Source organism: Serratia sp. TSA_7 (assembly GCF_052692135.1).
Genome location: NZ_JBQZFU010000010.1, coordinates 1 through 56,534, shown reverse-complemented (window position 1 = coordinate 56,534; position 56,534 = coordinate 1). Strand labels below are relative to the sequence as shown.

Annotated in this window: 54 protein-coding genes (1 of these 54 running past the window's edge); 28 read left to right on the top strand and 26 right to left on the bottom strand. The window is 55.6% G+C overall.

The annotated features are described in order from the left end of the window. On the bottom strand, nt 1-1,026 hold the 5' portion of the coding sequence (locus tag ACUTQW_RS22350) for a glycosyltransferase family 9 protein (RefSeq protein ID WP_006328907.1). It extends 66 nt beyond the left edge of the window; the window shows 1,026 of its 1,092 coding nt (coding positions 1-1,026); its start codon is at nt 1,024-1,026; its stop codon lies off the left edge, out of view. A gap of 1 nt (nt 1,027) precedes the next feature. After that, nucleotides 1,028-1,984: a polysaccharide deacetylase family protein gene (locus tag ACUTQW_RS22345; protein WP_006328908.1), complete on the bottom strand. Its 957-nt coding sequence runs from the start codon at nt 1,982-1,984 to the stop codon at nt 1,028-1,030. A 212-nt stretch (nt 1,985-2,196) separates the two neighbouring features. Here ACUTQW_RS22345 and rfaQ point away from each other — a divergent pair, with 212 nt between their 5' ends. Genes rfaQ through ACUTQW_RS22330 form a run of 3 tightly spaced genes read left to right on the top strand, consistent with a single transcriptional unit; the run spans nt 2,197 to nt 5,503 of the window. Beyond that, a complete protein-coding gene (gene rfaQ, locus ACUTQW_RS22340) occupies nt 2,197-3,279 on the top strand; it encodes a putative lipopolysaccharide heptosyltransferase III (protein WP_006328909.1) in 1,083 nt (360 codons plus the stop codon). Then, nucleotides 3,276-4,403, top strand: coding sequence for a glycosyltransferase family 4 protein (locus ACUTQW_RS22335; RefSeq protein ID WP_006328910.1), 1,128 nt, complete (start codon nt 3,276-3,278; stop codon nt 4,401-4,403). The genes rfaQ and ACUTQW_RS22335 overlap by 4 nt, the downstream gene beginning before the upstream one ends. Before the next feature lie 2 nt (nt 4,404-4,405). Continuing rightward, complete coding sequence (locus tag ACUTQW_RS22330; RefSeq protein WP_020439993.1) at nt 4,406-5,503, top strand: glycosyltransferase; 1,098 nt, start codon at nt 4,406-4,408, stop codon at nt 5,501-5,503. 33 nt (nt 5,504-5,536) lie between these two features. Here the strand turns inward: ACUTQW_RS22330 and ACUTQW_RS22325 are convergent, their stop codons facing one another. Then, on the bottom strand, nt 5,537-6,550 hold the full coding sequence (locus ACUTQW_RS22325; protein WP_006328919.1) for a glycosyltransferase family 9 protein: 1,014 nt from the start codon (nt 6,548-6,550) through the stop codon (nt 5,537-5,539). Between the two features lie 125 nt (nt 6,551-6,675). Here ACUTQW_RS22325 and waaA point away from each other — a divergent pair, with 125 nt between their 5' ends. Genes waaA through coaD form a run of 3 tightly spaced genes read left to right on the top strand, consistent with a single transcriptional unit; the run spans nt 6,676 to nt 9,216 of the window. Then, on the top strand, nt 6,676-7,953 hold the full coding sequence (gene waaA / locus ACUTQW_RS22320; protein WP_006328922.1) for a lipid IV(A) 3-deoxy-D-manno-octulosonic acid transferase: 1,278 nt from the start codon (nt 6,676-6,678) through the stop codon (nt 7,951-7,953). Then, entirely contained in the window at nt 7,954-8,727 is a 774-nt protein-coding gene (locus ACUTQW_RS22315; protein WP_004953322.1) for a glycosyltransferase family 2 protein, read from the top strand. A 3-nt stretch (nt 8,728-8,730) separates the two neighbouring features. Next, nucleotides 8,731-9,216, top strand: a complete 486-nt coding sequence (gene coaD / locus ACUTQW_RS22310; RefSeq protein WP_064799610.1) for a pantetheine-phosphate adenylyltransferase — start codon at nt 8,731-8,733, stop codon at nt 9,214-9,216. Here coaD and mutM read toward each other — a convergent pair whose 3' ends face one another. The 4 genes from mutM to radC form a co-directional block, all read right to left on the bottom strand. Beyond that, a complete protein-coding gene (gene mutM, locus ACUTQW_RS22305) occupies nt 9,217-10,026 on the bottom strand; it encodes a bifunctional DNA-formamidopyrimidine glycosylase/DNA-(apurinic or apyrimidinic site) lyase (RefSeq protein ID WP_062789448.1) in 810 nt (269 codons plus the stop codon). Nucleotides 10,027-10,105: 79 nt separating this feature from the next. Continuing rightward, entirely contained in the window at nt 10,106-10,273 is a 168-nt protein-coding gene (gene rpmG, locus ACUTQW_RS22300; protein WP_002208990.1) for a 50S ribosomal protein L33, read from the bottom strand. A gap of 11 nt (nt 10,274-10,284) precedes the next feature. After that, a complete protein-coding gene (gene rpmB, locus ACUTQW_RS22295) occupies nt 10,285-10,521 on the bottom strand; it encodes a 50S ribosomal protein L28 (RefSeq protein ID WP_004953342.1) in 237 nt (78 codons plus the stop codon). Between the two features lie 263 nt (nt 10,522-10,784). Then, complete coding sequence (radC, locus tag ACUTQW_RS22290; protein WP_013815028.1) at nt 10,785-11,468, bottom strand: RadC family protein; 684 nt, start codon at nt 11,466-11,468, stop codon at nt 10,785-10,787. 180 nt (nt 11,469-11,648) lie between these two features. On the opposite strand from radC, the gene coaBC reads away from it, so the two are divergent. From coaBC to slmA, 3 genes are all read left to right on the top strand, one after another. Then, nucleotides 11,649-12,866, top strand: coding sequence for a bifunctional phosphopantothenoylcysteine decarboxylase/phosphopantothenate--cysteine ligase CoaBC (gene coaBC / locus ACUTQW_RS22285; RefSeq protein ID WP_020439996.1), 1,218 nt, complete (start codon nt 11,649-11,651; stop codon nt 12,864-12,866). Beyond that, the gene (dut, locus tag ACUTQW_RS22280) at nt 12,844-13,302 is read left to right on the top strand and encodes a dUTP diphosphatase (protein ID WP_020439997.1); all 459 of its coding nucleotides are present in this window, start codon (nt 12,844-12,846) and stop codon (nt 13,300-13,302) included. Before coaBC ends, dut begins: the two co-directional genes overlap by 23 nt. Nucleotides 13,303-13,685: 383 nt before the next feature. Then, nucleotides 13,686-14,282 carry a nucleoid occlusion factor SlmA gene (gene slmA, locus ACUTQW_RS22275; RefSeq protein ID WP_004953358.1) on the top strand — a complete coding sequence of 199 codons (597 nt, stop codon included), beginning with the start codon at nt 13,686-13,688 and terminating at the stop codon, nt 14,280-14,282. 47 nt (nt 14,283-14,329) lie between these two features. On the opposite strand, the gene pyrE is transcribed toward slmA, so the two are convergent. Then, nucleotides 14,330-14,971, bottom strand: coding sequence for an orotate phosphoribosyltransferase (pyrE, locus tag ACUTQW_RS22270; RefSeq protein ID WP_004953362.1), 642 nt, complete (start codon nt 14,969-14,971; stop codon nt 14,330-14,332). Between the two features lie 93 nt (nt 14,972-15,064). Next, complete coding sequence (gene rph / locus ACUTQW_RS22265; protein WP_004953365.1) at nt 15,065-15,781, bottom strand: ribonuclease PH; 717 nt, start codon at nt 15,779-15,781, stop codon at nt 15,065-15,067. Between the two features lie 126 nt (nt 15,782-15,907). Here rph and ACUTQW_RS22260 point away from each other — a divergent pair, with 126 nt between their 5' ends. Next, nucleotides 15,908-16,771, top strand: a complete 864-nt coding sequence (locus ACUTQW_RS22260) for a YicC/YloC family endoribonuclease (RefSeq protein WP_006328929.1) — start codon at nt 15,908-15,910, stop codon at nt 16,769-16,771. A gap of 54 nt (nt 16,772-16,825) precedes the next feature. Here the strand turns inward: ACUTQW_RS22260 and ACUTQW_RS22255 are convergent, their stop codons facing one another. Beyond that, complete coding sequence (locus ACUTQW_RS22255) at nt 16,826-17,215, bottom strand: hypothetical protein (protein ID WP_006328930.1); 390 nt, start codon at nt 17,213-17,215, stop codon at nt 16,826-16,828. A 344-nt stretch (nt 17,216-17,559) separates the two neighbouring features. Here ACUTQW_RS22255 and ACUTQW_RS22250 point away from each other — a divergent pair, with 344 nt between their 5' ends. Then, nucleotides 17,560-18,744 carry a NupC/NupG family nucleoside CNT transporter gene (locus ACUTQW_RS22250; protein WP_006328931.1) on the top strand — a complete coding sequence of 395 codons (1,185 nt, stop codon included), beginning with the start codon at nt 17,560-17,562 and terminating at the stop codon, nt 18,742-18,744. A gap of 30 nt (nt 18,745-18,774) precedes the next feature. On the opposite strand, the gene ACUTQW_RS22245 is transcribed toward ACUTQW_RS22250, so the two are convergent. Next, the gene (locus ACUTQW_RS22245; RefSeq protein ID WP_037431916.1) at nt 18,775-19,209 is read right to left on the bottom strand and encodes a DUF3574 domain-containing protein; all 435 of its coding nucleotides are present in this window, start codon (nt 19,207-19,209) and stop codon (nt 18,775-18,777) included. A gap of 298 nt (nt 19,210-19,507) precedes the next feature. On the opposite strand from ACUTQW_RS22245, the gene ACUTQW_RS22240 reads away from it, so the two are divergent. After that, nucleotides 19,508-20,125 carry a trimeric intracellular cation channel family protein gene (locus ACUTQW_RS22240; RefSeq protein ID WP_006320142.1) on the top strand — a complete coding sequence of 206 codons (618 nt, stop codon included), beginning with the start codon at nt 19,508-19,510 and terminating at the stop codon, nt 20,123-20,125. Between the two features lie 6 nt (nt 20,126-20,131). Here ACUTQW_RS22240 and ACUTQW_RS22235 read toward each other — a convergent pair whose 3' ends face one another. Beyond that, on the bottom strand, nt 20,132-21,025 hold the full coding sequence (locus ACUTQW_RS22235) for a LysR family transcriptional regulator (protein WP_006328941.1): 894 nt from the start codon (nt 21,023-21,025) through the stop codon (nt 20,132-20,134). Between the two features lie 116 nt (nt 21,026-21,141). Between ACUTQW_RS22235 and ACUTQW_RS22230 the strand changes: the two genes are divergently transcribed. Then, nucleotides 21,142-22,701, top strand: a complete 1,560-nt coding sequence (locus ACUTQW_RS22230) for an MFS transporter (RefSeq protein ID WP_235196017.1) — start codon at nt 21,142-21,144, stop codon at nt 22,699-22,701. 7 nt (nt 22,702-22,708) lie between these two features. Here ACUTQW_RS22230 and ligB read toward each other — a convergent pair whose 3' ends face one another. Further along, entirely contained in the window at nt 22,709-24,412 is a 1,704-nt protein-coding gene (ligB, locus tag ACUTQW_RS22225) for an NAD-dependent DNA ligase LigB (RefSeq protein ID WP_041417677.1), read from the bottom strand. A 284-nt stretch (nt 24,413-24,696) separates the two neighbouring features. On the opposite strand from ligB, the gene gmk reads away from it, so the two are divergent. Genes gmk through recG form a run of 5 tightly spaced genes read left to right on the top strand, consistent with a single transcriptional unit; the run spans nt 24,697 to nt 30,559 of the window. Further along, nucleotides 24,697-25,320, top strand: coding sequence for a guanylate kinase (gene gmk / locus ACUTQW_RS22220; protein ID WP_004953384.1), 624 nt, complete (start codon nt 24,697-24,699; stop codon nt 25,318-25,320). A gap of 54 nt (nt 25,321-25,374) precedes the next feature. Next, entirely contained in the window at nt 25,375-25,650 is a 276-nt protein-coding gene (gene rpoZ / locus ACUTQW_RS22215; RefSeq protein ID WP_004953385.1) for a DNA-directed RNA polymerase subunit omega, read from the top strand. 18 nt (nt 25,651-25,668) lie between these two features. Further along, on the top strand, nt 25,669-27,780 hold the full coding sequence (spoT, locus tag ACUTQW_RS22210) for a bifunctional GTP diphosphokinase/guanosine-3',5'-bis pyrophosphate 3'-pyrophosphohydrolase (protein ID WP_006320163.1): 2,112 nt from the start codon (nt 25,669-25,671) through the stop codon (nt 27,778-27,780). 5 nt (nt 27,781-27,785) lie between these two features. Further along, nucleotides 27,786-28,481, top strand: a complete 696-nt coding sequence (gene trmH, locus ACUTQW_RS22205) for a tRNA (guanosine(18)-2'-O)-methyltransferase TrmH (RefSeq protein WP_004953390.1) — start codon at nt 27,786-27,788, stop codon at nt 28,479-28,481. Then, entirely contained in the window at nt 28,478-30,559 is a 2,082-nt protein-coding gene (gene recG, locus ACUTQW_RS22200; protein ID WP_004953393.1) for an ATP-dependent DNA helicase RecG, read from the top strand. The genes trmH and recG overlap by 4 nt, the downstream gene beginning before the upstream one ends. A gap of 56 nt (nt 30,560-30,615) precedes the next feature. On the opposite strand, the gene gltS is transcribed toward recG, so the two are convergent. After that, entirely contained in the window at nt 30,616-31,827 is a 1,212-nt protein-coding gene (gltS, locus tag ACUTQW_RS22195; protein WP_004953394.1) for a sodium/glutamate symporter, read from the bottom strand. Between the two features lie 241 nt (nt 31,828-32,068). Between gltS and ACUTQW_RS22190 the strand changes: the two genes are divergently transcribed. Together ACUTQW_RS22190 and ACUTQW_RS22185 are read left to right on the top strand one after the other, a co-directional pair. Continuing rightward, nucleotides 32,069-33,469, top strand: a complete 1,401-nt coding sequence (locus tag ACUTQW_RS22190; protein ID WP_006328945.1) for a nucleobase:cation symporter-2 family protein — start codon at nt 32,069-32,071, stop codon at nt 33,467-33,469. 131 nt (nt 33,470-33,600) lie between these two features. After that, complete coding sequence (locus ACUTQW_RS22185; protein ID WP_006328946.1) at nt 33,601-35,262, top strand: AsmA family protein; 1,662 nt, start codon at nt 33,601-33,603, stop codon at nt 35,260-35,262. A gap of 38 nt (nt 35,263-35,300) precedes the next feature. On the opposite strand, the gene fabY is transcribed toward ACUTQW_RS22185, so the two are convergent. The 5 genes from fabY to typA form a co-directional block, all read right to left on the bottom strand. Beyond that, nucleotides 35,301-36,248 (bottom strand): fatty acid biosynthesis protein FabY, encoded by a 948-nt coding sequence (gene fabY, locus ACUTQW_RS22180; RefSeq protein WP_004953403.1) that lies wholly within the window; start codon nt 36,246-36,248, stop codon nt 35,301-35,303. Nucleotides 36,249-36,271: 23 nt separating this feature from the next. Beyond that, entirely contained in the window at nt 36,272-36,709 is a 438-nt protein-coding gene (dtd, locus tag ACUTQW_RS22175; RefSeq protein ID WP_004953406.1) for a D-aminoacyl-tRNA deacylase, read from the bottom strand. Continuing rightward, complete coding sequence (locus tag ACUTQW_RS22170) at nt 36,706-37,596, bottom strand: virulence factor BrkB family protein (protein WP_006328947.1); 891 nt, start codon at nt 37,594-37,596, stop codon at nt 36,706-36,708. Before ACUTQW_RS22170 ends, dtd begins: the two co-directional genes overlap by 4 nt. Nucleotides 37,597-37,645: 49 nt before the next feature. After that, on the bottom strand, nt 37,646-38,236 hold the full coding sequence (gene yihX / locus ACUTQW_RS22165; protein ID WP_006328951.1) for a glucose-1-phosphatase: 591 nt from the start codon (nt 38,234-38,236) through the stop codon (nt 37,646-37,648). 164 nt (nt 38,237-38,400) lie between these two features. After that, nucleotides 38,401-40,224 carry a ribosome-dependent GTPase TypA gene (gene typA / locus ACUTQW_RS22160; RefSeq protein ID WP_006328953.1) on the bottom strand — a complete coding sequence of 608 codons (1,824 nt, stop codon included), beginning with the start codon at nt 40,222-40,224 and terminating at the stop codon, nt 38,401-38,403. 370 nt (nt 40,225-40,594) lie between these two features. Between typA and glnA the strand changes: the two genes are divergently transcribed. The 4 genes from glnA to ACUTQW_RS22140 all read left to right on the top strand — a co-directional run bounded on the left by glnA (nt 40,595) and on the right by ACUTQW_RS22140 (nt 44,899). Further along, nucleotides 40,595-42,004, top strand: coding sequence for a glutamate--ammonia ligase (gene glnA, locus ACUTQW_RS22155; RefSeq protein WP_004953429.1), 1,410 nt, complete (start codon nt 40,595-40,597; stop codon nt 42,002-42,004). Between the two features lie 188 nt (nt 42,005-42,192). Next, on the top strand, nt 42,193-43,242 hold the full coding sequence (gene glnL, locus ACUTQW_RS22150; RefSeq protein ID WP_004953431.1) for a nitrogen regulation protein NR(II): 1,050 nt from the start codon (nt 42,193-42,195) through the stop codon (nt 43,240-43,242). A gap of 8 nt (nt 43,243-43,250) precedes the next feature. After that, on the top strand, nt 43,251-44,663 hold the full coding sequence (gene glnG / locus ACUTQW_RS22145) for a nitrogen regulation protein NR(I) (protein WP_004953434.1): 1,413 nt from the start codon (nt 43,251-43,253) through the stop codon (nt 44,661-44,663). Nucleotides 44,664-44,776: 113 nt separating this feature from the next. Further along, on the top strand, nt 44,777-44,899 hold the full coding sequence (locus ACUTQW_RS22140) for a YshB family small membrane protein (protein ID WP_006320185.1): 123 nt from the start codon (nt 44,777-44,779) through the stop codon (nt 44,897-44,899). Between the two features lie 35 nt (nt 44,900-44,934). On the opposite strand, the gene hemN is transcribed toward ACUTQW_RS22140, so the two are convergent. Together hemN and yihI are read right to left on the bottom strand one after the other, a co-directional pair. Beyond that, entirely contained in the window at nt 44,935-46,308 is a 1,374-nt protein-coding gene (gene hemN / locus ACUTQW_RS22135; protein WP_006328957.1) for an oxygen-independent coproporphyrinogen III oxidase, read from the bottom strand. A 182-nt stretch (nt 46,309-46,490) separates the two neighbouring features. Then, entirely contained in the window at nt 46,491-47,039 is a 549-nt protein-coding gene (gene yihI, locus ACUTQW_RS22130; RefSeq protein WP_020440002.1) for a Der GTPase-activating protein YihI, read from the bottom strand. Nucleotides 47,040-47,782: 743 nt separating this feature from the next. Here yihI and yihA point away from each other — a divergent pair. Beyond that, nucleotides 47,783-48,430, top strand: a complete 648-nt coding sequence (yihA, locus tag ACUTQW_RS22125; RefSeq protein ID WP_004953443.1) for a ribosome biogenesis GTP-binding protein YihA/YsxC — start codon at nt 47,783-47,785, stop codon at nt 48,428-48,430. A 275-nt stretch (nt 48,431-48,705) separates the two neighbouring features. Here the strand turns inward: yihA and ACUTQW_RS22120 are convergent, their stop codons facing one another. Next, the gene (locus ACUTQW_RS22120) at nt 48,706-48,753 is read right to left on the bottom strand and encodes a spot 42 RNA, inhibition of DNA synthesis (protein ID WP_071892919.1); all 48 of its coding nucleotides are present in this window, start codon (nt 48,751-48,753) and stop codon (nt 48,706-48,708) included. A gap of 208 nt (nt 48,754-48,961) precedes the next feature. Next, nucleotides 48,962-51,763, bottom strand: a complete 2,802-nt coding sequence (gene polA, locus ACUTQW_RS22115; protein ID WP_064799607.1) for a DNA polymerase I — start codon at nt 51,761-51,763, stop codon at nt 48,962-48,964. A gap of 499 nt (nt 51,764-52,262) precedes the next feature. Here polA and ACUTQW_RS22110 point away from each other — a divergent pair, with 499 nt between their 5' ends. Then, complete coding sequence (locus tag ACUTQW_RS22110; protein WP_006328973.1) at nt 52,263-53,159, top strand: acyltransferase; 897 nt, start codon at nt 52,263-52,265, stop codon at nt 53,157-53,159. Between the two features lie 43 nt (nt 53,160-53,202). Here ACUTQW_RS22110 and dsbA read toward each other — a convergent pair whose 3' ends face one another. From dsbA to ACUTQW_RS22095, 3 genes are all read right to left on the bottom strand, one after another. Then, entirely contained in the window at nt 53,203-53,826 is a 624-nt protein-coding gene (gene dsbA / locus ACUTQW_RS22105; protein WP_004953465.1) for a thiol:disulfide interchange protein DsbA, read from the bottom strand. A gap of 29 nt (nt 53,827-53,855) precedes the next feature. After that, complete coding sequence (locus tag ACUTQW_RS22100) at nt 53,856-54,842, bottom strand: serine/threonine protein kinase (RefSeq protein WP_064799606.1); 987 nt, start codon at nt 54,840-54,842, stop codon at nt 53,856-53,858. A gap of 103 nt (nt 54,843-54,945) precedes the next feature. Then, nucleotides 54,946-55,215, bottom strand: a complete 270-nt coding sequence (locus ACUTQW_RS22095; RefSeq protein WP_004953469.1) for a YihD family protein — start codon at nt 55,213-55,215, stop codon at nt 54,946-54,948. Nucleotides 55,216-55,366: 151 nt separating this feature from the next. On the opposite strand from ACUTQW_RS22095, the gene mobA reads away from it, so the two are divergent. Both mobA and mobB read left to right on the top strand, forming a co-directional pair. Beyond that, nucleotides 55,367-55,960: a molybdenum cofactor guanylyltransferase MobA gene (gene mobA / locus ACUTQW_RS22090; RefSeq protein WP_006328976.1), complete on the top strand. Its 594-nt coding sequence runs from the start codon at nt 55,367-55,369 to the stop codon at nt 55,958-55,960. Then, nucleotides 55,953-56,468, top strand: coding sequence for a molybdopterin-guanine dinucleotide biosynthesis protein MobB (gene mobB / locus ACUTQW_RS22085; protein WP_006328977.1), 516 nt, complete (start codon nt 55,953-55,955; stop codon nt 56,466-56,468). Before mobA ends, mobB begins: the two co-directional genes overlap by 8 nt. Nucleotides 56,469-56,534: the final 66 nt, after the last annotated feature.

Sequence of the window (56,534 nt, the reverse complement as noted above, 5' to 3'; positions counted from 1 at the left end):
GCTTTCGGCTTCCAGCGGCATAGTGTAACCGGTGCGGGAAACCTGAATAATCCGATGAAGCTCCGGATCCTGAATGGGCCCGGTAGAACGTGAATCAGCCGTGACGAACAGGCTGATGGTTTTTACTTTCAGCGCGACCGCCAGATGCAGCGGCCCGGTATCGCCGGTGATCAGCACATGGAAGCTGTCGATCAGCGTCAGCAGCGCCTGCAATCCCGTTTTACCAATCCGGTTGTCCACGCAAGCCCGGGTTTCAGGGTTCACCTGGCTCAGGAACTGCTGCGCTTTCCCCTCATCAAAAGGGCCGCCAATCAGCACAATACGCACCTTGCCGTGTTTGGCCACCAGTTCGTCCGCCAGCCGGACGAAATGCGAGACCGGCCAGCAGCGTGATTCGGTAGAAGCGCCCAGTTGAAAACCAATAGTACAGTGCTCGCTACTTTTGATACCCGGCTGATAAGGCGCAGGGATTTCCATGGTGGGATCGTCACTGCGACAACCCAAAATTGAAATCAGCTCCAGCTTGCGGCGAATAAAATGACCGTAATAATGGAAGATATAATTGGTTAGCCAAGGTTCAAGCCCGCAAATCCCGGAGCTGTAGTTATCGCGGATAATATATTTCGCACCGGATAATACCGCGCTGATGATGTCGTACGGCAGATGCGAATGCAGGATCAGCGCCAAATCCGGCTGATGCTCGCGCAGTGACTTCAGCAGCGGCCGCATACTCTTGATTTTACTGTCCCAATACACCACGCGATCGTAGTAGCGGCCGTTCTCCACCAGTTCCTGATTCTTCTTGTGCACCACCAGCGTAATGTGCGCATCGGGATAGCGTTCCCGCATCGCCCGCAGCGCGGGGGTGTTGAACATAAAATCACCCAACGCCGTGGTCGAATAGATGACGATATTGTCAAACTGAAGCCGACTGTCGAAAGTCGCCTTATCTTGGAAACGGCCGGACTTTGCGGTATAACGTCGCAAAAACCAATCCGCGACCTTAATTTTCCATTTTTTCGACATGTCAGTTCACTTTAAGTTGATAATATTCGGCCAGCGTCATGCCCACCGTACGCTGCTGTAGCCAGGCGAACAGCTGCTCTAAATCGCGATACAACACTTCAATGTCCTGCTCGGTTTTAAACGTCGGGCTGCCGCCGGGCATAAACTCGGAAGAGTGCAGCATAAACTCGACGTAGTCATGTCCCTGCAACAGGCAACGCTCGGCCACCTGCTGCATTTTTTCCAGATTACCGCCGCTTGGCCGCAACCAGTTTACCGACGGCGAACGCTGCTTGCCACGCAACCGATCATAACCCTGCTTGAGCGTATTCATCAGCGCAGAATGCTTATACTGGATGCTCATCGGCACTTCCAACAACGTTGAGGCTCCCGCTGCGGCGATATTTTCCGGATCGATAAAATAGGCTTGCGACGGGAAGTGCCGGTAGTCGGTACCGCCGTTCCCTTGCGGGTTGCCCGGCGAATATTGCCAGTTGACGCGTGGCGTGACCGAGCAATCTACCTGATAGCCATATTCCAGCAACAACGCCGCATAGTACTCGTTAAACGCCCAGCGCCCGGCGCGGTGGCTGAGCATTTTGGTCTGGAAGGCATCTTCCAGCAGCTTGGTCATATGATCGACCTTGGCGCGAATTTGTTCGGCCGGGTATTCGATCAGATAAGGTTTGTGCCGCCAGTCATCGTCGGTCAACGGCGTCAGAGGCGGGCTGTTCCAGGCGTGCAGGTGCATTCCTACTTCCCCGGTACCGCGCGCAATCACATCGCGGGCAAACTCGACGTATTCGGCATCTACCGCCATTTCATAGTTGGTAAGATACACCGGCTTGAAGCCATATTTCTCACACAACGCCTGAAAGCGCGGCAAAAAGCGCGTGTTTTCGGTCGAAATACGATCGTGGTTTTGCCACAGATTGTCGCCTTCGGTATCAATGGTGATGAGAAACGCCGGTTTAGTCATAAATATCGGGCCTGATATCAACAGAATGCATATATGTTACGCAGGGCGTTTCGCCAGGGCAAACGACTTTACTGCCTGGTTTGGACAACGTTGAAGGCCTTTTGTCTCTCCTTCGCGCTATTTTTTCACTTCGCGGCAAGAAAACCGTGCAACAGTAGCCACATGCGATCGGGTCATTTAGAATCAAATATTGGTTTCCCTGAAAGCGACTCATGATGAACGACGCGCCAGCCCTAGCTCCTGATACCTCGATACAGCGTATTCTGATCGTTAAACTTCGCCACCATGGCGACATGTTGCTGGTCACACCGGTCATCAATAGCCTGCAGCAAAACTATCCGCAGGCGCAGATCGACGTGCTGCTGTATAAAGAAACCCAGGATATGCTGGCCAGCCACCCGGCGCTGTCGAATGTGTTCGTTATCGATCGCCAGTGGAAAAAACAGGGTACGAAAGCTCATCTGCGCCACGAGCTTAACCTGATCCGGCAGCTCAAAGGCCAAGGTTACGATCTGGTAGTCAATCTGGCCGATCAATGGCGCAGCGCCATTATCGCCCGCCTGACCGGCGCGCGCATTCGGCTGGGTTTCGATTTTCCCAAACGGCGAGGCTTCTTATGGCGTCATTGCCACACGCATTTGGTGCCGGTAAGCGATCACGCGCGGTTGCATACCGTTGAACAGAACCTGTCCCTGTTGCGGCCGCTCGGTCTGCCGACCCTCAGCCAGCAGGTGATCATGAGCTATCCGCCGCAGGACTGGCAGACCTGCGAGCAGTTGTTACGGCAGCAGGGCATTACCGGCGATTATATCGTGGTACAACCTACGTCCCGCTGGTTCTTCAAATGCTGGAGCGAAGAAAAAATGGCCGCCACTGTCAGCGCGTTGCAGGCCGACGGTCACCGGTTGGTGATCACCTCCGGGCCGGACACAAAAGAGCGGGAAATGGTGGAGCGCATTCTGGCGCTCTGCCCGCCGCAAGGAGTCGTTTCGCTGGCCGGCCAGTTAACGCTGCGTCAGCTTGCCGCCCTGATCGACCACGCTAAACTGTTTATCGGTGTAGACTCGGTGCCCATGCACATGGCCGCTGCGCTGCAAACACCCTGCATTGCGCTGTTTGGTCCTTCCAAGCTGGTGTTTTGGCGCCCATGGCAGGTTAATGGCTGCGTGATATGGGCCGGGGACTTCGGCACCTTACCCGATCCGGACGCCATCAACACCGGCACCGATGAACGTTACCTGGACCTTATCCCTACAGACGCGGTGATTGCAGCCGCGCGGAGCCGGCTAGCATGAAAGCATTTCGTTTGGCGATCGTTCGTCAAAAATACCGCCCGGACGGTGGTGCCGAGCGTTTCGTCTCACGCGCTCTGGAAGCACTGGAGCAACAGAACCTCGATCTGAACGTTATCACCCGCGAATGGCAGGGTGAAACCCATCCGGACTGGCATATTCATTTGTGCAATCCGATAAAGCTTGGGCGCATCAGCCGTGAGCGCGGTTTTGCCGAGGCCGCCAGAGCGCTGTGGCAGAAAGAGAAATTTGATTTGGTGCAGAGCCACGAACGTATCCCCGGCTGCGATATTTACCGCGCCGGCGATGGTGTTCACCGCCGCTGGTTGCTGCAAAGAGCGCGTTTGCTGCCCGACTGGCGCCGCAAATGGCTGTTCTCCAACCGCTATCACCGTTACGTAATGTGTGCGGAACGTGCGATGTATGCCGCTCCGGAACTGAAAGCGGTCATCTGCAATGCGGAAATGATTAAACAGGAAATCATCGACGACTTTGGGGTCCCGGCCGATAAAATCACGGTGATCTACAACGCCATTGATAATCAAAAATTTCTGCCAGCCACGGCCGAGCAGCGGCAGCAATTGCGTCGGCAACACCAGATCCCTCAACAGGCGCACTGCCTGATTTTTGTCGGCTCCGGCTTTGAGCGCAAAGGGTTGGCCGCCGCCATCCGCGCCGTCGCGGCCACGGACAGTTATCTGCTGGTCGTCGGTAAAGATAAGGCTGAAAAGCGCTATCAGGCGCTGGCACAGTCACTAGGATGCAGCGATCGGGTGCGGTTTATGGGCGTGCAAAAACAGACGCTGCCGTTCTATCAGGCCGCCGATGCACTGCTGTTGCCAACGCTGTACGACCCGTTCCCTAACGTGATTCTGGAGGCAATGTCCTGCGGTCTGCCGGTCATCACCAGCACCACCTGCGGCGGCGCGGAATTTATCGCTCAAGGGCAAAACGGCTTCGTTACCGATGCTCTGGATGTCCCCGCCCTCGTCACGGCGATCAAGGCATTGCCACGCCAGGCACTGGGCTCCGCCATGGGCGAAGCCGCGAGAGCGCGTATCATGTCTGCCACCCCGGCGCACCTGTCGGAACAGTTGATCTCCCTTTATAACCGGCTGCTGGATTAACTATGCGTATTTTGATGATTATCGATGGCCTGCCCGGCGGCGGCGCAGAAAAAGTGGTGCTGACGCTGTGTCAGGGCATGCAGGAACTGGGCAATGACGTCAGCCTGATTTCGCTTCGCGACGTCTGTAACTACCCTATCCCGGCCGGCGTTCATTATCAGGTGGTTGCGGATCACAGCCGCACCCCCTGGCGAAAACTGACCGAGCTGTCACGCCGCGCCACCGCGCTGGATCGGGTGATTGCCGATAACGAACGCCGGCAGGGTGCCTATGATTTGGTGTTCTCGAACCTGCATAAAACCGATCGCATCGTCAGCCGCAGCAAGCTGCTCTCCTCGGATCGCCTGTGGTTTTGCATCCACGGCATGCTATCGACTTCTTATCTCGGCCATCGCAAGGGCATGGATCGCTGGCTGAAACAGCGGAAAATCGCCGACGTTTATCAGGGCCAGAATATCGTCGCCGTCTCACAGGCCGTCGGTGACGATCTGCAACAAAACCTGCCTATCCACCCGAACCGGTTGGCAGTCATCAACAATCCGTTTGATATTGCCGCCATCGAACAACAGGCGGCGGAACCCTGTGAACTGGCGGGTCAGGAATATCTGGTGCACGTCGGGCGCTTTCATCCGCACAAGCGGCACGATCGCCTGTTGAAAGCCTATGCGCAATCGGGCATACAGGCGCCGTTGGCACTGATTGGCACCGGCAGCGAAGCCAACGTAGGGGAAGTGAAACAGCTGGCCAATCAGTTGGGCATCGCCGATCGCGTACTGTTCCTCGGCTTCCAGGCCAACCCTTATCCCTTTATTCGGCACGCATCGCTGCTGGTACTCAGCTCCGACAGCGAAGGCTTTGGCAATGTGCTGGTGGAAGCGTTGTTATGCGGTACGCCGGTGGTCAGCACCCGTTGTCCAGGGGGGCCTGCGGAAATTCTGGAAAAAGCCGGAATGGATAACGCACTGGCAGACCTCAATGAAAAATCGCTGGCGGAAAAAATGGCAAAAATTTATGCCCAACCTCCGGAGATTAATCACCAGCAGTTGCTGAGCTATGGACTGAAATCTATTTGTCAGCGCTATTTGGCGCTCAAGAAATAAATAAGGGCAGGGAATTCCCTGCCCTTAATTTAATTAATCGAACGTTTGTATTTTTTCCCAGACATCGTCAACGGACACATCAATACAATCACCCGATTCGGTCTGCAGAATGTGATAACGCCCCGTCCAGGGATGCCAGGATTCTTTATCCGTATCGCCAAAAAAGACCACCATATCTTTATTCAACGCCGCAGCCAGATGCATCTGCCCGCCATCGCTGCACAATACCCTGTCGCATAAATCAAAACCGGCCAGTAATTCCCGCACCGAGGCCGTCGGGTAAAGCGCCACGCGTTCATTCTGACACAGCGCCAACAACTGCTCTGCACGTTTTTGGTCACCGATATCGTCAGGCGTCAACGTGCCTTGCGGGGACCAGAAAATCAGCACTGCGGTGTTCTGATCGGCGACTAAGCGATTGATAATTTCGGCATAGCGTTCTATCGGCCAGCGACGTTTAGGGCTGCGACTGCTGATATGGACCGCGCAAACTCGCCCGACAGGCGGCAAGAGTTTCTGCAAACGTTGCGCCGCCTGCTGGCGCTCTTCCGGGGCCAAAAACACGCGGACCGGCGGGATCGGGATGCGCTGTTCGGTAATCGCCGATAGGTAGCTGTAAGTATGCTCTACCTGATGCTTGCCGCTGAAATTTTCCTTACGGAAAGGATGATGAATATCAGGCGTACCTAAATCTGCGCCGATAATATTGCTTACCCCCGCCATTTTCGCCAACCGCAGGCTGTACTTGCAAGGAACCGGGTTGGCCAGGATCGCCGCGTCGAATTTTATTTTACGCAGCTTAAGAAAAATCATCAGACGCTCAAAATAAACCCCTAATGTCGTTTCATTTTTCGCCTTGTGCTTTGCCTTTTTATAGACGAAAACCTTTTCAAGGTGCGGGTTGTTTTTAACGACATCCTGGCTGACTTTATTGATTAACAGATAAAGTTTGGCATCCGGATAGGCAATTTTCACCCCTTCAATCAAAGGAGTCGTACAAACAAGATCGCCAATATTGTCACGGCGAATAATTAAAATATTCTTCATTCCAAGCCTATCAGCGAAATCTCTCGCCTGTTGTCTAAAACTGACACCAAAGGTTACCAAATTAGCGCCTTTCCCTTCCAGTTATGGTACTATTCTGACTAACCCATATAAATGAAATTGATAGAATGTTGCTGCGTTTATATCAGGTACTACTCTACCTCATCCAACCCCTGATCTGGCTCCGCTTACTGCTGCGCAGCCGCAAAGCTCCAGCCTACCGTAAACGCTGGGCAGAACGCTATGGCTTCTGCGCCGGAAAAGTGGTGCCGGGCGGCATCATGCTGCATTCCGTCTCCGTGGGGGAAACGCTGGCAGCCATCCCGTTGGTCCGCGCGCTGCGCCACCGCTATCCCTATTTACCGATTACTGTGACCACGATGACGCCAACTGGTTCAGAGCGCGTTCAGTCCGCTTTCGGTAAAGACGTTCATCATGTTTATCTGCCTTACGACCTGCCCGGCTCCATGCGCCGTTTCCTCGATCAGGTGAACCCCAAGCTGGTTATCATCATGGAGACCGAGCTGTGGCCAAATCTGATTAACGCGCTGCATCAGCGTCAGATCCCGCTGGTGATCGCCAACGCACGCCTTTCCGCTCGCTCTGCCGCCGGCTATAAAAAAATCGGCGGTTTTGTCCGCGACATGCTGCGCCGCATTACGCTAATCGCCGCGCAAAATCAGGAAGATGGCGAACGCTTTATCGAACTAGGCCTGAAACGCTCGCAGCTGACCGTGACCGGCAGCCTGAAATTCGACATTTCCGTCACTCCCGAGCTGGCTGCGCGCGCGATCACGTTACGCCGCCAATGGGCACCGCGTCGCCCGGTGTGGATCGCGACCAGCACTCATGAAGGTGAAGAAACCATTCTGCTGGCGGCACACCGCAAGCTGCTGGAAAAACATCCCGACCTGCTGCTGATCCTGGTGCCGCGTCACCCTGAACGTTTCTCTACCGCCAAAGAACTGGTGCAGAAAGCCGGTTTCAGCTACACCCTGCGCAGCAGCGGTGAAATCCCCTCCGGCAGCACCCAGGTGGTGATTGGCGATACCATGGGCGAACTGATGCTGCTGTACGGCATTGCCGACCTGGCCTTTGTCGGCGGCAGCCTGGTGGAACGCGGCGGGCATAATCCGCTGGAAGCCGCCGCACACGCCATTCCGGTGCTGATGGGGCCGCATATCTTCAACTTTAAAGATATCTGCGCCAAGTTATCGCAGGCCGAAGGGCTGATCACCGTGGCCGACGAGGACTCGCTGGTCAAGGAAGTCGCCACTCTGCTCACCGACGAAGACTATCGCCGCTATTACGGCCGCCACGCCGTGGAAGTGCTGTATCAGAATCAGGGAGCGCTGCAGCGCCTGCTGCAACTGTTGGAACCGCACCTGCCGCCACGGAGCCATTAAATGAGCGACCGCAAAAGCCTGTCGGTGGTGATCATCGCCAAGAACGAAGCCGGGCTGCTGCCGGATTGCCTGAACTCTGTGGCCTGGGCGGACGAAGTGGTCATTCTCGATTCGGGCAGCCAGGATGACAGCATCGCCATTGCCGAAAACCTCGGCGCCAAAGTGTTCGTCCATACCGACTGGCAGGGCTTCGGCAAACAACGCCAATTGGCTCAAAGCTACGCCAGCCACGACTATATTCTGATGATCGACGCTGACGAGCGCGTCACCCCCGAACTGCGCCAGTCGATTGAACAGACCTTGGCCGCGCCTGACGACAATCAGGTCTACAGTTGTGCGCGCCGCAACCTGTTCCTCGGACGTTTTATGCGTCACAGCGGGTGGTATCCGGATCGCGTCAACCGGCTGTACGCCAACCGACGCTATCGCTATAACGACGATCTGGTGCATGAATCGCTCAATATCGGCGCCGCGAAAGTGGTACCCCTCAGCGGCGATCTGCTACACCTGACCTGTCGCGACTTTTTCGCTTTCCAGCGCAAGCAGTTGCGTTATGCCGAAGAATGGGCCAATCAGCGTCATCAGGCCGGCAAGCGCTGCGGTTACTCCTCCATACTGACTCATACTCTCGGTGCCTTCTGCAAAACCTGGCTGCTGCGCGCCGGCTTCCTCGACGGTAAACAGGGGTTGCTGTTAGCCGTGGTCAACGCGCAATATACCTTCAATAAATATGCCGCATTGTGGGCATTGGGCCGCAACTCTTCAGAGAAGTGAATCATGACAAGTAAAGCCATTTATCCCGGTACTTTCGATCCCCTGACTAACGGCCACCTGGATTTGGTGACGCGCGCGTCATTGATGTTCGATCACGTCATTCTGGCCATTGCCTCCAGCCCAAGCAAAAAACCGCTGTTCACGCTGGAAGAGCGCGTGGCGTTAGCCACTCAGGTGACATCGCATCTGGATAATGTCGAAGTGTTGGGATTCAGTGAGCTGATGGCGCATTTTGCCGCCCACCAAAATGCCAATATTCTGGTGCGCGGCCTGCGTGCGGTGTCTGACTTTGAATATGAATTGCAGTTGGCGAACATGAACCGCCACCTGATGCCAACGCTGGAAAGCGTGTTCCTGATGCCTTCCGAAGAGTGGTCGTTTATCTCTTCCTCTCTGGTGAAGGAAGTGGCGCGCCACGGCGGCGATATCGCACCTTTCCTGCCGGACGTGGTCACCCAGGCACTGATGGAAAGGCTCGCCGCACAATAATCAGCGTTGGCAGCGACGGCAGAAGAAGGTACTGCGCTGCCCGTGTTTAGCGGATTCAATCGGCGTGCCGCACGCGCGGCAAGGCTCACCCGCACGACCATACACCTGCAATTCTTGCGCGAAATAGCCTGGTTTACCGTCCGACTGCAGGAAATCGCGCAGCGTGGTCCCCCCTTGCTCAATCGAGCGTAGCAATACCGCCTTGATAGTCTCCACCAGCAACTCAGCTTCCATTTTGCTCAGCGAAGCGGCCGGGCGATCGGGCAGGATCCCGGCGGTGAACAGTGATTCGCTGGCGTAGATATTGCCAACCCCTACGACCAGCTTGTTATCCATCAGCCAGGGTTTGATCAGCGTGCGCTTATTGCGCGATTTTTCGTACAGGTAGGCGCCAGTAAAGGCTTCACTTAGCGGTTCCGGCCCAAGGTGGGCCAGCACATTGCTGTTCGCCAGGTCTTCGCACCACAGCCAGGCGCCAAAACGGCGGGGATCGGTATAACGCAGCGTCATGCCGTTGCTGATCACCAGATCAACATGGTCGTGCTTACCGGCTTCGGTTTCCTCAGCCAGCATACGCAGGCTGCCGGACATCCCCAAATGGACGATAATCCAGCCGTGGTCCAGTTCAATCAGCAGATACTTGGCGCGGCGTTGTACGCTGCGTACCGGTCGGTCGCTCAGCGCCAGAATTTGCTCGGAAACAGGCCAACGCAGCCGCGCGTTGCGCACCACCGCATACTGAATGCTATGGCCGACAAGATAAGGTTCAATACCACGTCGGCTGGTCTCAACTTCTGGTAATTCAGGCATCTGGCGCTCTCCCGTCGGTTTTCTACCCTTATAAAACAAAAAACCCAGCCTAAGCTGGGTTTTTATTAATCCACTAAAATTATTTAATTTTAGCTTCTTTGTACAGTACGTGTTGACGGACAACTGGATCGAATTTCTTCAGTTCCAATTTTTCCGGCTTAGTACGCTTGTTCTTCGTGGTGGTATAGAAGTGACCAGTACCAGCAGAAGAAACCAGCTTGATCTTCTCGCGAACACCTTTAGCCATGATGCAGTTCCTTAATACTTCTCACCACGGGTACGCAGATCGGCCAAGACCGTCTCAATACCCTTCTTATCGATAACACGCATACCTTTAGCAGATACACGCAGCGTTACAAAGCGCTTCTCAGCCTCAACCCAAAAACGGTGTGAGTGCAGGTTCGGCAGAAAACGGCGTTTGGTCGCGTTCATTGCGTGGGAACGGTTGTTACCGCTCACCGGGCGCTTGCCAGTAACTTGGCAGACTCGGGACATGTCTATTCTCCAAAAATCAAATCAGCTCGAGCTTCGTATAGGGTATGGCCGCCTCGTCAGGCTTTTAGAGCCCATCTCAGCAAACTCCATACTGAGGAGACTCCCGTCATCAGGTCAGAAACCACACATCAGGTTAGAAACCTGCTGAGATAGGCTCTTACGCCAAACCCAAGATTCTCAAAGGTGGCGTAGTATACGCTCTGAGGCGTAAGTGCTCAAGTCCCGAACAGCTAAAGATCCCCGAAGGATCGCGAAAAAATCGCTTAAAGCCATCCGCGCTCGGCAAAAGAGACGCATTCACCCCGACCTATCACCAAATGATCGAGCACTCGGATCTCCAATAACAGGCAGGCATTAACCACATGCTCTGTTATCAAACGGTCAGCGTGACTGGGTTCAGCCTTACCCGAAGGATGATTATGCGCCAGAATAATGGCGGCCGCATTAGCCTTCAACGCTTCACGCACAATTTCTCTCGGGTGCACGACGACGCTGCTGATGGTACCAGCAAACATCTCCTGATGGCGAATAACGCGGTGCTGATTGTCTAAAAACAATACCAAAAACACCTCCCGCTCACGGTGCGCCAGTAAGCTTTGCAGATAATGCTGCGTTATTTTGGGATTGAGCATGGCGTTTTCCTGCGCCAGATGGCTGGAAAAGAAGCGAAACGCCAATTCTGAAATCGCCTGAAGTTGCGCATAGCTCGAATTGCCCAATCCTTTGTGGCTGCAGAAAACCTGATGGTCTGCCGACATCAGATGATACAGCGAGCCAAACTGCCCCAACAGCTGCTCCGCCAGTTGCATGACATGCAGGCCGGGAAACCCGGTACGCAGAAAAATCGCCAGCAACTCCGCATCGGACAGCGCCGCCGCGCCGTACCGCAGTAACTTTTCCCGGGGCGCTAACGCTCCCGGCCATAAGGTCATTACCTGACTGCTCATCATCACCCCCCGAAAGCGTCCAAGCATGCCATGCGGAACAAAGGGTAACGACAGGTGTTTGATAACATTGCGAAGTGCTGCGCAAAGCGCAATGTAACGAGCTGCAGAGACAGCGGAATCGCTCACCTGTCTGGCGGTTATGCTAAAATGGCGCATCTTTCGGTTTTCAATCGGACAATCATGATGACGGGACTTTCCGGCAAACATATTGTGCTTGGCATCAGTGGCGGTATCGCTGCGTACAAATGCCCAGAACTGGTGCGCCGCCTGCGTGACAGAGGCGCGGAAGTGCGTGTGGTAATGACCGGCGCGGCGAAAGCGTTCATCACGCCGCTGACGCTGCAGGCGGTTTCCGGCTATCCGGTCTCCGACGATCTGCTGGATCCCGCAGCCGAAGCCGCGATGGGTCACATAGAGCTCGGAAAATGGGCGGATTTAGTGATTCTTGCCCCAGCTACCGCCGATCTGCTGGCACGCGTTGCTGCCGGCATGGCCAACGATCTGCTGACGACCCTTTGCCTGGCGACCGACGCACCGATAGCCGCAGCGCCTGCCATGAACCAACAGATGTATCGCGCCACCGCCACCCAAGCCAATCTGCAAACGCTGCAGGCACGCGGCATGTTGCTGTGGGGCCCGGACAGCGGCAGCCAGGCTTGTGGCGATATTGGGCCGGGCCGCATGCTCGATCCCTTGAACATCGTCGATCTGGCGAACGGTTATTTCTCCGCTTCACAAGATTTGCAACATTTAAAGATTATGATCACCGCCGGCCCAACGCGTGAAGCGCTGGACCCGGTGCGTTTCATCAGCAATCACAGTTCCGGTAAAATGGGCTTCTCTATCGCCCAAGCCGCCGCAGCACGCGGTGCGCAGGTCACCTTGATTGCCGGTCCGGTCAACCAGCCGACGCCGCCGTCGGTAACCCGGGTAGACGTCATCAGTGCGCTGGAAATGGAACACGCAGTACAGCAGCGCGCCGCCCAGCAGGACATTTTCATTTCCTGTGCCGCCGTAGCCGATTACCGTGCCGGGCAGATCGCCGGTGAAAAAATAAAAAAACAGGGTGATGAAATCATCCTCAAAATGGTAAAAAACCCCGATATCGTTGCCGGCGTCGCCGCAATGACTAAAAATCGCCCCTTTGTCGTGGGGTTTGCCGCCGAAACCCAGAATGTGGAAGAATACGCGCGACAAAAACTGGCGCGTAAGAAACTGGATTTAATTTGCGCTAATGATGTATCGCTTGCAGAGCATGGGTTTAACAGTGACACCAATGCCTTGCACCTTTTTTGGCAGAATGGAGAAAAGCGCCTGGCGCTGAGCGATAAGGCACTCCTTGGCCAACGTTTAATAGACGAGATAGTCAGCCGTTATGATGAAAAAAATCGACGTTAAAATCCTCGACCCGCGTATCGGACAGGATTTCCCTTTACCGACCTACGCTACCCCAGGTTCAGCCGGTCTCGATCTGCGCGCCTGCTTGGACACCGCGGTTGAACTGGCGCCGGGTGAAACCACGTTGCTGCCTACCGGTCTGGCTATTCACATTGCCGACATCGATCTGGCGGCGGTGATCTTGCCGCGCTCAGGTTTGGGCCACAAGCACGGCGTGGTGCTGGGCAACCTGGTTGGCCTGATCGACTCCGACTACCAGGGCCAACTGATGGTTTCCGTCTGGAACCGCGGCCAAAAATCCTTCACCATTGAACCTGGCGAACGTATCGCGCAAATGGTCTTTGTGCCTGTTGTGCAAGCTGAGTTCAATCTGGTAGAAGAGTTCGACAGCAGCGAACGTGGCGCAGGTGGCTTTGGCCACTCGGGTCGCCACTAAGCGCAGCCCAAGACTTGATGGTCGGCAGGGAAATGTCGTCCGAAACCTTGCCGCCCAGAGAGAAGGACATTTCTATACCCAAGATAATTGGAGTTGCATCACAACAAAGCCGTGGCTTTGTTGAACAGCGCTTGCGCTGGCCCCTACGGGGTGAGTGTGTGCAGCCAACACAGATGCAGCTTCAAGTATGGCGGGTATATGGCAAGGTTTGTCCGGCAACGATTACAGCGCACACCAGGTCGCGTGGAGAACACAGGTCGTTAAGGCCGCTGACCCCAGCATCGTAAAAAAGCTATCACATAAGCCGCACAGAGATCTCTCTGCAATGGCCGGTGCGCGGGTTTCCGAAAGTCTAAGCAGTTTTAGCAAGGGTCTAATCAGACATGGCAGAAAAAGAAAATACCAAAAGGAACAGGCGCGAGGAAATACTGCAGGCGTTAGCCCAGATGCTGGAATCCAGCGACGGCAGCCAGCGTATCACCACTGCGAAACTGGCCGCTAACGTCGGTGTCTCCGAAGCTGCGTTGTATCGGCATTTTCCCAGCAAAACACGGATGTTCGACAGTCTGATCGAATTTATTGAAGACAGCCTGATAACGCGCATCAACCTGATCCTGCAGGACGAAAAAGAAACCTTTAACCGCCTGCGCCTGATCCTGTTGCTGATCTTGGGGTTTGCCGAACGTAACCCTGGCCTGACGCGCATCATGACCGGCCATGCGCTGATGTTTGAGCAGGACCGTTTGCAGGGAAGGATCAGCCAGTTGTTTGAACGTATAGAGGCGCAGCTGCGGCAGGTACTGAAAGAGCGCAAACTGCGGGAAGGCAAAGGCTTTGTCGTGGATGAAACGCTGCTGGCCAGCCAACTGCTGGCCTTCTGCGAAGGTATGCTGTCACGCTACGTGCGCTCCGAGTTCCGTTACCGTCCTACGCAAGACTTCGACGGCCGCTGGCCGCTGCTGGCGGCACAGCTGCAATAAACCGTTGTCAGGCGCGTTTTGGCGCGCCTGACAACGTGAATAGCGCGTTAAACCCCGTACTGTTCACGATAAGCACGCACCGCCGCCAGACTCGCCGCCATTTCCGGTTTCTCTTCCAGATAAGCAATCAGATCTTTCAGCGTCACGATGGAAATCACCTTACAGTGATAGTCGCGCTCGACTTCCTGAATAGCTGAAATCTCCGCACGCCCGCGTTCCTGACGGTCCAGGGAGATCAACACCCCGGCCAACGTCGCACCGCTGGCACCGATGATTTCCATCGACTCACGGATTGCGGTGCCGGCGGTGATCACATCGTCCACCAGCATCACTCGGCCCTGCAGCGGGCTGCCCACCAAAGTGCCGCCTTCGCCGTGGGTTTTGGCTTCTTTACGGTTAAAGCAGTAAGGTACGTCGCGTTCATGGTGTTCCGCCAGCGCTACCGCCGTGGTGGTGGCGATCGGGATACCTTTGTATGCCGGGCCAAACAGCAGATCAAAATCGATGCCGGAGTCCATCAGCGCTTCGGCGTAGAAGCGTCCTAACAACGCGAGATCACGCCCGGTATTAAACAGGCCGGCATTAAAGAAATACGGGCTGGTACGGCCGGATTTCAGAGTGAACTCACCGAATTTCAATACCTGCTTGTTAAGCGCGAACTCGATAAACTGGCGCTGATAGGCTTTCATTACTGCTTCTCCTCGTCTGGGTCTGTTAGATCTGTTATTACTGCCACCCGATAGTCGGGCGTAAAAAAGGCGACTCTTCAGTCGCCTTAAAAATTACTCTGCCAGCGCCGCTTTCTGCGCCTGGAAGATGGTTTCGATGCCCCCTCGAGCCAGCGCCAACAGCGCCAACAGCTCATCGTGGCTGAAAGGTTCGCCCTCGGCGGTGCCCTGCACCTCGATCATGCGGCCGTCTTCCATCATCACCACGTTCATATCGGTTTCTGCCGCAGAGTCTTCGACGTACTCCAGATCGCACAGCGCTTCGCCCTTGACGATACCGACAGACACTGCAGCCACCAGCCCTTTCATTGGGTTGGCCTTCAGTTTGCCCGCAGCAACCAATGCATTAAGCGCATCAGCCAGCGCAACGCAGGCACCGGAAATGGAGGCGGTGCGGGTGCCGCCATCAGCCTGCAGTACGTCGCAATCCAGGGTAATGGTGAACTCACCCAGTTTTTTCAGATCGACCGCCGCACGCAGCGAACGGGCGATCAGGCGCTGAATTTCCAGCGTACGGCCGCCCTGCTTGCCTTTTGCGGCCTCGCGAGCGTTACGGCTGTGGGTGGAGCGCGGCAGCATGCCGTATTCGGCGGTGATCCAACCCTGGCCCTGACCTTTCAGGAAGCGCGGAACGCCCTCTTCTACCGTGGCGGTGCACAAAACTTTGGTATCGCCAAACTCAACCAGCACTGAACCTTCAGCGTGTTTGGTATAGTGACGGGTCAGTGTCAGTGGGCGAACTTGTTGTGGTGCTCTGCCTGCAGGACGCATGGGTTCTCTCCGGCTTCTAATCTACGATTGGCTGCGCATTATACGGGCTTCGTGACGTAATGCCTATCCTGCCCGGAGGTCCAACGTTATAATCGTTCCATCTTTTCCTATTACGGGTACGCATCAATGATCCGCAGCATGACCGCCTACGCACGGAGTGAAATCAAGGGTGAATGGGGCAGCGCAGCTTGGGAGCTGCGTTCCGTTAACCAACGCTATCTAGAAACCTACATCCGTTTACCGGAGCAATTCCGCAGCCTGGAGCCGGTGATCCGCGAACGTATCCGTGGCCGTCTGACCCGTGGCAAAGTGGAATGCAACCTGCGCTTCGAGCTGGACCCGAGCGCGCAAAGCTCGCTGATCCTGAACGAAAAACTGGCTAAACAGCTGGTTGAAGCCGCCAACTGGGTAAAAATGCAGAGCGACGAAGGGGAAATCGATCCTATCGACGTCTTGCGTTGGCCGGGTGTGATGTCTGCTCAGGAGCAGGATCTGGACGCCATCAGCGCACAGCTGATGCAGGCTCTGGACAGCGCATTGGATGATTTCATCACCGCTCGCGAAAGCGAAGGCACCGCGCTGAAAGCCCTGATCGAACAGCGCCTCGACGGCGTCAGCGCCGAAGTGATCAAAGTGCGCGCCCAGATGCCAAACATCCTGCAATGGCAGCGTGAGCGCCTGGTCAGCAAGCTGGAAGAGGCTCAGGTGCAGTTGGAAAACACTCGCCTGGAACAGGAGTTGGTGTTGATGGCGCAACGTATTGACGTTGCCGAAGAGCTGGACCGTCTGGAAGCCCACGTAAAAGAAACGCATAACATCCTGAAGAAGAAAGAAGCCGTGGGCCGCCGCCTCGACTTTATGATGCAGGAGTTTAACCGCGAATCGAACACGCTGGCGTCCAAGTCGATTAATGCCGAAGTCACCACTTCCGCTATCGAACTGAAAGTGCTGATCGAGCAAATGCGCGAGCAGATCCAGAACATCGAGTGATATTTTCTTCACTAACCAAAACCCGCGCTATGCGGGTTTTTTTATGAACCAACCCTATATATACCTGGCCGCCTGCTGTTCGGTAATTAGCCCCATTTTTTGCAGTTGAACGGCGATGGCCCAAGTGGTGCGTTCAAATTCGCTGCTCAATGCCTCAAGCGTTCCGCCCTCTGCATAGCTCTCCTGCAGCCGCTGTTTTTCCTCCTCTGCCCAAGGGAAATGCGATTTCGCCGGCCGTCCCTCGGCAATGTTTTTCTGCTGCCGCTCTTCCGGTGACAGCTTTACTTTCTTCTGGCGCTCCGGCTCAGCCTGAAACTCCTCGGCCAATGCAAACAGTAGCCGAATCGCCTCCGGCGAACCGGTCATTGACGCCGTACCCAGCAATTCCCCCGTCTCGGGGTTAATGCCATTTGCCAGCGCCCGCAACATTGCCTGTGTCTTCATATCCGCATCCTCATCCTGAGAAAGTAGGCCGTCTTTTGCGGCGAAATAGTGAACTCTTTTTCTCTCTCAGCGAGGAAAAAATCAATAGTTAAGCGGGATGACGTTCAGATTATGCGGGACAGATTCCAGCCGGCCCGCTCCATCGGCGATGGGTTTACAGGCATCTTCGCCGTAAAAGCGAGGCTTTTACGAAAAACTGCGACGATCACCCAGAGAATGACAATCCATAACCCATACTAGCCGCCCGAAGTATTTTGTTCTAATTATCACGTAAGGTAATGAAAGGCAGGCGAAGCTGTGGCTAAATGTGTTTTTTTCATGCCCGCAAGCCGTACGGACCCTTTATGCCGCAAATTCTGCAATTTATTTTCGCCCTGGTGGTGATCATCGCCCTGGCGTTGCTGGTCAGCAACGATCGCAAGAAAATTCGCCTGCGCTATATTATTCAGCTGTTGGTCATTGAAGGTGCACTCGCCTATTTCTTCCTGCATTCAGAAAGTGGCCTCAGCGTAATCAGACACGTCGCCGGCTTCTTTGAAACGCTGCTGACCTACGCAGCGCAAGGCTCCGACTTTGTTTTCGGTGGCATGAGCAAGGACGGGCTGGCGTTCATTTTCCTGGGTGTTTTGTGCCCGATTATCTTTATTTCCGCGCTAATCGGTATTTTGCAGCACTTTCGTATTCTGCCGCTGATTATCCGCCTGGTCGGCACCCTGCTGTCCAAGGTTAACGGCATGGGCAAGCTGGAGTCTTTCAACGCCGTCAGCACGCTGGTACTCGGTCAGTCGGAAAACTTCATCGCCTATAAGGGGATCATCGGCGATATTTCGCCGCGCCGCATGTACACCATGGCCGCAACCGCCATGTCGACGGTCTCCATGTCCATCGTTGGCGCCTACATGTCGATGATCGATGCGCAATACGTGGTTGCGGCACTGATCCTCAATATGTTCAGCACCTTTATCATTCTGTCGATCATCAACCCTTATCAACTGGACGATGAGCCTGAACTGAAACTGAACAAACTGCATGAAGATCAGAGCTTCTTTGAAATGCTGGGCGAATACATTCTGGCGGGCTTCAAGATTGCGATGATTATCGCCGCGATGCTGATTGGTTTTATTGCGCTGATCTCTGCGGTAAATGCTCTGTTCTCGGCCGTGTTCGGCATCAGCTTCCAGCAAATTCTGGGCTACGTGTTTTATCCGCTGGCCTGGTTGATCGGTATCCCGGCACAGGATGCGTTGCGGGCCGGCAGCATCATGGCGACCAAGTTGGTGGCCAATGAATTCGTGGCGATGATCGAGTTGAAGAAAATTGCGGCGGAACTGTCGCCGCGCGGCCTGGGTATTCTGTCCGTGTTCCTCGTCTCCTTTGCCAACTTTGCCTCTATCGGCATCGTCGCCGGGGCGATCAAAGGGCTGAATGAACGACAAGGCAACGTGGTATCCCGCTTTGGCCTGAAGCTGGTCTATGGTTCAACGCTGGTCAGCCTGCTCTCGGCAGCCATCGCAGGGTTGGTGCTGTAAGTCAATATCCCGGCTCCGGCCGGGATCACCTCAGAACGCGACGCACACCGGCGCATCAACGCGCATCACCGAATCCTGCGCAAACTGCTGCTTATAGCTGCTGCGCAGCGCCTCGATGTTGGTTTCACTCTCCTTGCCCGGCGCATGTATCAGCATTAACGCCTTGCTGTTTTCGCGTGCCAGTTTGCCATCATTGCCCAGCCACTGTCCTTTGGCATCAAACACCGACAGACCGTCTTTAAAGCGCGGCGTTACCTGCCGATCGACAAAACTCTGCCACTCTGCTGCGGTAATCACCGGTCCGGTTGGGCGGTTCAAACCGAAATAGAGCGTGGTTTGGACCATCGGATCGCCGGTGCCGCAAACCTTCGGTTTTTGCTGCGTGGCATTTTGGGCCGTTGCAACACAGCCGCTCAACAACAGGGCGGTAACCAAGGCCGCCGCCAGCATGGGAGTATTTTTCATTTTATATTCATATTCCTCGGTGAGCACACCCGTCATCAGCCTGAAATACACCGCCGATGCGCAGCGTAAAGATAGAATGCAAAAAGCATAGTCAGCTCTAGAAACTAACACGAAATATCTAATACCTGTATGGTCATTGAAAGGTTAAAAAAGGCCAATAACAAGTCAGATAAACCACTTCCAGATTAATTAAAGTAATCCGAATAGGCATTGGTTAGAAAAACTCAGTAGCGATATGCCCCGTCGGCGATTACCCTTTCGGCCTTACACTCACTCCCGCCCACCCTGTGAATACCTTATGTTACTGAGCATTCTTTATATCATCGGCATCACCGCCGAAGCCATGACCGGCGCGCTGGCTGCCGGCCGCCGCCAGATGGATATGTTTGGCGTGATTATTATCGCTTCGGCCACAGCTATTGGCGGTGGCTCGGTGCGCGATATGCTGCTCGGGCACTTTCCGTTGGGGTGGGTCAAGCATCCTGAATATATCGTGATTGTCGCCATTGCCGCGATTGTCACTACCTGGGTAGCGCCGCTGATGCGCCACTTGCGTCGCCTGTTCCTGGTGCTGGACGCCGTTGGTCTGATTGTATTTTCAATCATCGGGGCGCAGGTCGCTCTGGATATGGGCCACGGCCCTATCATCGCCGCCATTGCGGCTGTCATCACCGGCGTGTTCGGTGGCGTGCTGCGCGATATGCTTTGCAACCGCATCCCTCTGGTTTTCCAGAAGGAAATCTATGCCGGTATTTCCTTCGCCGCCGCCTGGCTGTACATCGGCCTGCAACACTTCAGCCTGCCGCATAACCTGGTCGTCATCATCACGCTGGTCGCCGGCCTGAGCGCCCGCTTGATCGCCCTGCGCTTTCGCCTGGGGCTGCCGGTATTCAACTACCAGCATCCAGACCATTAATACGGCTCATCTCAGAGGCAACATATGCTGCGCCAGGTAGTCTACAAAGACCCTCACCTTGGGCAGCATATGCCGGCTTGACGGCCATAGAGCTGAGAAAAATCCCTGCTCCTGCGTATGTTGATCCAACACCGCCACCAGTTGCCCGGCGTTAATGGCCGAACACAGCGTAAAATCCGGCAGGTAAGCGATGCCCAATCCTTCCTGGGTGGCGTGGATCAGCGCTTCAATGCTGTTGCAGCTCAGCGTCACCGGGATTCGTTGGGAAACCGGCTCTCCATCAGAAAACAACCTCCACTCCTGCAATTGCTGGCCCCCCGGGTAGCGGTAGCGCAGGCAGGCATGCTCGAGCAAATCTTCCGGCCGCTGCGGCACGCCCCGACGCTGTAAATACTCAGGCGCGCCCGCCAGTATCAACCGGAACGGCCCCAGCCGCCGGGCCATCAGCCGGGAATCCGCCAACTCACCGCTGCGAACCGCCACGTCGATTCCCTCGGCGATCAGATCCACCATCCGGTCATTGAAGTCCACGTCCAGCTCAACCTCGGGATAAAGCGCGCTGAAATCAGCAAGCAGAGGTACCAACATTCGATAGCCGATAGCCGGCATACTCACGCGCAGCTTGCCGCGCGGCGCATCGGAGATCCTCGCCATTTCGGCTTCGGCATTTTCAATTTCGCTGACGATGCGTTGGCAGCGTTCAAAAAACAACGCCCCCTCATCGGTGAGATTGATACGCCGGGTGCTGCGGTTAAACAGCCTGACGCCCAACGATTCCTCGAGCCTGGCCACGCTTTTCCCGACGGCAGAGGCGGACACGCCCAGCCGTTCACCTGCGGCGACAAAACTGCGTAGCTCGGCAGCGCGCACAAAGGCCAATAGGCCACTGAGGCTGTCCATAGGATCTCCAATTAGAGCGTTATTGTCCTTAAAGAGTGGAATATAGCCCCATTTTTAGCCAATTAAATCCACTTTATCATCCATCTCAACCGACAATACTGCCGCTGGAGCTCATCATGAACCATCCTCACCGTCTTCCAGACCCCGCTCCCGATCCGCAACGCTGGATTATCCTGTTCTCCGTCTGCCTGGCGGGGTTGATTATGCCGATTAACTTTACCGGCCCGGCAGTCTCTTTACCCGCTATCGCCGCCAGCCTGGGCGGCAGCGTAGTCGCCCTCAGTTGGGTCACCAACGCCTTTATGCTGACCTTTGGCTGCAGCCTGATGATTGCCGGCGCGCTCGCCGATCGCTTTGGCCGCAAACGCGTGTTCATCAGCGGCCTGGCGGTGCTTACCCTAAGCTCAATGGTTATGCTGACGGTGCAAGATATCATCGCCTTCGATGTGATTCGTGCGCTTCAGGGTATTGCCGCCGCAGCGGCGTTTGCCGGAGGAACCGCAGGCCTGGCTCAGGTATTCGATGGCGCAGAACGCGCCAAAGCCTTCAGCCTGTTGGGAACCACCTTTGGCATCGGCCTGGCATTTGGCCCGCTGCTGGCCGGTTTTTTAGTACAGCATTTTGACTGGCGCGCGATTTTTATCAGCGTGTCGCTGTTCAGCGCCATCGCCCTGTTCGCCGGTATACGCTATATGCATGAGTCGCGCGATCCCGCAGCGGCCAAACTCGACTGGCCCGGCGCGGCCACCTTTACGCTGGCTCTGACACTATTGACTTATGCCGTACTGCAAGCCCCCGACAGCGGTTGGGGCAACCGTGGAGTCATCGCCCTGTTCAGCGGCGCGCTGCTTTTCATGATTGCCTTTGTCGCGATCGAGAATCGCGTGCGCAGGCCGATGCTTGATCTGTCTTTATTCCGCTATCCGCGCTTTGTCGGCGTACAGTTTCTGGCGGCCGCCCCGGCCTATTCCTACGTGGTGCTGCTGGTTTTACTCCCGCTGCGCTTTATTGGCATCGAAGGTTACGGCACCCTGGAGGCGGGTATCGTTATGTTCACACTCTCGGCGCCAATGCTGGTATTGCCTGTGCTGGCAGGCATGTTGGCGCACCGGTTTTCCGCCGGTATCATTTCCAGCCTGGGTTTACTGATCTGCGCCTTCGGCCTGTTATGGCTGGCGCAATATGCGCCGGGGAAACCCTTCGTGCTATTGATTTTGCCGCTGTTGACCATTGGCTGCGGCATCAGCTTGCCCTGGGGATTAATGGACGGCCTGGCGGTCAGCGTGGTACCGAAGGATCGCGCAGGCATGGCTACCGGCATTTTTAGCACCGTCCGCGTGGCGGGCGAAGGTATCGCACTCGCCGTGGTGGGCGCGTTGCTGGCCACCCTGGTTGAGCAGCATCTACCGGGCTCTCCGCTGGCGAATGCGGCCGCCGGCGCCCATCGGCTGGCAATGGGCGACCTGCAACAAGCGGCGGCACTGCTGAATATCGATACTGCGGCCTTGAAACAGAGCTACGAAGCCGCGTTTCATAACCTGCTGTATATTCTGGCGTTAATGACGGCGATATCCGCAGGCATCGTTTTTATTTTTCTGCGTCATACCTCACCCTCGCCGATCACGCATCCACAGACCACGGACGCAACCCCACTTGTCGAGAGATCGACGGAGTAACAGCACATCACTGGGTTCCGACAAAACCTGTTATTTCCTGTGCCTCCAGCGTGCTGACCAGCGTCAGAAATGGCGGATGCTGCAGAAAACCGGTGATTTGCTCGGCCTTTTTCGCGCCTATCCCGGTCATTTTTCGCCACTCTCCTACGGGGAGTTGCCGTATCTGATGCCAGCTTTTCAGCGCCGACGTTTGTTGCAGGCTCAGCGGCACGCCTAAGGCTATCAGCCAGCGAGCAAACGGCTGTTGTCGCGCCAGCTGAAATTGCCGGTGGATGCTTCGCCCGCGTTTATCACCGATGCCGGGCGCTGACATCAGTTGCTCCGGCGTCAACACCAGCCAATCCAGCAAATGCCGCACCAGCCCCTGATCAATCAGCACCTGCCAGGTAGATTCACTGACACCGTGCAGGCCGAGTCCCTGTGGGCCGCCCAACCACACCAGCCGCGCCAGAAACTGCTGGCGACACTCCGGCAGCCAGGTAAAGCAACTCAAAGCATGGTAGCGATCGGTAGCCGGCGCACTGGGCACGATTCTTTCTGTGGTCCGCCAGGCCACTTTATCCAGACGCGGGATCCCGTGCCCCATCAGGCTAATAGCCACCTGATCTCCGGGCACAACCGCCCACTGCCGCCAGCGGGGCAGCGATCCCAGGTTAACCCGCGAGACCCATTTATCATCCATCCTGAGAGGAGCAAGTTTCAGCACCACGGCAATCTTTCCGGTACGGCCTACGCTGAACTCGATATCATTGACCCTGGCGACCTGCTGCACCGGCGGATACTTCCAGGCGACCGCCCAATCGCCGGGCTTTGCCTGCCAATAGCGCCCTTGCGGTGAGCGCGCCTGATGAATCACCACGCCATCCGTGACGAAGGGCAATGCTTCGCGATACCAACGCTCACGCCATTGCCGCACGTCGTCCAGTGAACTCACGGGCTGTGAATAAGCCAACGCGAGAGGAAATCCCATTGCGGCAAGCTGCTGCAAACGCTGAGTCATTTCCTTTGGGCCATCCGGCCATGCCCAGACAAACAGACCTATCTGTTGCAAGACCGGCGAAAGCCGGTTTTTCATCAGCGCACCGGCTACCGTGGATCGGGCATTGATGCCGCCATGAATCTTTTGCTGATGACCGTTCACCATCAGAAAGAGTTCGCCCTGCAGAATCAACGTCGCCGGAGCGCCCTTCACCGCCGCCGGTATCGCCGGAATAGCCCGCACCTTTTCCAGCCAGTTTTCCCCCTGTAGCCCGTTTCCCCGGCTGACCGCCGCCGCCAGTTCCCCATCGCGGTACACCAAAGTAATAGCTACGCCGTCCACCTTTGGCTGAACCCAGACATCGCTGCGGCCTCGCAGCCATTGGCCCACGGCGGCAGGATCCGCCAATTTATGCAGCCCGGTGTGCGCCACCGGGTGAGGCGTCTTGCCCGCCGGTAAAAGCGGACTGGGCTCCTCGACCCTTTCCAGCCCGGCGCAACGGTGCCACAACTGCAGCTTTTGCCGCAGGCTGTCGTAGACCTCATCCTCAATGAAACTGTCGCCCTGTTGGTAATAAGCCACATCCCAGCGTTCAAGCTGGTTTTTTAACGCGGTTATCTCCAGTTGCAGCCGCTCCGGCCGCCACACCGGACAACTTTCCGCCCGCAGCGCACCGCAGAACATTAACCCGCCCAACAGCGTCATCCCGACCCGTATTCCACATTTTCGCATGGTGCACCTCCCTGATAACCGGCAGTAAAACCGGGCAGTGCCGTCTCGGCAACGGCCAGTTGTCCGAACTGCCAAGCGGCTCGAGAAAGGAAGGCTGCGTTACATGAAATCGCGGAAATTTGCCGATCCGCTGCGCAAATCCGCCGTTTAGCGGTTTTTTCAGCACAAAGCGGCGGGCAAAATGCGAGCTAACGCTGCACCCGGCGCGTTAGCCGTGTATACTGTGCGGAGAAAATACACATCCGCTGTTATTGGCACATCAACCGCTATCAACGAACATCATCATGGCTCAAGGCACGCTTTTTATTGTCTCTGCCCCCAGTGGCGCAGGGAAATCAAGTCTGATTCAGGCTTTGTTAAAGACGCAACCGCTGTACGACACGCAGGTTTCGGTTTCGCACACCACGCGCGACAGCCGCCCGGGTGAACATCACGGCGAACATTATTTCTTCGTCTCAAAAGATGAATTCCGCCGGATGATTGAGCAGGATGCGTTTCTTGAGCATGCTGAAGTGTTCGGCAACTATTACGGGACCTCACGCGCCGCTATTGAGCAGGTGCTGTCGACCGGCGTAGACGTCTTCCTGGATATCGATTGGCAGGGCGCACAGCAGATCCGCGCTAAAATGCCGCAGGCGCGCAGCATCTTTATTTTGCCGCCGTCGAAGGATGAACTTGGCCGCCGCTTGCGTGGCCGCGGGCAAGACTCCGAAGACGTGATCGCCAAACGCATGGCGCAAGCCGTAGCGGAAATGACGCACTACGCGGAGTATGATTATTTAATCGTGAACGATGATTTCGATCTGGCCCTGTCCGATCTGAAAACCATTATTCGCGCCGAGCGCCTGCGTTTAGGCCGGCAATTACTGCGGCATGACGCTTTAATCAGCAAACTATTGGCAGACTGAAGACAGTTTCAGTATTATGCCCAGTCTTTTCGTCACCTGTGGAGTAGCACAAATATGGCACGCGTAACTGTTCAAGACGCTGTAGAGAAAATTGGTAACCGTTTTGACCTGGTGTTGGTCGCTGCTCGTCGGGCACGTCAAATCCAGACTGGCGGTAAAGATGCACTTGTTCCGGAAGAAAACGACAAGTACACCGTTATCGCTCTGCGCGAAATCGAAGAAGGCCTGATCACCAGCCAGATCCTCGATGTTCGTGATCGTCAGGAGCAGCAAGAGCAGGAAGCCGCAGAAATTCAAGCGGTTACCGCAATTGCTGAAGGTCGTCGTTAATTAGACTGCGAGTCTGCCTTGTACCTGTTTGAAAGCCTGAATCTGCTGATTCAACGTTACCTGCCTGAGGAGCAGATTAAGCGCCTCAAACAGGCATACCTCGTTGCACGTGATGCTCACGAGGGACAGACACGCTCCAGCGGTGAGCCCTACATTACTCACCCGGTCGCCGTGGCCTGCATTCTGGCGGAAATGCGTCTCGACCATGAGACGCTGATGGCAGCGCTGCTGCATGACGTCATCGAAGACACCCCGGCCACCTACCAGGATATGGAACAACTGTTCGGCAAGAGCGTCGCTGAACTGGTTGAAGGCGTATCCAAGCTCGACAAGCTGAAGTTCCAGGATAAGAAAGAAGCCCAGGCGGAAAACTTCCGCAAAATGATCATGGCGATGGTGCAGGATATCCGCGTCGTGCTGATCAAGCTGGCCGACCGCACGCACAATATGCGTACCCTGGGTTCGCTGCGTCCTGACAAACGTCGGCGTATCGCGCGTGAAACCCTGGAAATCTACAGCCCCTTGGCCCATCGCCTGGGTATTCACCACCTGAAGACCGAGCTGGAAGAGCTGGGTTTTGAGGCGTTGTACCCGAACCGCTACCGTGTAATCAAAGAAGTGGTGAAAGCCGCTCGCGGTAACCGTAAGGAGATGATCCAAAAGATTCTCTCCGAGATCGAAGGCCGATTGAACGAAGCCGGCATTCCTTGCCGCGTCAGCGGGCGAGAAAAGCATCTGTATTCCATCTACCTCAAGATGCACCTGAAAGAACAGCGGTTCCATTCGATTATGGACATCTACGCGTTCCGGGTGATCGTGAAGGAAGTCGATACCTGTTACCGCGTGCTGGGCCAGGCCCACAGCCTGTATAAACCGCGCCCGGGCAGGGTCAAAGACTATATCGCCATTCCCAAAGCCAACGGCTACCAATCGTTGCACACATCCCTGATCGGCCCTCACGGCGTGCCGGTTGAGGTGCAGATCCGTACCGAAGATATGGATCAGATGGCAGAAATGGGGGTGGCCGCGCACTGGGCTTATAAAGAAAAAGAACAGGGCGAAACCGGCACCACCGCGCAAATCCGCGCCCAGCGATGGATGCAAAGCTTGTTGGAGTTGCAGCAAAGCGCCGGCAGTTCATTTGAATTTATCGAGAGCGTGAAATCCGATCTGTTCCCGGATGAGATTTACGTTTTCACCCCGGAAGGCCGCATCGTTGAACTGCCTGCGGGCGCAACGCCGGTCGACTTCGCCTACGCGGTGCATACCGATATCGGTCATGCCTGCGTTGGCGCCCGCGTCGATCGCCAACCCTATCCGCTGTCGCAGTCGCTGAGCAGCGGTCAGACGGTGGAAATCATCACCGCACCGGGTGCCCGGCCAAACGCCGCCTGGCTGAACTTTGTCGTCAGCTCGAAAGCGCGCGCCAAAATCCGCCAGATGCTGAAAAACCTCAAGCGCGATGACTCGGTCGGCCTCGGCCGCCGCTTGCTGAACCATGCGTTGGGCGGCAGCCGCAAACTGGCAGAAATTCCACCGGAAAATATCCAGCACGAGCTGGATCGCATGAAGCTGGCGACCCTGGACGATCTGCTGGCTGAAATCGGCCTCGGCAATGCCATGAGCGTGGTGGTGGCGAAAAACCTGCAGGGTGACCAATCCAACCTGGGCACCTCCTCCGGGGTTCGTAACCTGGCGATCAAGGGCGCAGACGGCGTGCTGATCACCTTCGCCAAATGCTGCCGACCTATTCCGGGCGACCCGATCATTGCCCACGTCAGCCCGGGCAAAGGGCTGGTGATCCACCATGAATCCTGCCGAAACATCCGCGGCTACCAGAAAGAGCCTGAGAAATTCATGGCGGTAGAGTGGGATAAGGACATCGAGCAGGAGTTCATCGCCGAGATCAAAGTGGACATGTTTAACCATCAGGGCGCGCTGGCCAACCTGACGGCGGCCATCAACGCGGCCGAGTCCAATATTCAGAGCCTGAATACCGAAGAGAAAGACGGCCGGGTTTATAGCGCCTTTATCCGCCTGACCACCCGCGATCGCATCCATCTGGCAAATATTATGCGTAAAATCCGTATCATGCCGGATGTGATTAAAGTTAACCGTAACCGAAATTAGCGCCTATGAGCCCTGAACGCTATGCGCGGATTTGTGAAATGCTGGCAACCCGGCAGCCGGATCTGACGGTCTGCCTGGAACAGGTACACAAACCGCATAACGTCTCCGCCATTATCCGCACCGCCGACGCCGTCGGCGTGCATCAGGTGCATGCCGTGTGGCCGACCTCACGCATGCGTACCCTGGTTTCCTCCGCTGCCGGCAGCAACAGCTGGGTCAACGTAAAAACCCACCGCACCATCTCTGATGCAGTGACCCACCTGAAAGATCAAGGTATGCAAATTCTGGCGACCCACCTTTCCGCCCGCGCGGTTGATTTCCGCGAGGTGGATTACACCCGCCCAACCTGCGTGCTGCTGGGCCAGGAAAAAACCGGTATCACCGAAGAAGCGCTGGCCCTGGCCGACCAGGACATCATCATTCCGATGATCGGCATGGTGCAATCCCTCAACGTGTCGGTCGCCTCCGCCTTGATCTTGTACGAAGCGCAGCGCCAACGCCACAACGCCGGCATGTACCTGCGCACCCGCAGCGCGCTGGACGAAGAAGAACAACAACGCCTGCTGTTCGAGGGCGGCTACCCGGTGCTGGCCAACGTCGCCAAGCGCAAAGGGCTGCCGCGCCCGCAGATTGACCAACAGGGCCAGGTGGTCGCCGATGCAGAATGGTGGGCAACCATGCAGGCAACGGTACGCCGATGAAAGGCCGCCTGCTGGACGCCGTCCCTCTCACCACGCTTTCCGGGGTTGGAGCCAGCCAGGCGGGCAAGCTGGCCAAAATTGGCCTGGAAACCATTCAGGACCTGCTGCTGCATCTCCCGCTGCGTTATGAAGACCGTACTCGTCTCTATCCGATCAACGATCTGCTGCCGGGCATTTTTGCCACGGTGGAAGGCGAAGTGCTGCGCAGCGATATCAGTTTTGGCCGTCGGCGTATGCTGACCTGCCAAATCAGCGACGGTACCGGCTTGCTCACCATGCGTTTCTTTAACTTCAACGCAGCGATGAAAAACAGCCTGGCCGCAGGCCGGCGCGTGACCGCTTACGGTGAGATCAAACGCGGTAACCACGGCGCAGAAATCATCCACCCGGAATACCGCATTCAGGGGGAAAGCAGCGAGGTTGAGCTGCAAGAATCACTGACGCCGGTTTATCCGACCACCGAAGGCATCAGGCAGGCCACACTGCGCAAGCTGACCGATCAGGCGCTGGAGCTGCTGGACACCTGCGCCATCGCCGAACTGCTGCCACCGGAACTCAGTGGCGGGCTGATGAGCCTGCCGCAGGCGCTGCACACCCTGCACCGCCCGCCGCCGGATATCCAGCTGGAAGATTTGGAACAGGGCAAGCATCCGGCGCAAAAACGCCTGATCCTGGAAGAGCTGCTGGCGCATAACCTCAGCATGCTGGCGGTACGCGCCGGCGCGCAGAGTTATCAGGCGCTGCCGCTGATGCCGGATGACCGTCTGAAACAACAATTTCTCGCCGAATTGCCGTTCTCGCCGACCGGCGCGCAAGAGCGCGTGGTGGCCGATATCGAAGCCGATATGCAAAAAGGCTTCCCGATGATGCGGCTGGTACAAGGTGATGTCGGCTCAGGCAAAACGCTGGTAGCAGCGCTGGCGGCGCTGCGCGCCATCGCCCACGGCAAACAGGTGGCATTGATGGCGCCCACCGAGCTGCTGGCCGAACAACACGCCAATAACTTCCGCCAGTGGTTTGAACCGCTGGGGCTTGAAGTCGGCTGGCTGGCCGGCAAGCAAAAAGGCAAGGCACGCATTGCTCAGCAGGAAGCGATCGCCAGCGGAAAAGTGTCGATGGTGGTCGGTACGCACGCCATCTTCCAGGAACAGGTACAGTTTTCCGGCCTGGCGCTGGTGATCATCGACGAACAGCACCGGTTTGGCGTGCACCAACGGCTGGCTCTATGGGAAAAGGGCGAGGAGCAAGGCTTCCATGCCCACCAGTTGATCATGACCGCCACGCCAATCCCACGCACGCTGGCAATGACCGCCTATGCCGATCTCGATACCTCGGTGATCGACGAACTGCCGCCAGGCAGGACACCGGTCACCACCGTCGCCATTCCTGACACCCGGCGCGCCGATATTATCCAGCGGGTAAAAAGCGCCTGTATGGAAGAAGGCCGGCAGGCGTACTGGGTCTGTACGTTGATCGAGGAGTCGGAGTTGCTGGAAGCGCAGGCGGCAGAAGCCACCTGGGAAGAGTTGAAGACTGCACTGCCCGAACTGAAAGTCGCTCTGGTTCACGGCCGCATGAAAGCGCAGGAAAAGCAGGCGGTAATGCAGGCCTTTAAACAGGGTGAGTTACAGCTGTTGGTGGCAACCACCGTGATCGAAGTGGGCGTCGACGTACCGAACGCCAGCCTGATGATCATCGAAAACCCGGAGCGGCTTGGATTGGCGCAACTGCATCAGTTGCGCGGCCGCGTTGGCCGTGGCGCTGTGGCATCGCATTGCGTGCTGTTGTACAAAACCCCGCTGAGTAAAACTGCGCAGAAACGTCTGCAGGTTCTGCGCGACAGTAACGATGGCTTTGTGATTGCCCAGCGCGATCTGGAAATTCGTGGCCCAGGCGAGCTGCTTGGGACGCGCCAGACCGGCAGTGCGGAGTTCAAGGTGGCCGACTTGCTGCGCGACCAGGCGATGATACCGGAAGTGCAACGCGTCGCCCGTCATATTCACCAGCAGTACCCGGAACATGCCCGCGCCCTGATTGAACGCTGGCTACCGGAGAAAGCGCGCTACTCCAACGCCTGACCCTCAGCCATAGACAAGGGCGCCAATGGCGCCCTTGCTTACCTCTCGAACGTTATTCAGCCCACCGCCGGGAATACCGGCAACAGCAGATACAGCTTAATCACGATCGCGTTGGCGATATCGATAAAGAACGCCCCCACCATCGGCACCACCAGAAACGCCAGATGCGAGGGACCGAAGCGATCGGTAATCGCCTGCATATTGGCGATCGCCGTTGGCGTAGCGCCCATGCCAAAACCACAGTGGCCCGCAGCCAGTACCGCCGCATCGTAGTTTTTACCCATCACCCGGTAAGTGACGAAAATCGCGTAGAGCGCCATCACCAGTGTCTGCACAGCCAGAATGGCCAGCATCGGCAGCGCCAGCGACGCCAACTCCCACAGGCGCAGGCTCATCAGCGCCATGGCCAGAAACAGTGACAGGCTGACGTTCCCCAGCACCGACACCGCCCGTTCGAACACGGTGTAAAAACCGCTGAACGCCAGCGTATTGCTGAGGATCACGCCGACAAACAACACGCAAACAAAGTTTGGCAATTCAAACACCGTGCCATTCAACAGACCGGCAATAAACTGGCCCAGGCTCAAGCAGATGGCGATCATCGCGATAGTTTCGATCATCACCAAGGACGTGATCAGTCGACCGCTTTCCGGCTTTTCAAAACCGCTCGGTTGCACGCTATCTTCCGGTGTGCCCTCCGGCGTAGAGGAGTGTTTCACCAGGTAACGCGCCACCGGACCACCGATCAGGCCGCCCAGCACCAGGCCGAAAGTCGCACAGGCCATCGCCACTTCGGTCGCGTTTTCAAACCCATAGCGTTCGATAAACAGCTTGCTCCAGGCTGCGCCGGTACCATGACCGCCGGATAGCGTAATTGAACCGGCGATCAGGCCCATCAGCGGATCCAAGCCCAGTATTTTCGCCATGCCGATGCCAATGGCGTTCTGCACCAGCAGCAGGCCCAGCACCACAAACAGGAACACCATTAGCGCTCTGCCACCCGCGCGCAACCGCGCCAGGTTGGCATTCAGGCCGATGGTGGCGAAGAAGGCCAGCATCAACGGGTCTTTCAGCGACATATCGAAGCTGATTTCCCAGTTAGCGAACTTTTTCAGGGCTAACAACAAGAGCGCCACCAGCAACCCACCGGCGACAGGTGCGGGAATAGTGTATTTTCGCAACAGCGGAATGCTTGTGACGCATTTGCCCCCAAGGAGCAAAACCAGCGTTGCCGCGACTAACGTGCCATAAGTATCAAGATGAAACATCCGGGTACTCCCTGTAACGGAAAAGATCCAATAAGAAATAATAAGTTATAGAAAACCGCTTAGTTTTTAAAACTTGATGAGGGTGGGATTAGAAGTAAAAAATGCTGAGAAGACAAGAAAAAATGAACAAAAATACGACATAAGCATTGATAACCCCGACGTAATATTAGGGCGCAACCGTTTGCTTTTGCGGGGTGGATCATTAAAATGCCTGCTTTGCCGTTTCTGGAAATGTCACATCATGACCATGCCATCCACCGAGCTTGATGCCGTGCAAAAAGCCGCCGTAACGCCCCACACCAGTGAACTGATTTATCGCCTGGAAGACCGCCCGCCGCTGCCGCAAACGCTGTTTGCCGCCGGTCAGCATCTGCTGGCGATGTTCGTGGCGGTCATCACCCCGGCTCTGTTGATCTGTCAGGCGCTCGGTCTGCCGGCACAGGATACTCAGCACATTATCAGCATGTCTTTGTTTGCCTCCGGTCTGGCCTCCATTCTGCAAATTAAAACCTGGGGACCCGTCGGTTCCGGCCTGCTGTCGATTCAGGGCACCAGTTTCAACTTTGTTTCGCCACTGATTATGGGCGGGCTGGCGCTGAAGAACGGCGGTGCCGACGTCCCCACCATGATGGCCGCGCTATTCGGCACGCTGATGGTCGCTTCCTGCACCGAGATCTTGCTTTCCCGCGTGCTGCACCTGGCGCGACGCATCATCACCCCGCTGGTCTCCGGCATTGTGGTGATGATTATCGGGTTGTCGCTGATTCAGGTTGGGCTGACCTCCATCGGCGGCGGCTATGCCGCGATGAGCGGAGGCAGCTTCGGCGCACCGAAAAATCTGCTGCTGGCCGGCGCGGTATTGGCGGTGATTATTCTGCTTAACCGCCAGCGCAACCCGTACCTGCGCGTCGCCTCGCTGGTGATCGCCATGGCGGTCGGCTACCTGCTGGCCTGGGCGATGGACATGCTGCCGGCAAGCCAACCGGCTCCGCAAACGGCGGCAGTCACCCTGCCGATCCCGCTGTATTATGGCCTGGGCTTTGACTGGAGCCTGCTGCTGCCACTGATGCTGATCTTTATGGTTACCTCGCTGGAAACCATCGGCGACATCACCGCCACCTCAGACGTGTCGGAACAGCCGGTCAGCGGCCCGCTGTATATGAAGCGCCTGAAGGGCGGCGTGCTGGCCAACGGCCTGAACTCGATGCTGTCGGCGGTGTTCAACACCTTCCCCAACTCCTGTTTTGGTCAGAACAACGGCGTGATCCAATTGACCGGGGTTGCCAGCCGTTACGTCGGTTTTGTGGTGGCGCTGATGCTGATCGCGCTGGGTTTGTTCCCGGCAGTGGCCAATTTCGTGCAACATATTCCTGAGCCGGTGCTTGGCGGTGCTACCCTGGTAATGTTCGGTACCATCGCCGCCTCCGGCGTGCGTATCGTGTCACGCGAAAGGCTGAACCGCCGCGCGATCATGATCATGGCGCTGTCGCTGGCCGTCGGCATGGGCGTTTCTCAGCAACCGCTGATCCTGCAGTTCGCGCCCGACTGGCTGAAAACCCTGCTCTCCTCAGGCATTGCCGCCGGCGGCATCACCGCCATCGTGCTCAACCTGGTGTTCCCGCACGAACACGAGAAGCCATAATCCGCCGCACTGCCTGCCACAAACGGCCGCTTGCGGCCGTTTTTTATTGCCTATCAGACCATTGCACTTGAGATGCCCGGCCAATTGCGGCATAAACAGGGTATCTTTTTTGACCGACGCGGATGTAGACGATGAAATTTATCGGAAAACTGTTGCTGACGTTGCTGCTGCTGGTAGTGCTTGCCATTGTGCTGTTGTACGTCGTGGGGCAAACCGGCTGGGCGGCGGGCTGGCTTAGCCGTTGGATCAGCGACAACAGCGAATATCGCCTGTCGGTGGCAAAAATCTCGCACTCATGGAATCAGCCGGGCCAAATCAGCCTGGAAGACGTCCAACTGGCCAAAAATAACCAGCCGCAGGCGTTGGTCGCCAAACGGGTAGATCTCGGCCTGAGCCTGCGCCAAATCACTGAACCGCGCTACTTTCACAGCGTAACGCTGCGCGACGGCACGCTTACCGTTCAGCCGCAAGCCGCGATACTGCCGGTGCAGGCCGATGTGTTGCAGTTGAGCAATATGGCGCTGCAGTCCAGCGATGAAACTTGGCAGCTCAATGCGCAGCAGGTCAATGCCGGCATTACGCCCTGGCAACCCAAAGCCGGCCATCCTCTGGGAGAAAACAATCAGTTCCAGTTCAGCGCCGGCTCGATGACGCTGAACGGTATCCCGGCTTCGCAGGTGCTGGTACAGGGTGAACTTAAGCAGAACCAGCTGAAACTCAACAACTTCGGTGCCGATCTGGCTCAGGGTGACCTGACCGGGGTTGCCAGCCGCGCCGCCGACGGCAGTTGGCAGGTGGAACGCCTGCGGCTGAGCGGTGTGCGCATGCAAACTCCGCTGACGCTGGCCGAATTCTGGCAACGCTTTACCGCCCTGCCACCGGTCACTCTCAAACGTTTTGATCTGATCGACGCACGACTGGAAGGCAAAGAGTGGGCGTTCAACGATCTCGATCTGTCGCTGCAGAACATCACCTTCCAGCAGGGCGACTGGCGCAGCGAGGACGGTTCGCTGAACTTCAACGCCAGCGATCTGATCAATGGGGGTTTCCACCTGATCGACCCGATCATGAATATGCGGCTTTCACCGGCCGGTATCGCCATTCAGCAGTTCACCAGCCGCTGGGAAGGCGGATTGTTGCGCACCTCCGGCAACTGGCTGCGCGCCAACAATCGCCTGCAACTGGACGAAGTGGCCGTCGCCGCACTGGAATACACTTTACCTTCAGATTGGCGCGCACTGTGGCTGAAACCGCTGCCGCACTGGCTGGCGGAGGTTTACGTCAACAAGCTGACCACCAATCGCAACCTGATCATCGATATTAATCCGGACTTCCCGTTCCAGATCACCGCACTGGACGGCTACGGCGGTAACCTGCTGTTGGCACGTGACCACCAGTGGGGCATTTGGTCCGGCACGCTGAACCTGAACGGCAGCGAAGCCACCTTCAACAAGATTGACGTTAGACGCCCATCGCTGGCGCTAAACGCTAACGACGGGCAGATCAACGTCACCGACCTAAGCGCCTTTATGCCAAAAGGATTACTGGAAGCCAAAGCCACGGTCGAACAGCTGCCGGGCAAACCGTTTACGCTGTCGTTGAACGGCCGCTCGGTGCCGGTGAATACTTTGCAGCAATGGGGATGGCAGCCGGTGCCGCTGGAAGGTGACGGAAATCTGCAGTTGCAGTTGAAAGGGTTGCTGAACAGCGATGGCCCGTTTAAATCTTCACTTAAGGGCGAACTGCAGGCCACCGCCGGCGATGGCCGTACGGTCGACCAACAGTTACCCTAGGCTTTCACGCCCTCTTCTCAGGGAAGAGGGCCGATAACTCAGCTTTCTATCGCCTCAGAGCCGCCCTGATCCAGGGGCGCGTCCGACTCGGCCGGCAACACCATATAAGTGCCTTCAAATATCGCGCCTTTATCGTCGTCACCGAACAGATGCACCTCCGCCTGCACCCGTGCGCGGCGGCCCCGCGCCAGACGTGCCAGATCGCCGCTCAGCGAGCTGAGATCCGCCACCGCGCGCGGTCTGCCGGTGATAGGTTTGCTGTAACGGATATGCGCATCTGCCAGAATAATGGTGCCGCCCAGATGGCGCTCACGCAGCAGCAGCCAGATAAGCCCCCAGGCGGTCAGCGTGGCCAGAGAGAACAGGCTGCCGGCAAACAGCGTATGATGCGGGTTCTGATTGCCAATCTCCGGCATGGTGGTGACGAAACGCTGGCCGGTATACTGGCTGATGCGCACCCCCATTTTCTCGCTGAGCGGGATATGATCGTACCAGGCCTGCTGCAGCTGGCCGCACCAATCGGGGCGATGCAGAATATCGTCCAGCGTGGCCACCGGCTTAATCATCAGGAAGTGTCGGATTGGGGTGGTTTGCGGCGCGGTAATCTCGCCCTGATTGACGAAACCCAGCTTGGCAAAGAACTCCACCGCATCCTCACGGGCGCTACACACCACCCGCTTTACCCCTTCCTGACGTGCCACGGACTCCAGCGTCATCGCCACCAGCGTGCCGAGGCCTTTGTCCTGCACCGTAGGGTCTACCGCCATAAAGCGGATCGCCGCCTCGTTGTCGGCATTGATATACAGCCGCCCGATAGCGACAATTTTACCGCTCTCATCCACCACCATCTGGTGGTGCGCCATGGCGTCGTAGGCATCCTTTTCCGAACCCACCGGTTGGTGCAATGGCTTGCGCAGCATTTCCCAACGAAACTGGTAATAATCCTTCAGCTCTTGTTCTGTTACGGGTACTCGTAGGTGATACATAGACGCCTTCTCTCTCAAAATACTTAGACTTGAAGCCAAAACGTCACCGGCCCGTCGTTCACCAGCGCCACTTGCATGTCGGCGGCGAACTCCCCGGTCTGTGTTTCTACGCCGCGTTCGCGGCACTGGCCAACAAAATATTGATACAACCGATCGGCCTCCTGCGGTACTGCACCACGTGAGAAACTCGGGCGCATGCCTTTTTGGGTATCGGCCACCAGCGTGAACTGCGAAACCACCAACAGGCTGCCTCCCGCCTGCTGGACATTGAGATTCATCTTGTCATTCTCGTCGCCAAAGATGCGATACCCCAGCACGCGTTCACACAGGCGCACGGCTTTTTGCTCGTTATCGTCCTGCTCCACGCCCAATAACACTAACAAACCGGGGCCAATCTTGCCTACCGTCTCTCCCTTGACCGTGACGCTGGCGTTTAACACCCGTTGTATTAACGCAATCATAACTGCCCTTCTTGTGTCTGATCCTGTTGCTCCGTCTTTCGCCGGCGATAGTCACGGTATTCCCCGAGGGTAACGGTGATTTCCGCGCCGAGTAACACGATACACCAGCTCCAGTAGACCCACAGGAATAAAATCGGGATCACCGCCAGCACGCCGTATATCAGCTGATAAGACGGGAACATGGTGATATACAGCGCAAAGCCCTTCTTGCCGAGCTCAAACAATACCCCGGCCACCAGCGCGCCGATCAGCGCATCTTTGGGCGGCACACGCACCGTCGGCACGATGCAATACAGCAGCCAGAACGATACCCACGACAGAATTAACGGGAAAATTCGCAGTACCTGATCCACCAGGCTGTTCACACCGGTCTGCGCCAGCCAATTGAGCGACAGCAGATAGGAGCTGATAGCCATGCTGGCACCTACCAACAGCGGCCCCAGAGTCAGCACCATCCAATACACCGCAAACGAAAATACGATTGGCCGTTTGTTCTTGCTGCGCCAGATAGTATTCAGCACGCTGTCCACCGAGGAGATCAGCAGCAGCGCGGTGACAATCAGCCCGCAGGTACCGACGGCGGTCATTTTGTTGGAGTTGGCGACAAACTGCTCCAGATAACTTTGGATCACGTTGCCGGCGGCAGGCATGAAATTAGAGAAGATAAAACTTTTCAACTGGACGCTGATGTCGGAAAACATCGGGAACGCGGCAAACAGCGCGAACACCACGGTAATCAGCGGCACCAGCGACAGCAGGGAAACATAAGCCAGATGGCCCGCCAGCATGGTCAGACCATCGTTATCGACGCGTTGGAACAGCAGCCGCCCGAAGGTGACGCTGGGTTTGATCGCAGAAGACAACTTTTTACGGCGGAAAAACGACATGGTCACTCCTTGATGTCAGTTTGTACGCCTTAAGCTTAACCCTTCGCGGTCATTGGGCAAAATAAGCCGGCACCACGTTACGATCGGTCACGTGCACCGTTTTGATTCCCAGCGCCTGTGCGGCGGCGACGTTATCCGGATGATCGTCGAAGAACACTGCGGCTTCCGGCGGCGTATTTTCGGCGCTGAGTACGTGCAGATAGATGTTGGCGTCCGGTTTGCGCATGCCGATGTCCTGAGACAGATACAGATGATCGGCGGCCTCGGCCACTTCCGGATAATGCTGCGGCCAATAGTTGCAGTGCAGACGATTGGTGTTCGACAACACCACCACCCGGTGACCTTCGCTGCGCAGGCGCTTCATGATATCGATCACCTCCGGACGCAGGGCGACAAACACCGCCTGCCAGCCGGTAGCGAACTGCTCAAAACTGAGGGCGATACCCATTTCATCACTTAGCCGTTCGGCAAAATCTTCGTCGCTGATTTCACCGCGCTCATGCTGCTGGAACAACTCACCCAGGGTGAAACGCTCGGACAATACCGCCAGCGGCGTGCCACTCAAATTGCTCCATACACCCAGTACACGTTTGAAATCGATATCGACAATCACATTACCTAAATCAAAGATATACAACATAGTCCTCTCCTGATGGGCCGGTGAGATTTCACTGTAGCGGGAAAAGGGGGGGCTGAACAGAGAGCCGACAGAAAAGCGCATAGCGCACGGCAGAAATGGGGAAAGGCAGAGGAAAAAACTCAGGGCGCAGAGCGCGCCCTAAGCATAGAACACTCAATCAGCGATTAAGCGTCTTTAGGACCGCGGCTTGCACGCTTACGATCGTTTTCCGTCAGGTGACGTTTACGAATACGTACGGACGTTGGCGTTACTTCTACCAGTTCGTCATCATCGATGAATTCCAGAGCTTGCTCCAGAGACATCTTGATAGCCGGAACCAGAGTAGTGGCTTCGTCAGTACCGGAAGCACGCATGTTGGTCAGCTTCTTACCGGTCAGGCAGTTTACGGTCAGGTCGTTGGAACGTGAGTGAATACCGATGATCTGGCCTTCATACACTTCCGCACCGTGACCCAGGAACAGCTTGCCGCGATCTTGCAGGCCGAACAGGGCGAACGCTACCGCTTTACCCTGGCCGTTGGAGATCAGCACGCCGTTCTGACGCTGGCCGATTTCGCCCTGGCGTACATCGTCGTAGTGGCTGAAGGTGGAGTACAGCAGACCGGTACCGGAAGTCATGGTCATGAACTCGGTACGGAAGCCGATCAGGCCACGCGCAGGGATCAGGTAATCCAGGCGAATACGACCTTTGCCGTCTGGGATCATGTCCTTAACGTCACCTTTGCGCTCACCCATGGCTTGCATGACTGAACCCTGGTGCTGTTCTTCGATATCCAGCGTCACGTTCTCGAACGGCTCTTGCATGCGGCCATCGATTTTACGGTTGATAACTTTAGGACGGGAAACCGCCAGCTCGAAACCTTCGCGACGCATGTTTTCGATCAGAACCGACAGGTGAAGTTCACCACGGCCCGATACGCGGAATGCGTCAGCATCTTCGGTTTCTTCAACGCGCAGTGCCACGTTGTGCACCAGCTCTTTGTTCAGACGGTCGAGGATCTGACGTGAAGTCACGTACTTGCCTTCTTTACCGCAGAACGGAGAGGTGTTGACGTTGAAGTACATGGTGACGGTAGGTTCATCAACAGACAGCGCCGGCAGCGCTTCAACGGCGTTGGTGTCGCAGATGGTGTCAGAGATGTTCAACTCGCCCAGACCGGTGATAGCGATGATGTCGCCGGCTTCAGCCACGGCAGCTTCGATACGTTCCAGACCCATGTGGGTCAGAACCTTAGCGACTTTACCGTTACGGGTTTTGCCTTCGCTATCAATGATAGTGATCTGCTGGTTAGGTTTAACCTTACCGCGCTTGATACGGCCGATACCGATAACGCCAACGTAGTTGTTGTAGTCCAGCTGAGAGATCTGCATCTGGAACGGCGCTTCGAGCTCAACCTGCGGCGCAGACACGTGGTCTACGATCGCCTGATACAGCGGGGTCATGTCTTCCGCCATCTCGTTGTGGTCGGTGCCCGCGATACCCATCAATGCAGAAGCATAGATGATTGGGAAGTCGAGCTGCTCATCGGTCGCGTCGAGGTTAACGAACAGGTCGAAGACCTGATCGACAACCCAGTCAGGACGTGCGCCCGGACGGTCAACCTTGTTGATTACCACGATCGGCTTCAGACCATTAGCGAAGGCTTTTTTGGTCACGAAGCGGGTTTGCGGCATTGGGCCATCCATTGCATCCACAACCAGCAGCACCGAGTCAACCATTGACATCACACGCTCAACCTCGCCGCCGAAGTCGGCGTGTCCTGGGGTATCCACGATGTTGATGCGGTAGTCTTTCCAATTAATGGCGGTGTTTTTTGCGAGGATGGTAATCCCACGCTCTTTCTCCAAATCGTTGGAGTCCATTACGCGTTCGGTGGCTTCTACACGCTCTCCGAAAGTACCGGATTGTTGCAGCAGCTTATCAACCAGGGTGGTTTTACCATGGTCAACGTGGGCAATAATGGCGATGTTACGCAAATTTTCGATCACAGCTTTGCCTCAGGCATTAGAAATAGCGCGCTATTGTACACGTATTAAGCGAGGTACTAAACAAGATCACAACAGTCTCTTATAAACAACTGTGTACAGGTCAGTTTGTGATCCCTTTCACGGTGCAAAAAGCAGCAGTTGGTGCACTTTTGCACCATTACAGTGCCCCACACTGCGTTATTTGCACCATATAGGTGCAATGCGTCACTGATGGTGCATACTGATTCTGTGCAAAACCCGCGCAGGAAGGCGATTAAAGCGCTTTTGCAAAGTTGGCACAGTTTTCGCTTTAGTCTATTCAAGGCAAAAACAGCCAGTTCCACAGATTCGTTCCACGACGACGACAATAATAAATCCGGGAGAGTTAAGTATGTCCGCTGAACACGTTTTGACGATGCTGAATGAGCATGAAGTGAAATTCGTAGACCTGCGTTTCACTGACACCAAGGGTAAAGAACAACACGTCACCATCCCTGCTCATCAGGTGAATGCCGACTTCTTCGAAGAAGGTAAGATGTTTGACGGCTCCTCGATCGGCGGCTGGAAAGGCATCAACGAATCTGACATGGTGCTGATGCCAGACGCCAGCACTGCGGTGCTGGATCCGTTCTTCGAAGAATCCACCCTGATTATTCGCTGCGACATTCTCGAGCCAGGCACCATGCAGGGCTACGACCGTGACCCGCGTTCCATCTCCAAGCGTGCAGAAGACTTCCTGCGCTCTTCCGGCATCGCGGATACCGTGCTGTTCGGGCCAGAGCCTGAGTTCTTCCTGTTCGACGATATCCGTTTCGGCAGCAGCATCCGTGGTTCCCACGTGGCTATCGACGATGTCGAAGGCGCATGGAACTCCGGCACCAAATACGATGGCGGCAACAAAGGCCACCGTCCGGCAGTAAAAGGCGGTTACTTCCCGGTTCCTCCGGTCGACTCTTCACAGGACATCCGTTCTACCATGTGTCTGACCATGGAAGAAATGGGTCTGGTGGTCGAAGCGCACCACCACGAAGTGGCAACCGCGGGTCAGAACGAAGTGGCAACCCGCTTCAACACCATGACCAAGAAAGCCGACGAAATCCAAATCTACAAATACGTGGTTCACAACGTGGCTCACGCATTTGGCAAAACCGCGACCTTCATGCCGAAACCTATGTTCGGTGATAACGGCTCAGGTATGCACTGCCACATGTCGCTGTCCAAGAACGGCACTAACCTGTTCGCTGGCGACAAATACGGCGGCCTGTCTGAAACTGCCCTGTTCTACATCGGCGGTATCATCAAGCACGCTAAAGCGATCAATGCCCTGGCCAACCCGACCACCAACTCTTACAAGCGTCTGGTCCCAGGCTACGAAGCGCCGGTCATGCTGGCTTACTCAGCACGTAACCGCTCCGCTTCCATCCGTATCCCAGTGGTTGCCAGCCCGAAAGCGCGCCGTATCGAAGCCCGTTTCCCGGATCCAGCGGCTAACCCGTACCTGTGCTTCGCGGCTCTGCTGATGGCAGGCCTGGATGGCGTGATTAACAAAATCCACCCTGGCGATGCCATGGACAAAAACCTGTATGACCTGCCGCCGGAAGAAGAAGCTGAAATTCCAAAAGTTGCAGGCTCTCTGGACGAAGCGCTGGCTGCACTGAGCGAAGACCGCGAGTTCCTGACCCGTGGCGGCGTATTCACCGACGACGCAATCGACGCTTACATCGACCTGCGTAAAGAAGAAATGGACCGCGTTCGCATGACGCCGCACCCGGTTGAGTTCGAACTGTACTACAGCGTTTAAGCCTTTACCGCGCCATCTGCGGATGGCGCACCAAATTTTATTTGTCGTTTTTTTGTTGCCGTGGAAACTTTCAGCCCATCTTCGGATGGGTTTTTTTCTCCACCGTATTTTCTGCAACACTATTCCATACCGCTCGCATCACGGATGGAGTAGCATAGATGCACTAAAAAGGTGCAGGAGTCTGCTGTATGGCAACTGGCAAGCTGCCCGATGCTGGGCAGATCCTCAATTCTCTCATCAACAGCATCCTGCTGTTGGATGATGATCTGGCGGTTCATTACGCCAATCCGGCAGCACAACAACTGCTGGCGCAAAGTTCCCGTAAACTTTTCGGTACACCGTTACCCGAGCTGCTCGGCTATTTCTCGCTGAATGTCGATCTGATGCGCGAGAGCCTGCGAGCCGGCCAGGGCTTTACCGATAGTGAAGTGACCCTGGTGGTTGACGGCCGTGCGCATATCCTCTCCCTGACCGCTCAGGCGCTGCCTGAAGGCTATATCCTGGTCGAGCTGGCGCCAATGGATAACCAACGCCGTCTGAGCCAGGAACAATTGCAACACGCCCAGCAGGTGGCGGCCCGCGATCTGGTCCGCGGCCTGGCGCATGAAATCAAAAATCCGCTTGGCGGCCTGCGCGGCGCTGCACAGTTGCTGGCCAAGGCACTCCCCGATCCGGCGCTGACCGAATACACCAAAGTGATCATTGAACAGGCCGATCGCCTGCGCAACCTGGTTGATCGCCTGCTGGGGCCTCAGCGGCCCGGCCAGCACATTACCCAGAGCATTCATCAGGTGGCGGAACGGGTATGCCAACTGGTGTCGCTGGAGAAACCGGACAACGTGACGCTGGTGCGCGACTATGACCCCAGCCTGCCGGAAATGGCGCACGATCCGGATCAGATAGAACAGGTGCTGCTGAACATTACCCGCAATGCCCTGCAGGCTCTGGGCGCTGAAGGTGGCACTATCACACTGCGCACCCGCACCGCGTTCCAGATCACTCTGCACGGCACTCGCTACCGATTGGCGGCACGTATCGATATCGAAGATGACGGCCCCGGTGTTCCAGCGCAGTTGCAGGACACCCTGTTCTACCCGATGGTCAGCGGCCGCGAAGGCGGCACCGGCCTGGGTTTATCCATCGCCCGTAATCTTATCGATCAGCATTGCGGAAAAATTGAATTTAACAGTTGGCCAGGACATACCGAATTCTCGGTTTACCTGCCTATTCGCCAGTGAGGTTTTCTATGCAACGAGGGATAGTCTGGATCGTCGATGACGATAGCTCCATCCGCTGGGTGCTTGAACGCGCGCTCACTGGAGCGGGTGTGAGCTGCGCCACCTTCGACAGTGGCAATGCAGTGCTGGAAGCATTGGCCACGCAAACTCCCGACGTGTTGCTGTCTGACATCCGCATGCCGGGTATGGATGGTTTAGCGTTACTCAAGCAGATCAAACAGCGCCATCCTATGCTGCCGGTCATCATAATGACCGCGCACTCGGATCTGGACGCCGCCGTCAGCGCCTATCAGCAAGGGGCGTTCGATTACCTGCCCAAGCCGTTTGATATCGACGAAGCGGTGGCGCTGGTCGAACGCGCCATCAGCCATTATCAGGAACAACAGCAGCCGGCGCGTAGCCAGCCGGCCAACGATCCGGCGGCGGACATCATCGGCGAAGCGCCGGCGATGCAGGATGTGTTTCGCATCATCGGCCGCCTTTCGCGCTCGTCGATCAGCGTGCTGATCAACGGCGAATCGGGGACTGGCAAAGAGTTGGTGGCCCATGCCTTGCATCGCCACAGCCCGCGCGCCAAATCGCCTTTTATCGCGCTGAACATGGCAGCGATCCCCAAAGACCTGATCGAATCCGAACTGTTCGGCCACGAGAAAGGCGCGTTCACCGGCGCCAATCAGATCCGTCAGGGGCGTTTTGAACAGGCCGACGGCGGTACGCTGTTCCTGGACGAAATCGGCGATATGCCGCTGGACGTGCAGACGCGCTTGCTGCGCGTGCTGGCAGACGGTCAATTCTACCGGGTCGGCGGTTATGCGCCGGTGAAGGTAGACGTGCGTATCATCGCCGCCACGCACCAAAACCTGGAGCTGCGGGTACAGGAAGGCAAATTTCGCGAGGACTTGTTCCACCGCCTGAACGTGATCCGTGTACACCTGCCGCCACTGCGCGAGCGCCGTGAGGATATCCCACGCCTGGCGCGTTACTTCCTGCAGGTAGCGGCAAAAGAGCTGGGCGTTGAAGCGAAGAATCTGCATCCGGAAACCGAAACCGCGCTGACCCGCCTGCCATGGCCAGGGAATGTGCGTCAGTTGGAAAATACCTGTCGCTGGTTAACCGTGATGGCCGCCGGACAGGAAGTGTTAATTCAGGATCTGCCGAGCGAGCTGTTTGAAACCTCCGTACCGGAAGCCGCCGGCCACAGCCTGCCGGACAGCTGGGCTACGCTGCTGGCGCAGTGGGCCGATCGCGCCCTGCGTTCCGGTCATCAAAACCTGTTGTCGGAAGCACAACCGGAGATGGAGCGTACGCTGCTCACGACCGCGCTGCGTCACACCCAGGGGCATAAGCAAGAAGCCGCCCGGCTTCTGGGTTGGGGCCGCAATACCTTAACGCGGAAATTGAAAGAGTTGGGAATGGAATAGCTTGCGTAATTGATTATAAAAAATACAATCAAGCGCACAAAAAAACGGCTATTTCAGGCTTTACAGCCTGCATGGTCGCAGTATGATCGGGTCGCACACTCTGGAGGCTCAGGATGTTGGACTCATTCATCGTATTTATTTCCCAAGGCGCAGAGCTTGGCTCTTCCGCCAGCCACACGCCGCAGGCAGCCGTTGCTGCGGTGCTGTGCGCAGCACTGATTAATTTCTTCAGTTGAAAAAGCGGCCGCATCAGCGGCCGTTTTTTTATGCATCAAATCACCCGCGAGAACTGCTGAGTGCGCGCCTGCTGACGCAGATAGAGATCAAAGCACATGCAAATATTGCGGATCAGCAAACGGCCGCGCGGGGTTACGCGAATTCCCCGTTCATCACGCTCCACCAGCCCATCGCGTTCAAACGGCGCCAACAACTGCAGGTCTTCGGCAAAGTAAGCGGCGAAGTCAATGGCGAACTGCTGTTCTATCGCGCGATAACCCAATTGGAAATTGCAGATCAGCGTTTTAATCACTTCACGCCGCAGGCAATCGTCTTCCGTCATCGTCAAGCCACGCCACAGCGCATTGCCCTGCGCCTCAACGCTGCTGTAATAGGTCTTCAGCTCTTTCTGGTTCTGCGCATAGCTGTCGCCTAACATGCTGATGGCGGAAACGCCCAACCCCAACAGATCGCTGTCGCCCTGGGTGGTGTAGCCCTGGAAGTTGCGGTGCAGCTTGCCTTCGCGCTGGGCTACCGCCAGCTCATCGTCCGGGCGAGCAAAGTGATCCATGCCGATAAACTGATAACCGGACTCGGTCAGGGAAGCGATGGTCTGTTGCAGGATATCCAGTTTCTGCTGCGCGCTTGGCAAGTCGGCGTCCTTGATCTTGCGCTGTGCGGCGAACAGACTCGGCAAATGCGCATAGTTGAACACGCTGAGGCGATCCGGGCTTAGCTCCGCCACCCGCTCCAGGGTGAAAGCAAAACTCTCCGGCGTCTGTTTTGGCAGCCCGTAAATAAGATCGATATTGGTGGAGTTAAACCCCAGCGCCTTGGCGCGGGCGATCAGGGCAAAGATAAATTCTTCATCCTGCTCACGATTAACCAGCCGCTGAACCTCTTTATCGAAGTCCTGCACCCCCATGCTCAGGCGGTTGAAACCTTCGCTGCGTAAATGATCGAGTACGTCCAGTTCAATTTCACGCGGATCAACCTCGATCGACATTTCCGCATCGGGCAAGAAATCAAAGTGTTGCCGCAGCATCGCCGTCAGTCTGCTGATTTGCGACTTACTTAGGTAGGTGGGCGTGCCGCCGCCCCAGTGCATCTGGCCAACCTTGCGCCCGGCAAACAGCGGAGCGCGCTCGGCGATTTCACGCGCCAGTACCGCCAGGTACTCATCAGCCTTGTGGGTCTGACGCGTCACCAGCTTGTTGCAGCCGCAGAAATAACAGAGTTTATGGCAGAACGGAATATGTACGTACAGTGACAACGGGCGTTCAGGATAACGCGCCGCGGCGCTTTGAAACGCCGCTTCGTCGTAGCTCTGGTTAAACTCCAGCGCCGTGGGGTATGAGGTGTAACGCGGCCCTGAATAGTTATATTTCTGGATCAGGGCCAGATCCCAGACGATTGCCTGCTCTGACATGCTCACTCCTTCCGATATTTTTTCCTACCGGGCCGGGAAATGGGCAGTTGTCTACGCTGTCTGGCCGCGGAAGCGCTGCGAAAACGCATTTTGCGTTTAGACAGCCGCCATAGTTTACCGAATAACCACAGCAGATAACACATCAAGAGTAGGGCTATTGCCAGGATCGGCCACATGGCACGTTAAAATACGTCTTTCGGGTTACCGCTTTTCAGCAGTTTCAGGATGTCTTCCTGCTTTTCTTCTTTTTCATCGTCTTCGTCGTCGCCCAGCTCAATGCCCAATTGCTCCATCAGCGCATCGATGCGATCCAGCGTCTGGTCAACGTAAGCCTGGTCTTCGGCGTTCAGCGTCGCACCGTCGTCGATACGATCCAGCAATGCATCCAAACGCTCGTCATTTTCCAGCTTCGCCAGCTCTTCTTCCGGCGACAGGCGCGGTTTGGCTGCGGCCTTCGGCTTAGGCTGCGGTTTGGCTTTTGGCTTAGCTTCAGCCACCAGCGCTACCGGCACCTTGCTGCCAATACGCGGATCTTTGACCTGCGCTTCGGCCTTGTTTTTCTGATTAGCGGACTCAACCTGAGTGCGAGAACCGGAAGCGAGACCACGGCGTTTTTTCAGGCGCTTGCGCTCACGGGCTTCCTGATCGAGCTCCACACGGCTTTTCTTTTTCGATTTCGACGTCGCCGCGCTGCTGCGTGGGGCGCGAGGTGCTTTTGATGGTTGGTTCATAGCGTACGCTCTTAGGTATGTAGATTCAGTATAGAGATGCTATACGATTGCGGCGGAATCTAGCAGAAAGCGGACAAAGAAAAAAGGCGGCAGGTTAAACCTGCCGCCTATTTCTCACCCTCTTTCGAAGGATATTCCTGCCACGCGCTCCGTGCGCACACTCAACATCCTGGTTTTTCCCTCTGCTATAAACGCATTCCCTGCTACTACGTCCTTCATCCTGAAAGGGAAATCGTCCATGGCGCAATCCGTTCGCATCCGCTCTCCCTGAGCGCGCTTCCTGCGGGCATCCAGATTGCAATAACTTCACCATCCTTATGCTGTTCACACATTCAGGTGCAAACAAGGCGTTCCTGCTGGGGTCATCCTGTCACTCATTGCACTTCCCGTGCGCTCCCTGAGATTTGTCACCCTTCCCGGATGTTCCTTACTCCTGCACAGCCTTGTGCTGCGATCTACTTTACGCGATCAAAGGTGACGCTCAAGGTATCTGCCGTGGAATGCCAACCCTCAATAACACAGAAAAATGTTAACTTTTTGTTTTTTAATAAAAAGAACAAAAATCACTTTCGAATAAAGCGACATTGCCCACTATTCGAATGGCAAATGTCTCACACGCTCAATGCGGCGTGACTGCCACGCCCTGCTGGCCCGGCGCTTAAAAACAGAGAAACACACCATTTTTGCCGCTGATGCAGTTATAATCGCCAACCAGTTAGCCATCCTCGCGGAGACGAAAAATTTTGACCAGCAAGAATTACAATTATCATGTGACCCATTTCGTCACCAGTGCGCCCGATATTCGCCATCTGCCGGGGGATGAAGGTATTGAAGTTGCGTTCGCCGGTCGCTCCAATGCCGGTAAATCCAGCGCGTTAAATACCCTGACCAATCAGAAAAGCCTGGCACGTACCAGTAAAACGCCGGGCCGTACCCAGCTCATCAACCTGTTTGAAGTGGAAGAAGGCATTCGCCTGGTCGACCTTCCGGGTTATGGCTACGCCGAAGTTCCCGAAGAGATGAAACGCAAGTGGCAGCGGGCGCTGGGTGAATACCTGCAGATGCGCAACTGCCTGAAAGGCCTGGTGGTGCTGATGGATATCCGCCACCCGCTGAAAGATCTCGACCAGCAGATGATTCAATGGGCGGTGGATGTCGGCACGCCGGTGCTGGTTCTGCTGACCAAAGCGGACAAACTGGCCTCCGGCGCGCGTAAAGCGCAGCTCAATATGGTGCGTGAAGCGGTAGTGCCGTTTATGGGCGATATCCAGGTAGAAGCCTTCTCCTCACCGAAAAAAATCGGTGTCGACAAGCTGAGCCAGAAGCTGAATACCTGGTTTAACGAGATCCCGCCGGAAGTTCTGCCGGAAGACGACGCCGCCGGCGAGTAATCTGCCGCAGGTGCCGAGATAACCGATGTGGAAACACATCGGTTTTTTTATGCCCAACTTTCAACGCCTTTGGCGTTTTCGTTATCTAATTACAGTTTTGACAAAAAACCATCATAAATTCTTATGATGACTTATTGGCAACGGCAGAGTTAGCGGGCAATAACAGAAGATCGTCAGGCAGAAAAACGCGGGGAGGAATAAGAAAAAACTATGGTTTGGCGTTGTTTTTACAATAAAAAACGCCCCAGTCAATACTGACTGGGGCGGCTAAATATTCAGCCAAATCCGATTACGTGAAGTAAAAGGTCTGAAAGATAGAACATCTTACCTCTGTACCCTACACCTGTAACTCTACATGATTTTTTCGCAGTGCAAAAGAATTTTTTGTAGTTTACTTACACAACTTAGCGCGTAATAACGGCGAGGTTGGGGAAACAATCGCCGTATCTTGTAGCTAAATTACGAAAAGTGCTTAGGTTATCACCAGTTAGCTCATCAGCGATGATGATTAACGGGTAAGCGGCCGCATTATCAATGGGCTTCATCCCAGTTGGCACCCACGCCGACGTCCACTTTCAGCGGTACCGCCAACGTCATGCTGTTTTCCATCAACTCGCGGATGCGCTGGCTGGACGCTTCAATCACTGACTCATGTATCTCGAACACCAGTTCATCGTGCACCTGCATGATCATGCGCACCAATGGCTCATCCTGACCTTGCAACCAGGCGTCCACCTCAATCATCGCGCGCTTGATGATATCGGCTGCCGTCCCCTGCATCGGGGCGTTGATCGCCGCACGTTCGGCGGCCTTGCGACGCATGCCATTACTGGAACTGACGTCCGGCAGATACAGGCGACGACCATCCAATGTGCTGACATAACCCTGTTCGGCAGCCTGTTGACGTGTGCGCTCCATATACTCCAGCACGCCCGGATAACGCTCGAAATAAAGATCCATATAGCGCTGCGCTTCGCCGCGCGGAATCCCCAACTGACGCGCCAGGCCGAATGCGCTCATGCCGTAAATCAGGCCAAAGTTGATCGCTTTGGCGCTGCGGCGCTGTTCGCCGGTCACCTTGTCCAACGGCACGCCAAACACTTCGGCTGCCGTAGCGCGGTGGATGTCTTTACCCTCGGCAAATGCCTTCAGCAGCCCCTCATCCTGCGACAGGTGGGCCATGATGCGCAGTTCAATCTGCGAATAGTCGGCCGCGACGATGCGGTAGCCTTCAGGGGCAATAAATGCCTGCCGGATGCGGCGTCCTTCGTCGTTACGCACCGGAATATTCTGCAGGTTAGGATCGCTGGAGGAGAGGCGTCCGGTGGCCGTCACCGCCTGATGGTAGGAGGTGTGCACCCGCCCGCTAAACGGGTTAATCATCAACGGCAGCTTATCGGTGTAGGTGGTTTTCAGCTTCGCCAACCCACGGTATTCCAGAATCACCTTCGGCAATGGATAATCCAGCGCCAGCTCGGCCAACACTTCTTCGTTGGTCGAGGGTGCGCCACCAGGGGTTTTCTTCAGGACCGGCAGCTTTTGCTTTTCGTACAGGATCGCCTGCAGTTGTTTGGTCGACGCCAGATTGAACGGCTCTTCCGCCAGTTCGTGCGCCTGAATTTCCAGCTCGGCCAGCCGCTTGGTCAACTCGATCGAGTGGGTGGCCAAAATACTTTGGTCAATCAGCACCCCGGTGCGCTCGATATGCGACAGAACCGGCACCAGCGGCATTTCAATCTCATTGAACACCGTCAACAGCTCGGCGCTTTCTTTCAACTGCGGCCACATCGCCAAATGCAACTGCAGCGTGACATCGGCATCTTCGGCCGCGTAAGGCGCCGCCTGCTCCAGCGCAATCTGGTTGAAGGTGAGCTGCTTTTTGCCCTTACCGGCGATCTCTTCAAAGGTAACGGTTTTATGGCCGAGATAGCGATCGGACAAACTGTCCATGTCGTGGCGACCGCCCACGCTGTCCAACACATAGGATTCCAGCATGGTGTCGAAGGCAATGCCGCGCAGGGTGATGTCGTAACGCGCCAACAAACCCATATCAAACTTCAGGTTCTGACCGACCTTCAGCGCTTTCTCGTCTTCCAGCAACGGTTTCAGCGTTGCCAGCACATAAGCGCGATCCAACTGCGCCGGCGCATCGAGATAGTCATGCGCCACCGGCAAATAAGCGGCTTCGCCCGGCGCAACGGCAAAGGACAGGCCGATCAGGTTGGCGGTCAGGGTATCCAGACCGTCGGTTTCGGTATCGAAGGCAAATACTTCGGCGTTTTTCAGCTTTTTGAGCCAATCAGCGAAAGTCTTCTCATCCAATATGGTGACGTAACCTTCTTGCGACAGCGTCGCTTCCGCAGCCACTTTTGGGGTGTCTGCCACTACGCCGGCAGGTTTCGACGCACTGGTCGCTTTCGCGCCGGTGCCTTTTTTGCCTTCCAGCCAGATGCCGGCTTCAACATCCGCCAGCCAACGTTTGAATTCGTACTGTTTGAACAACTGTTGCAGCGCGTCAACGTCCAGCGGAGAGACTTCGAGTTCTGCGCAGGAAAGATCCAGCTCGACATCGGTTTTAATCGTCGCCAGCTTATAGGAGAGATACGCCACCTCTTTGTTCTGTTCCAGCTTGGCTGCCATGGTCTTGGCGCCACGGAAGTTGAGCGTGGCGATGTTGTCCAGGTTGGCATAGAGTGCATCCAGCCCACCAAGCCCCTGTAACAGCGCCTGCGCGGTTTTCTCACCCACGCCTGGCACTCCTGGGATGTTATCCGAGGAGTCGCCCATCAGCGCCAGGAAGTCGATAATCAGCGCCGGCGGAATGCCGTACTTATCGCACACTTCTTGCGGACCAAGAATGGTGTTATTCATGGTGTTGATCAGCGTCACGTTCGGTGTGACCAACTGCGCCATATCTTTATCGCCCGTGCTGATCAACACCGCATGGCCGGCCTTTTCGGCTTCCAGAGCCAGCGTGCCGATAACGTCATCCGCTTCTACGCCAGGCGTGACCAAAAGCGGAAGGCCCATGGCCTTGACCATTTTGTGCAGTGGCTCGATTTGAGCGCGCAGATCGTCCGGCATCGGTGGCCGATGTGATTTGTACTCTGCGAACAGCTCATCGCGGAAGGTTTTTCCTTTGGCATCAAACACCACCGCAACATGGCTTGGCTGGTACTGCAACAGCAGGCTGCGCAGCATATTCAGTACGCCGTACATTGCTCCGGTCGGTTCGCCCGCGGAATTGGTCAGCGGAGGGAAAGCGTGATAAGCACGGTAGAGGTAAGAGGAACCGTCAACCAGGATTAATGGGTTTTCTGCAATCTGGGCCATAGCGTTTCTTTATCGTGATCGGACATAGCGGTAAGCATGCCATAGCTGGCCGCCTGAGACGAACCTTAGCGTGCATTACGGATGAAAATGATGTGATTATGCGAAGCGATCCGCAAGATCCTATCTGTGGATAACTTTGTGCATAGAAAAGACAACAGATTATAACTATGCATTTATCGTTATAATTGAAAATAAAATTCCTATTGAAATCACCGTGTTAAATGGTGTTATTTTGAAGAAGGGTATTTATCGACTTTTACACAATTTGTGGATATAACTTGCGCTCGATTTTAATCGCACTATTAATCAAATTTGGCAACTCAATTACCCTAGCACAAGATGAGCAAGTTGCACGAAAACGCAGCAAATGATTATTTATTCATCTATAAAAACTGTTGCTGTTAGTGAGCGCTTTCCCCCCATAATTTCTGTTAAAATATTTTTTTGTTCATGCGTATCGGCATGTAACGCTGCTCCCACCGACCATCAGCCCATAATCATGCTTAGACTGCTATCCCCTGTTATTTTTATATTTTCGGCACTGCTCGCCATTTTGGTGACCATGCTGTGTTCGATCCCCATCACATTGGCCGGTATCGTTAAGCTATTGATCCCCTATCCTGTCATCTGGCGACAGACCTCCGCCTTTGCCGATTTTATGATGTGGTGCTGGTGTCAGGGATTGTCGCTGTTATTGCGCATTAACTGGCAGCTACGTTGGGATATTGAGGGGCTGGAAGGGCTGGACCGTAAAAACTGGTATCTGCTTATCAGCAATCACGAAAGCTGGTCGGATATTGTCGTGCTGTGCGTGCTGCTCCGTAACCATATTCCCATGAATAAATACTTTCTCAAGCAACAGTTAGCCTGGGTGCCTTTTGTCGGCCTCGCCTGTTGGGCACTGGATATGCCATTTATGAAACGCTATTCGCGCGCCTATTTGCTCAAGCACCCGGAAAAACGCGGCAGGGATATCGAAGCCACACGCCGCTCCTGCGAGAAATTCCGAAAACGTCCGACCACTATCGTCAATTTTGTGGAGGGTTCCCGCTTTACTGAAGCCAAGAAAATTAAAACCCGCTCCCCCTATCGCAATTTACTGGCCCCAAAGGCCGCCGGTATTGCTTTTACGCTCAGTGCATTAGGCAGGCAGTTCGATAAAGTGTTAAATGTCACCCTGCTTTATCCGGAGAATAGCGAACGGCCTTTTAGGGATATGCTGTGCGGCCGATTAAAGCGCATTGTGGTGAGAATCGAGCTGCTGCCGATCGATGAAACCCTGCATGGCGATTACTTTAACGACAAGCTCTTTAAACGGCGTTTCCAACTGTGGCTGAATACGCTATGGCAGGAAAAAGACAGGCTGTTGGATAAGTTAAAGCGGCAATACAGTTAAAAAAAACGCCGGCTCAGCCGGCGTTCTTCACTTTCAATCTCAGTTATTTCTGCTGGCTGAGGAATTTAACCACGTCGGCGAATTGCTTCACGTAAGCATCCATCGAGCTGGTGTCCAGGCCATCATTTTTAACCATAAACTTACCGTTCACAAATACTGCCGGAACACCGCGCAGCTGCAGATCTTCCGCAGCTTTCTCCTGTTGAACCACCAGGGATTTCACCACAAAGCTGTTCCAGGCCGCATCGTAGTCTTCCGCACTCACGCCGGCTTTGACAAACACGTTACGGATATCATCAGGGGTTTGCACGGTCTGAGTTTTTTGTACGGCTTCAAACATCAGCGGGCTCACTTTATCTTCCACACCCAGCGCCATCGCAACCGCCCAGGCCTGAGTCAGCTGTTTACCCAGCGGCCCCAGAAACTCAACGTGGTATTTGGTCATTTTGGTGCCTGCAGGCAGCGCTTTTTTCACGTTCTCGGAAACGTGGTAAACCTGCTCGAACTGATAGCAGTGCGGGCAATAGAAGGAAAAGAACTCCAGCACCTGAGGTTCACCGGTCACCGGTTTGTCCAGGGTTACATACTGAGAACCATCGCTAAACTGCGCAGCCGAGGCACTGAATGCCATTACCATGCCAACGAGCGCCAACCATATTTTCTTCATAAGACTAAACTCTCCATTGTGTTAAAGCTTCAATACATTGGCATCAGCTGCAGAGGAGGTTCCTGCAACAGCTTAACCTGTTCAGTGAATGCCGCGGTCTGAGATAACCAGAAATCAGACTCCGCCATCCACGGAAAACTTTTAGGAAATGCGGGATCCTGCCAACGGCGAGCTACCCATGCCAGGTAGTACACCATTCGCATGGCACGCAAAGGTTCGATCAACGCCAACTCACTCTGATCAAACTCGGCAAACTCTGAGTAAGCCTCCAGCAAAACATCCAGCTGCATCAGGCGATCACGGCGCTCACCGTGCAACAGCATCCACAGATCCTGTACCGCCGGCCCATTGCGCGCATCGTCAAGATCAACAAACAGTGGGCCATCACGCCACAGGATATTGCCCGGGTGGCAGTCACCGTGCAAACGCCGCGGCTGCCAGTCCAGATGCCAATGGTGTTTTATCGCCTCAATCAGAGCGTCCGTCGCAGTCAGGAAGCTGTCGCGCTGTGCCTTGGGCAACAGTTTGCAGCCAGCCAGCACTTCACGCGGCGCGGTGAGATATTCTTCAATCCCCATTGTAGGACGCTCCACAAACAGGCTTTCACTGCCCACCTGATGAATACGCCCCAGGAAACGGCCAACCCACTCCAGTTGATCGAGGTTGTCTATCTCATACTGCCGCCCGCCAACGCTGGGAAATACGGTAAAAAAGAAACTGCTGTGCGTATGTAGCGTATTGCCCTGCAAGGCCAGTGGCGCAACTGCAGGGATCTCCGCCTGAGCAAGATCCCCGGCGAACTGGTGTTCTTCAATAATTTGCGCCGCACTCCAACGTTCGGGCCGGTAAAACTTCACCACGTAGCGCTTACGATCTTCGTCCATAAACTGATAGACACGGTTTTCATAGCTGTTCAGCGCCGTTAGCCCGGAATCTACACGCAGGCCAACCCCTTCCAGCGCGTCCATAATCAGGTCGGGCGACAGGGTTTGAAAATTAAAAGCGGAGTTGTTCATAACAACATTCAGTTTCATTGGGTGACAGCACAGTGCCGGGAATGAGAAATAGTAGCATTAATGACAAATTTCACGAGCACTGGTTCACCGTACCGCACAAATGCTAATCCTTTATAACGCCACGGGCGCGCAGCAAGGCCGTTTTAAAGTCTTCTTCGTAATCCTTTTTCAGCCCTGGGATCTGTTCCGTGCCGGCGCTGCCGCGCATTTTCAGATGGTAGATAAGAATATCATCACTCAGTTCAGCCAAATCCCCCTGAAAACCGGCTTCTTGCGCCAGCTTTTGCAAAAACTGAATCAGGTTGAGATCAGGATCTTCCTGCCAGGCCGGGTGTAACAGCTCAATCAGCTCGTTTACGCGGTGCGTTTTCATCGCAATACCGTCCAATAGAATGAATAAGCACACAAAGTAACAGGCTTACCAACGCAGTGAAAGAAGCAGCTTGTCAATAAAGGTAAATCCTGATGCCGCACCGGCTTTAGCGCTACAATCAGGACGTTAGCCACAATGCAGGATGAGAAATATGCACGAGGACATTACTGGCATTATTCTGGCCGGGGGACGCGCCACGCGAATGGGTGGGGAAGATAAAGGCTTGGTTCAGGTTGCCGGAATACCGTTGTATCAGCACGTGCTTGCCCGATTACAACCGCAGGTAGGCTCGATTGCCATCAGCGCCAACCGCAATCAGGCCCGTTATCAGGAAAGCGGCCTGCCGACGATCGGCGATCTGACCACCGACTTTTCCGGTCCTCTGGCCGGTATATTGGCCGGGCTGAAATACGCCGCCACTGAATGGGTGGTATTTGTTCCCTGCGATGTGCCCGATTTTCCCACCACGTTGGTCGAACAACTCTGGCAGCAAAAAGGCCCGGCTCTGGCCGCCTATGCCAGCGATGGGGAGCGGGCACATCCAACGCTGGCACTGTTGCACACCAGCTTGGTGCCCCAGTTAGCAGGCTATCTGGCTAGAGGGGATCGCAAGCTAATGCTGTTTCTGGACGCAGCAGGCGCGCGCCAGGTAACGTTCATTGGTCAGCAAGCCGCATTCCACAACCTTAATACGCGAGAAGACTGCCTGCGCTGGCAGCAGGAAAAAGGATTCCCCCATGAATAACCCCTACCCTCCTTTGCTGGGCATTGCTGCCTATAGCGGTACAGGTAAAACTACCCTGCTTAAGCAGCTAATACCGTTATTGAGACAATGGGAAATCCGCGTAGGACTGATTAAACATACGCATCATGATATGGATGTAGATACGCCAGGCAAAGACAGTTATGAATTACGTAAAGCAGGCGCCGATCAAACATTGGTCGCCAGCGATCGTCGCTGGGCACTAATGACAGAAACACCGGAGCAATTACCGCTTGATCTGCACTATCTGGCCAGCCGATTTGATCGTGACAAGGTAGATGTAATTTTAGTGGAAGGGTTTAAACACGAGCCGGTGAGTAAGATCATTCTGTATCGTGAAGATATAGGCAGGCCGCTGGAGGATATGCTGGATAAGTTTGTCATTGCCGTAGCCAGCGATCGGCCTGTTACAGGGGTTAAATCCCTGGATATTAACCAGCCAGAGGCAATAGCTGAGTTCATCGTCGAGTGGCTGAAAGGCGCAGCGTAGCTGCGCCCGGAGTTTCCTGGCCCCAAAGCAAAAAGCCCCATGCTTTCGCATGAGGCTTTCGACTTT

What these genes read in the sequence shown, in the direction of transcription:
- ACUTQW_RS22345 (WP_006328908.1), bottom strand. Translation starts at nt 1,984, where the DNA reads ATGACTAAACCGGCGTTTCTCATCACCATTGATACCGAAGGCGACAAT.
- ACUTQW_RS22255 (WP_006328930.1), bottom strand. Translation starts at nt 17,215, where the DNA reads ATGAAGACACAGGCAATGTTGCGGGCGCTGGCAAATGGCATTAACCCC.
- ACUTQW_RS22110 (WP_006328973.1), top strand. Translation starts at nt 52,263, where the DNA reads ATGCTTAGACTGCTATCCCCTGTTATTTTTATATTTTCGGCACTGCTC.
- yihX (WP_006328951.1), bottom strand. Translation starts at nt 38,236, where the DNA reads ATGTTGTATATCTTTGATTTAGGTAATGTGATTGTCGATATCGATTTC.
- ligB (WP_041417677.1), bottom strand. Translation starts at nt 24,412, where the DNA reads ATGCGAAAATGTGGAATACGGGTCGGGATGACGCTGTTGGGCGGGTTA.
- fabY (WP_004953403.1), bottom strand. Translation starts at nt 36,248, where the DNA reads ATGTATCACCTACGAGTACCCGTAACAGAACAAGAGCTGAAGGATTAT.
- ACUTQW_RS22170 (WP_006328947.1), bottom strand. Translation starts at nt 37,596, where the DNA reads ATGTCGTTTTTCCGCCGTAAAAAGTTGTCTTCTGCGATCAAACCCAGC.
- rfaQ (WP_006328909.1), top strand. Translation starts at nt 2,197, where the DNA reads ATGATGAACGACGCGCCAGCCCTAGCTCCTGATACCTCGATACAGCGT.
- rph (WP_004953365.1), bottom strand. Translation starts at nt 15,781, where the DNA reads ATGCGTCCTGCAGGCAGAGCACCACAACAAGTTCGCCCACTGACACTG.
- trmH (WP_004953390.1), top strand. Translation starts at nt 27,786, where the DNA reads ATGAGCCCTGAACGCTATGCGCGGATTTGTGAAATGCTGGCAACCCGG.
- ACUTQW_RS22140 (WP_006320185.1), top strand. Translation starts at nt 44,777, where the DNA reads ATGTTGGACTCATTCATCGTATTTATTTCCCAAGGCGCAGAGCTTGGC.
- glnL (WP_004953431.1), top strand. Translation starts at nt 42,193, where the DNA reads ATGGCAACTGGCAAGCTGCCCGATGCTGGGCAGATCCTCAATTCTCTC.
- glnA (WP_004953429.1), top strand. Translation starts at nt 40,595, where the DNA reads ATGTCCGCTGAACACGTTTTGACGATGCTGAATGAGCATGAAGTGAAA.
- ACUTQW_RS22325 (WP_006328919.1), bottom strand. Translation starts at nt 6,550, where the DNA reads ATGAAGAATATTTTAATTATTCGCCGTGACAATATTGGCGATCTTGTT.
- ACUTQW_RS22335 (WP_006328910.1), top strand. Translation starts at nt 3,276, where the DNA reads ATGAAAGCATTTCGTTTGGCGATCGTTCGTCAAAAATACCGCCCGGAC.
- ACUTQW_RS22190 (WP_006328945.1), top strand. Translation starts at nt 32,069, where the DNA reads ATGACCATGCCATCCACCGAGCTTGATGCCGTGCAAAAAGCCGCCGTA.
- polA (WP_064799607.1), bottom strand. Translation starts at nt 51,763, where the DNA reads ATGGCCCAGATTGCAGAAAACCCATTAATCCTGGTTGACGGTTCCTCT.
- recG (WP_004953393.1), top strand. Translation starts at nt 28,478, where the DNA reads ATGAAAGGCCGCCTGCTGGACGCCGTCCCTCTCACCACGCTTTCCGGG.
- ACUTQW_RS22100 (WP_064799606.1), bottom strand. Translation starts at nt 54,842, where the DNA reads ATGAACAACTCCGCTTTTAATTTTCAAACCCTGTCGCCCGACCTGATT.
- yihI (WP_020440002.1), bottom strand. Translation starts at nt 47,039, where the DNA reads ATGAACCAACCATCAAAAGCACCTCGCGCCCCACGCAGCAGCGCGGCG.
- gltS (WP_004953394.1), bottom strand. Translation starts at nt 31,827, where the DNA reads ATGTTTCATCTTGATACTTATGGCACGTTAGTCGCGGCAACGCTGGTT.
- mutM (WP_062789448.1), bottom strand. Translation starts at nt 10,026, where the DNA reads ATGCCTGAATTACCAGAAGTTGAGACCAGCCGACGTGGTATTGAACCT.
- mobB (WP_006328977.1), top strand. Translation starts at nt 55,953, where the DNA reads ATGAATAACCCCTACCCTCCTTTGCTGGGCATTGCTGCCTATAGCGGT.
- ACUTQW_RS22095 (WP_004953469.1), bottom strand. Translation starts at nt 55,215, where the DNA reads ATGAAAACGCACCGCGTAAACGAGCTGATTGAGCTGTTACACCCGGCC.
- mobA (WP_006328976.1), top strand. Translation starts at nt 55,367, where the DNA reads ATGCACGAGGACATTACTGGCATTATTCTGGCCGGGGGACGCGCCACG.
- slmA (WP_004953358.1), top strand. Translation starts at nt 13,686, where the DNA reads ATGGCAGAAAAAGAAAATACCAAAAGGAACAGGCGCGAGGAAATACTG.
- ACUTQW_RS22250 (WP_006328931.1), top strand. Translation starts at nt 17,560, where the DNA reads ATGCCGCAAATTCTGCAATTTATTTTCGCCCTGGTGGTGATCATCGCC.
- hemN (WP_006328957.1), bottom strand. Translation starts at nt 46,308, where the DNA reads ATGTCAGAGCAGGCAATCGTCTGGGATCTGGCCCTGATCCAGAAATAT.
- ACUTQW_RS22235 (WP_006328941.1), bottom strand. Translation starts at nt 21,025, where the DNA reads ATGGACAGCCTCAGTGGCCTATTGGCCTTTGTGCGCGCTGCCGAGCTA.
- pyrE (WP_004953362.1), bottom strand. Translation starts at nt 14,971, where the DNA reads ATGAAAGCCTATCAGCGCCAGTTTATCGAGTTCGCGCTTAACAAGCAG.
- rpmB (WP_004953342.1), bottom strand. Translation starts at nt 10,521, where the DNA reads ATGTCCCGAGTCTGCCAAGTTACTGGCAAGCGCCCGGTGAGCGGTAAC.
- ACUTQW_RS22330 (WP_020439993.1), top strand. Translation starts at nt 4,406, where the DNA reads ATGCGTATTTTGATGATTATCGATGGCCTGCCCGGCGGCGGCGCAGAA.
- coaBC (WP_020439996.1), top strand. Translation starts at nt 11,649, where the DNA reads ATGATGACGGGACTTTCCGGCAAACATATTGTGCTTGGCATCAGTGGC.
- dut (WP_020439997.1), top strand. Translation starts at nt 12,844, where the DNA reads ATGATGAAAAAAATCGACGTTAAAATCCTCGACCCGCGTATCGGACAG.
- ACUTQW_RS22315 (WP_004953322.1), top strand. Translation starts at nt 7,954, where the DNA reads ATGAGCGACCGCAAAAGCCTGTCGGTGGTGATCATCGCCAAGAACGAA.
- rpmG (WP_002208990.1), bottom strand. Translation starts at nt 10,273, where the DNA reads ATGGCTAAAGGTGTTCGCGAGAAGATCAAGCTGGTTTCTTCTGCTGGT.
- gmk (WP_004953384.1), top strand. Translation starts at nt 24,697, where the DNA reads ATGGCTCAAGGCACGCTTTTTATTGTCTCTGCCCCCAGTGGCGCAGGG.
- ACUTQW_RS22240 (WP_006320142.1), top strand. Translation starts at nt 19,508, where the DNA reads ATGTTACTGAGCATTCTTTATATCATCGGCATCACCGCCGAAGCCATG.
- ACUTQW_RS22185 (WP_006328946.1), top strand. Translation starts at nt 33,601, where the DNA reads ATGAAATTTATCGGAAAACTGTTGCTGACGTTGCTGCTGCTGGTAGTG.
- waaA (WP_006328922.1), top strand. Translation starts at nt 6,676, where the DNA reads ATGTTGCTGCGTTTATATCAGGTACTACTCTACCTCATCCAACCCCTG.
- ACUTQW_RS22230 (WP_235196017.1), top strand. Translation starts at nt 21,142, where the DNA reads ATGAACCATCCTCACCGTCTTCCAGACCCCGCTCCCGATCCGCAACGC.
- radC (WP_013815028.1), bottom strand. Translation starts at nt 11,468, where the DNA reads ATGAGCAGTCAGGTAATGACCTTATGGCCGGGAGCGTTAGCGCCCCGG.
- dtd (WP_004953406.1), bottom strand. Translation starts at nt 36,709, where the DNA reads ATGATTGCGTTAATACAACGGGTGTTAAACGCCAGCGTCACGGTCAAG.
- rpoZ (WP_004953385.1), top strand. Translation starts at nt 25,375, where the DNA reads ATGGCACGCGTAACTGTTCAAGACGCTGTAGAGAAAATTGGTAACCGT.
- dsbA (WP_004953465.1), bottom strand. Translation starts at nt 53,826, where the DNA reads ATGAAGAAAATATGGTTGGCGCTCGTTGGCATGGTAATGGCATTCAGT.
- ACUTQW_RS22260 (WP_006328929.1), top strand. Translation starts at nt 15,908, where the DNA reads ATGATCCGCAGCATGACCGCCTACGCACGGAGTGAAATCAAGGGTGAA.
- glnG (WP_004953434.1), top strand. Translation starts at nt 43,251, where the DNA reads ATGCAACGAGGGATAGTCTGGATCGTCGATGACGATAGCTCCATCCGC.
- ACUTQW_RS22245 (WP_037431916.1), bottom strand. Translation starts at nt 19,209, where the DNA reads ATGAAAAATACTCCCATGCTGGCGGCGGCCTTGGTTACCGCCCTGTTG.
- coaD (WP_064799610.1), top strand. Translation starts at nt 8,731, where the DNA reads ATGACAAGTAAAGCCATTTATCCCGGTACTTTCGATCCCCTGACTAAC.